We start from the raw sequence: 57,167 nt of genomic DNA, 5'->3' as shown, positions 1-57,167 counted from the left end.
CTTTCATTGACGAGATACCTTGTATCTCTTTATTACGCTTGGCTTTTGTTCAGTTTTCAAAGAACTCGTTTGCGCCGTTCTCTCTTGGCGACTCAATTAATATACCATCTCTAAAAGAATAGGTCAACTGTTTTCCGGAAATATTTTTATAGGACTTGTTTATTTTATAAAACGTCGTCTTAATTGTCTCGATCCCCTTTCTATTATTGTTCTAAACATACTATTAAGCATATTTTTAGTAGACCTTATTATTATTCTAGTAAAAGAAGAAAAAGATGAAGCTAACTACTCGTTGATTGCCCTCCGTCCACATGCAGGACCTGACCAGTAACAAAACGTGAATCATCTGACGCTAAGTAAACATAGGTTGGAGCTAATTCAAAAGGTTGCCCCACTCGTCCATATAGATTATCACCTTGCAGTGCGTTATCATCTGCTGGAAAACTAGCCGGAATTAATGGTGTCCAAATCTTTCCTGGAGCAACAGCATTCACACGAATTCCTTTGGCTCCAACTTGCTTTGCAAGTGCACGCGTCCAGCCGACATTCGCTCCTTTAGTAGCTGTGTAATCAACTAATTGTGGTAAACCGATATACGTTACAACAGATGAAGTAGTGATAATGGAGCTACCCGCATTTAAATAGGGGATAGCTGCTCTTGTTAAATAAAAATGAGAATAAACGTTTACTTTAAATGTATGGTCAAACTGTTCATCCGTTATTTCAGTAATAGAATGCTGAGGAAACTGAACACCAACGTTATTCACCAAGATATCAATTTTTCCATATGTTTTTATCGCTTTATCTACGATTTCTTCATTCTTCTCCCTTTTACTAACATCTCCACTGATCAAAAGACAGGTTTGCCCCAATTCTTTAATTCTTCTTCTTGTTCTTTCTGCATCTTCATGCTCTTCTAAGTAGCTAATAACGCAGTGAGCGCCTTCTTTAGCAAATGCAATCGCCACAGCAGCACCAATCCCACTGTCGCCACCCGTAATGATTGCCACTTTATCTTTTAACTTCCCACTCCCTCTATATTCCGGGTTCTCAATGATTGGTCTTGGAACCATAAGTCGTTCGACTCCAGGTTGTCGTAATTGCCGTTGTTCTGGCCCCGTTAAATAAACATCTTCATAACGCGTTATCTTTCCGTAAAACGGATATAGCGGATATGGCGTTGATTTATTTTTTTCAAACCAATCTTGTAGTGGGGCTATTTCTTTTTCTAGTTCTTTCTCATTTTTATCATTCATATGAACATCGCCTCCAGTCCTCCCTTCTATTTATTAATAATCAATGGTAGATATGCATGTGACTACACGCACAGGTTGGCTACTTCGTATAGTAATAAGAAGGAGGAGATTAGCCTATGTTTACTTATTATCCACTTATTACGTTATTAGTAACAAATGAACAAGATACAGTGGACCGAATGGTTTATTTACATGATTCCTGGACAGTGCCTCAATTAAGCGTAAGACCTCCATGCTATGCGTACCCACGCTATGATTCTACCTACCCTGTCCTATAAAACGAAAAAAGCAGCTGTCCACGGACAGCTGCTTTCCCTTTTTATTCATCAGATTCTTCTTCAGTTGTTTCAGTTTCTTCAACAACATCAACGCCTTCAGTTTCAATCTCGTCTTCAAGATCTTCAACCTCGTCATCATTAATGTTCACTCGAGCAACGGTGGCAACTTCCTCGCCTTCGCGCACTCGTATTAATGTAACACCTTGCGTATTTCTTCCAGTTGTCGAGATTCCTTCGACGGTTGTCCGAATAATGACACCATTCGCCGTTACAATCATAATATCGTCTTCTTCAGCAACCATCTTCAATGATACTAGAGGGCCATTTTTTTCTGTGATATTACATGTTTTAATTCCTTTACCGCCTCGGCTTTGGACCCGGTACTCATCAAGCTCAGTTCTTTTTCCATAGCCTTTTTCCGTTACAACAAGAACTTTTTGATCTTCAACAATAACGTCCATCCCTACGACACCGTCATTATCTGAGAGCGTAATCCCTTTTACACCAGCTGCTGTACGTCCCATTAAACGGACATCTTCTTCGTTAAAACGGATCGCCATCCCTTGCTTTGTTCCAATCATAAGTTGTTTCGTTCCATCCGTTAAGCGGACACCATGAAGCAAGTCGTCTTCACGTAAATTAATCGCAAATAGCCCACCTTTTCGAATGTTAGCAAATGCCGATAGCTTTGATCGTTTAGCAATACCTTGTTCAGTCAAGAAGAACAGATACGCATCATCATCAAATTCTTCAATTGGTATAACTGTACTGATCGCTTCGCCTGGATCGATTTGCAGCAAATTAATCGCAGGAATTCCCTTAGCAGTTCTTCCAAGCTCAGGTATTTCATAGCCTTTTAAACGGTAAACTTTCCCTTTATCTGTAAAGAACAGAATTGTGTGGTGTGTATTGGTTGTAAATAAATGTTGAACAAAATCATCATCATTTGTCCCCATTCCTTGAATCCCTTTACCACCACGTCTTTGTGCACGATACGTTGAGATTGGTAATCTCTTTACATACCCATTATGAGTAATCGTAACAACAATGTTTTGACGAGGAATTAAATCCTCATCTTCTAAATGTTCCTCACTCATCGAGATGACCGTACGTCTCTCATCGTTAAACTTCTGTTTTACAACTAAAATTTCTTCTCGAATTACTTCTAGCACACGCTCTTCGCTCGCTAGAATTGCTCTAAGCTCCTTAATGCGCTCCATAATTTCTTGATACTCCTGCTCGAGCTTATCGCGTTCTAACCCTGTAAGTCGCTGCAGACGCATATCTAAAATCGCTTGAGCTTGTTCATAACTCAAGCTGAATCTTTCTATTAAACCATTGCGGGCAACTTCTGCTGTTTCAGAAGCTCTTATCAGCGCAATAATTTCATCGATATGATCTAATGCGATACGCAAACCTTCTAAAATATGAGCACGCGCTTCCGCTTTATTCAAATCAAATTGAGTTCTTCTGCGAATGACTTCAATTTGGTGACTTAAGTAATGCTCAAGCGTTTGTTTGATATTTAGAACTTCAGGCTTCCCTTTTACAAGGGCAAGCATATTAATACCAAAGCTCGTTTGTAGCGCCGTTTGCTTATATAAGTTATTTAAAATGACATTTGCATTGGCATCACGACGCAAGTCAATGACAATTCTCATCCCGTTTCGATCCGAAGAATCTCTTAACTCTGAGATCCCTTCAATTTTCTTATCACGAACAAGTTCTGCTATCTTTTCAATTAGTCGAGCCTTGTTCACTTGATAAGGCAACTCTGTTACGATAATGGACTGTTTCCCTTTATTTTCAATGATATCTGTCTTGGCGCGAACCATAATAGATCCTCGTCCAGTCGTATACGCTTTGCGGATACCTGAACGGCCAAGAATCTCTCCACCAGTTGGAAAATCTGGTCCAGGAATATACTCCATTAATTCGGGAATTGTTATTTCCGGGTTTTCAGACAAGGCAAGTAATCCATCAATTACTTCCCCTAACTGATGAGGTGGTATATTTGTTGCCATTCCAACAGCAATCCCGGAAGTACCGTTCACAAGCAAATTCGGAAAACGAGCAGGTAGAACCTTTGGCTCTCGCTCTGTTCCGTCATAGTTGTCATCAAAATCTACTGTATCTTTATTTAAATCACGCACAAGTTCCATTGAAATCTTGGACATCTTTGATTCTGTGTAACGCATTGCAGCCGCTGAGTCTCCGTCAATGGAACCGAAATTTCCGTGACCATTCACCAACATATAGCGGTAGCTAAAATCTTGAGCCATACGTACCATCGTATCGTAAACGGATGAATCCCCGTGAGGATGGTATTTACCCAGTACTTCACCCACAATACGTGCTGATTTTTTATAAGCCTTATCTGGCGTCATTCCAAGTTCAAACATAGCATACAAAATACGTCGATGAACCGGTTTCATGCCATCTCTGACGTCTGGTAACGCACGACTTACAATAACACTCATGGCATAGTCCATGAATGATTCTTTCATTTCCTCATCAATATGTCTCTCTCTTAACCTTGAAACTTCTTCTTCAGCCATTGCGTAAACCTCCACGATAGCCGGCATTCACACGCCTGACTTTTCTCTTAAATGTCCAAGTTTTTCACGTAATGTGCATTTTCTTGGATAAAGTCGCGTCTTGGTTCAACACGATCACCCATTAGAACTTCAAATATTTCATCTGCTTTTATTGCATCAGCAAGCGTAACTTGCAGCATATTACGTACATCAGGATCCATCGTTGTATCCCATAACTGAGTTGCATTCATTTCTCCGAGACCTTTGTAGCGCTGAATGCTTACTTTTGAACGGTCCTCTATTGTTTCCATATGGGCGTCAAGCTCACGATCAGCATAGACATACTTTACATTGTTCCGTCCTTGCTCAATTTTATATAACGGAGGCTGCGCGATATAGACATAACCATGTTCAATAAGCTCACGCATATATCGATAGAAAAAGGTTAGAATAAGCGTACGAATATGGGCTCCATCAACATCGGCATCGGTCATGATGACGATCTTATGGTAACGAGCCTTTTCGATGTTAAATTCTTCGCCAATACCTGTACCAATAGCCGTTATAATCATCCGAATCTCATTATTGGCTAAGATCTTATCCAGTCGTGCTTTTTCTACGTTTAAGATTTTTCCTCGTAAGGGCAAAATTGCTTGAAAATGAGGATCTCGTCCACCTTTGGCAGAACCGCCTGCTGAATCACCCTCTACGATAAACAATTCGCTTATAGATGCATCTTTAGAAGAACAATCTGTTAACTTACCTGGAAGAGAACTTACTTCAAGCGCACTTTTTCGACGTGTTAACTCCCGTGCTTTTTTAGCTGCTTCTCTTGCTCTAGAAGCCATTAGCCCTTTTTCAACGATCTTTCTCGCTACTGTCGGGTTTTCGGCAAGGAACCTTGAGAAACTTTCGGAAAAAAGTGAGTCGGTAATCGTTCTTGCTTCACTATTTCCAAGCTTTGTTTTTGTTTGCCCCTCAAATTGTGGTTCCGGAATTTTAACAGAGATAATCGCCGTTAACCCTTCCCGTACATCTTCTCCACTTAAATTCGGGTCATTTTCCTTAAACAAGCTATTTTTTCGCGCGTAATCGTTTATGACACGAGTCAATCCCGTTTTAAAACCGGATTCATGTGTTCCACCTTCGTGGGTGTTAATGTTATTCGCAAATGAGTAAATGCTGCTCGTATAACCATCATTGTACTGGACGGCTACTTCAACCGTCAGGCCTTCTTTTTCCGCCTCTACATAAATGGGTTCATCATGCAGAGCTTCTTTTGTTCGGTTTAAGTGCTTAACGAAAGAGGAGATTCCTCCTTCGTAAAAATAGGTCGCCTTTTTTCCATCAGGAGTCCGTTTATCCTCGATTAAAATCGTTAATCCCTTATTTAAAAATGCGAGTTCACGTACTCGACTAGCTAACGTGTCGTAATCAAACTCAAGCGTCTCTTTAAAAATTTCACCATCAGGTCTGAATGTAATGATTGTACCCGTTTTATCCGTCTCACCAATAATTTCTAAGTCCGACTGAGGGACACCACGAGAATACTTTTGGTGATGAATGTTTCCATCAAGGTGAACGTTGACCTCTAAATAAGTAGAAAGGGCATTAACAACTGATGCGCCTACGCCATGTAGACCACCGGAAACCTTGTAGCCACCGCCTCCGAATTTCCCACCAGCATGGAGAACCGTCAAAATAACTTCTACAGCAGGACGTCCCATCTTTTCTTGGATCCCAACAGGAATTCCTCGACCGTTGTCTTCAACAGTAATGGCATTGTCTTCTTCAATCGTTACTTTAATTGTGTCACAGTATCCAGCCATTGCTTCATCAATACTGTTGTCTACAATTTCCCATACTAAGTGGTGTAGTCCTTTTTGGCTTGTTGATCCAATATACATACCGGGACGCTTTCGAACAGCTTCAAGTCCCTCTAGTACTTGTATCTGGCTTTCATCGTATGCTTGATTTTGCTCATTTACCAACACTCTTCACCTTCTCATCAGAAATCAAATATGTTCAACTAGCAGATTCTACTCATCTAAATCATCGAGCAGATCTTCATGCGCTCTGCCAATAGAACGCTTGTACAGCGTCTGTGAGGACACTGGTGAATAATAGACTGTTTCTTCCGTTACGATGATGCTTTTCACGGTATCTTTAGAAATAATTGTGCTTGTCTTTTTATTATCTCTGTCTTTCAAAAATGCTTCTGTATGTTTAGAAAGCCCTTTTTTTTGATAAGGAAAAATACCAACAACCTGATTAGCAGGTAAAATGACTTCTCCTCCAATGTGAATATACATTCCGTTACTCCAATCGCTTAATCGCACCTTGCGTTACGTCATATATGCACGCTTCGTTTAGGACACTTTGATGAAGACCGCTAATAGATGTTGTTGTTACAAACGTTTGTACACGACTTTGAATGGTTTCAAGCAAGTGCGATTGCCTGTAATCATCTAGCTCTGAAAGCACGTCATCCAACAAAAGAATAGGGTATTCACCAATTTCAGCATAAATCAAATCGATTTCAGCTAATTTAAGCGATAACGCAGTCGTTCGCTGCTGTCCTTGTGACCCGTAACTCTGCACGTCCAGTCCATTAATTAAAAAACCTAAATCATCCCGATGAGGTCCAAACAAAGTCGTGCCTCTTCGCATTTCATCCTCTTTCTTCCGCTCATACGTTTTTTCTAACTCCATCTTTATTTTCGACATATTTTCTATGTCTGATACCTCAATAGACGGTATGTAGCTAAGTTTCAGCTTTTCCGTACCTCGACTAATGGAGTGATGGATTCGAACAGCCCAGTTTTCCAGTTTCTCAACAAACTGAGCTCGTTTTTTTATGATAAAAGTGGCTTTCTCAATCATTTGATCCGTCAATATGTCGAGCATTGCGTCAGCACTTGCTCGTTTTTTCTGCAATTCTTTTAATAAGACATTCCGTTGCTTGACTATTTTTCCGTACAGGGACAGTTCGTATAAATAAATCGGACTAATTTGTCCAAGCTCCATATCAATGAAACGCCTGCGTACTTGAGGACTGCCTTTAACCAAGTCAAGATCCTCTGGCGCAAACATGACCACATTTAAAGTACCAACATAATCACTCAGTCGCCTTTGTTCCAGACCATTAATTTTTCCCTTTTTTCCTTTTTGGGTCAAAATCAGATCTAGCTCTACCTCACCGGTACGGATATAACCCTCCACATGAATGCGAGCAAAGTCTTCATCAAATCGAATGAGTTCTTTATCTTTTGTAGTGCGATGTGATTTGGCGAGAGCAACTACATATATTGCCTCTAAAACATTCGTTTTCCCTTGCGCATTTTCTCCAATAAAAACATTAACGTTTTCACCGAAAGAAATAGATGTATTTTCATAATTTCGATAGGAAGTAAGTGCGAGTTTGTTTATGTGCATCGTTAATCCTTCTGAGCAATTTTGAACGTTCGACCATCTTCTAGATCTATGATATCGCCAGACCTTAATTTCTTTCCTCGGCGATTCTCTGATTCTGCATTAACGATTACCGTAAATTCACTTAAATACCATTTTGCCATCCCGCCCGTATCAATTACTCCGACTTCTTTTAAAAACTGACCTAGCGTTATAAATTCCGTTTCAATAACAACTTGTTCCAAACCGCACCTCACAATCGGCTACACGAAGGGAAGACAGCATATCGTTTAAGAATGCTGCCTCTAATTCGTTAGCCATATCCGTTTTTTGTGCTTCTTTTCTATTCTTCTATTGTACTAAACTGATGGGGTTCTAGCCAACCTTTTTTCGAATAAGCTTTAATACGTGCGAACTGGTGAGAACAAATGCAGGTAATGATCAGAATCAAGTGGACGAATAACAAATGGGCTCATTGCTCCAGTGAACATAATTCGGATTTCATCACTATCAATAACTTTTAAAGCATCTATGATGTTTTTTCCGTTAAACGAAATGCGTAACTCTTCTCCATCAAATTGTTCCGCATCAATTTGCTCTGTTACTTTTCCTACCTCTTGTGAAGTAGATGTTATCTCAACTTGATCGCTGCTAATTGTTTTTAAATTAATCACATTGTTCTTAGCTTCACGTGATAATAGAAGTGCGCGTTCCAGGGTCTGCAGCAGTGGCTTTGTTTTTAATACAAAGCTTGTTTTTGACTGGTTCGGAATCATGCTTGAAATAACAGGATATTTTCCTTCTAGTAACCGTGAAAAGAATAATAGATTCCCTAACTTAAAGAGAATTTGATTCTCTGTTACAACAATTTCAACAGAGTCACTTGTATCCTCTAAAATTTTGCTTAATTCTTGTAGACTCTTACCCGGAATAACCACGTTCTGAAAGTGTAGATCTTCACTTCCTTTTTCAACCTTGGCTTTACGCAATGCTAATCGATGGCTATCTGTTGCAGAACAGATTAAACCAACTTCATCCGTCTCAATGTTTACACCTGTCAACACTGGACGTGTTTCCTGAGTGGACACTGCAAAAACAGTTTGTCGAATAACATTTCGCAACATATCTTGGGGAATGCTAAAGATCAATTCTTCTTTTAATTGAGGTAGCCGAGGGTATTCATCTGGATCAAGTCCATTGAGTGTAAAAACGGAAGAACCAGAGCGGATTGTTGCAGCAAATTGGTCATGAACTTGAATATCAATTGTATCTCCTGGTAATCGTTTTACAATTTCAGAGAAATATTTTGATTGAAGAACAATACTGCCTTCTTTTTGAATCTGAACAAGTTCTTGCTCGTTTTCCACAGCAGGGATAAACGCTTCAATTGATAAATCAGAATCACTACCTGTTAACGTTAGGCCATTTTGCGAAGCAACTAGCTTGATTCCAGTTAGGATTGGAATGGTTGTTCTTGAAGATACGGCTTTGGCTACGTGTTGAACATCATGAACCATACGATTGCGATCGATAATAACATGCATAATAAGAAACTCCTTTTCATATATCTAATAAATTATGTTTTAAATTCGTAGTAATAGTAATAGGGCTTGTGAATTTGTGGATAAAACCTGAAAAAGCGTAAAGAGACAGCCTATTCACATGTGAGTAAAGTGTGGATAGGCTTGTCTGGTTTATACACAGTGTGCACACTATTGGCGCAGTTGTTCTGTGATCACTTGGATTTTTTGTTGTAATTCTTGGTCAGTCGCAAGTAATTTTGAGATTTTCTCATGCGCATGGATAACTGTCGTATGATCCCGCCCGCCAAACTCACTGCCAATCTTAGGTAAAGAGGAATCAGTCATTTCCCGTGACAAATACATCGCAATTTGACGTGGGAATGCGACAGATTTTGTTCGTTTTTTGGCTTTAAAGTCCTCCATTTTTAACTGATAATGATCGCCAACTAGTTTTTGAATATCTGTAATTGTTAATGTTTTAGGTAGTGCATTTGGAATAATGTCTTTCAGAGCCTCTGCAGCAAGATCAGCATTCATATCTTGATTAATAAGGGATGAGTACGCGACAACTCGAATAAGCGCTCCCTCTAATTCCCGAATGTTTGTATCAATTTGATTAGCTATATAAAGCATGACCTCATTTGGAATATCCAAGTTCTCTGCTTTTGCTTTTTTTCTTAAAATAGCAATTCGAGTCTCTAAATCAGGTGGTGTAATGTCCGTAATCAGACCCCATTCAAATCTAGAACGTAGTCGATCTTCAAGCGTAGGAATTTCTTTAGGTGGACGGTCACTAGAAATGACAATTTGCTTAGATTCCTCATGGAGCGCATTAAAGGTATGAAAAAATTCTTCCTGTGTTTGAATTTTTCCAGCGATAAATTGAATGTCATCAATTAAAAGAACATCAACATTCCGATATTTGTTGCGAAAATGAACGGCTTTATTGTCTCGAATGGCGTTAATGAACTCATTCGTAAATTTTTCAGATGAAAGATAAACGACTTTCGCATTTGGATTATGCTCCATCACATAGTGTCCAATCGCATGCATCAAATGTGTTTTACCTAGGCCAACGCCACCATATATAAATAGAGGATTGTATGCTCTAGCCGGTGCTTCTGCAACAGCTAATGAAGCTGCATGGGCAAAGCGGTTGCCTGACCCGATAACAAACGTATTAAATGTGTATTTATCATTAAGCATCGTGCGCGAATGATTAAGTGAATTTGCTACATTCATCTCCGCTGGAGCAGGGGCTACTTGTTCTGGTAGTGCCTCTTCTTCCTCTTCATATTGGGGAATAACAAATTTTGGAGCCAAGCGTGCTCCGGTTAGTTGTTCAATAATATCTGAAGTTAACCTAGAATAATGATCTTCAAGCCAATCGCGCGCGAACTCATTTGGCGCAGTTATAACAATTACATCATTTTGCATGGTTGTTGCCTTCGTTGCCTTTAACCATGTCTCATAACTTGGTTTACTTACTTTCTTCTTCATCTCTTCTAATACTTTGTTCCATAGATCATGAATGTTTTCCAAAAAAAAGCCCCTCCTTTTGCGACATTAAGACGTTGTACAGCGTTTGTACAACCCCTAAAATAAATATGCATACAACCGTATAATGTGAACAAACAATATTATAGTAGAAAAACGGTATAATTAACGTATAAAGAGTACTGTGGATAAAACGCTAAACAAAAAGAAGAAACCTGTCCACAACCTTACCCACAGGCTGTGGACAGGTTTCTTACGTAATTCATTGTCCACGATGGAAATCCTCCTAATCATAGCAAAATTAATTAGAAGTAGCAATGGTTTAATCTACTTATCCACAAAACGCAGTATCTAGTAGTAAGTTGTTGTCCACAACACTAGATATGTGTAAATCGTTGTCGATAAGCTGTAGATGAAGAAAGAAACGAGTCGAAAAATGTCCACAGCGTTTAAAAGGAGTAAAAAAGAGGAAGGAATGGTTATTAAAAAAGAGACTTGACAGAGCAGGTTACTTCTCTTTATAATTTTTAAGAGTGTCTGAAGAGATACAATCCTCGAAGGAGGTGGAATACATGGGTCCAACGTTCCAACCAAATAACCGTAAGCGTAAAAAGAATCACGGCTTCCGAGCTAGAATGGCTACGAAGAACGGTCGTAAAGTTCTTGCACGTCGTCGTCAAAAAGGAAGAAAAGTATTGTCTGCATAGACCACTGGTACCAGTGGTCTTTTTCAGGTATCTAGAACCATTGTAGACGAGAGGTCGTGTACAGCATGAAAAAAGAGCAACGTTTAAAAAAAAATGAAGAGTTCTCAGCTGTTTTTAAAAAAGGACATTCGATGGCCAATCGTCAGTTTGTTCTTTACATACTGCCAAAAGAGGGACAAACATCGTTTCGATTGGGATTGTCTGTATCGAAGCGAGTCGGTAATGCCGTCTGTCGCAACCGCATTAAGCGTCTAATACGAGTTGTTTTTCAAGATTTAGAAGGTCAGTTAAAAACAGATTGTGATTATGTTGTTATAGCAAGACTTCCCGCTCGTGACCTTGGGTTAAAAGAGGTTCAAAGCAGCTTAGAGCATGTTATGCGAAAGTCAAAAGCGCTTAGGCGTTCACATACACAACGGACAAAAATCATTAACCGGGAGGATGTAAGGGATTGAAAAAGATAGGTTGGCTCGTATTAATGACGAGTATGTTACTCCTATTATCCGGTTGCTTTAGTGTGAATGAGCCGATAACGTCTGAGAGTTCAGGAATTTGGAATTCTTTCTTTGTGTATCCGTTATCACAGCTTATTATTATGATCGCAACTTGGATAAGCAGTTATGGATTTGCGATAATTGTTGTAACCATATTGTTCCGTTTGCTGCTTTTACCACTTATGGTGAAGCAAACAAAAGGAATGAAGGCAATGCAACAACTTCAACCGGAAATGCAGAAGCTTAGGGAAACGTACAGTGCAAAAGATCAAAATACGCGAATGAAGTTAAATGAAGAGATGCAAAAGATGTTTGCGCAACACAAAGTAAACCCTTTTGCCGGGTGTCTTCCTATAATCATACAAATGCCGGTATTCTTGGCAATTTATCATGCCATCATGCGGACGGAAAATTTTCAAGGTGAAACGTTTGGCTGGTTCCTATTAAGTGATCCAGATCCATATTTTATCTTACCAATTCTTGCTTTTGTATTAACATTCATTCAACAACGAATGATGATGGTTCAAAACAATCCGCAGATGAAGATTCTTCTTTATTTGATGCCAATTATGATTTTAGTCATCGGTGTCTTTTTACCAGCTGCTGTTATTTTGTACTGGGTAGTAGGAAACATCTTTATGATTGCTCAAACCTACTTTATAACAGGACCAAATGCAGGAAAAAGAGGGCTTGAATCTACTCTTCCAGTTACAAATGGGACTCAAAAGGGTACACAGAAGAAAAACACGGGTACCAAAAAGAAAAAGAACAAAAATAAAAAGCGGAAATAAGAAAGGGGAAAAGCAATGGCAATTCGTACGGTACAAGGTAGAACAATTGATGAAGCTGTTCAACGGGCAATGCAAGAGTTAAATGCTCAGCAAGACCAGTTAATTTATGATGTAATAGAGCAACCTAAAAAAGGGTTTCTTGGCTTAATTGGTACAAAACCAGCAGTAATCGAAGTTCGTTTGAAACCTAGTGCTCAAGAAATTGCATCAACTTTTCTCAAAGAAACCATTACTCGCATGGGGATGGAAGTAGAATTAAGTGAAACGAAAAAAGGGAAAGACTTATCAATCGTCATTGAATGTCCAGACCAATCTAGTCAAGGGCGCTTGATTGGACGCAAAGGACAGACGCTGGATTCCTTAGAATATTTGACAAACTTAGCACTCTCTCAATCTGATACACCTGATTTTTTACGGATTCGCATAGATGTGGGTGGCTACCGCGCAAAACGTGAAGAAACGTTAAAAGAATTGGCTCTTAGAGTAAGTAAGAAGGCCAAACAATCAAAAGAGCCAATTGTTCTTGAGCCAATGCCTGCTAGAGAACGTAAAGTGATTCACACATACCTTGCAAACGTAAAAGGTGTAACGACTGAATCAAAAGGTGCTGGTCATAAGCGCCATGTCGTCATAGGGGTTAACGAATGAGGAAGCATTGTGCTTCCTTTTTTGTATGTTTAAAACAGATCGTTTTGGAAAAAAGAAGAAGCAGCTGAAGCGATAGCTTTTCCCTATCGGCTGTGCTATTCTTAATAGTTGAAGCTGTTTTTTTATGGAGGTGAAAAAGTTGGATACAATTGCAGCAATATCTACTGCGCTAGGAGAAGGCGCAATCGGAATTGTCCGGCTGAGTGGAGATCAAGCAATATCAATTGGGGATAAACTTTTTAGTGGAGCAAAACCATTAAAGGAAGTGCCATCCCATACGATTGTTTATGGTCATTTGGCTGAAGATGGCGAGGTTATTGAGGAGTCCATGGTAACCGTCATGCGTGCGCCAAAAACATACACAAGAGAAGATATTATCGAAATTAATTGTCATGGTGGATTGGTTTCGGTGAATCGTGTATTGCAAGCTGTTTTGTCTCATGGTGCTCGATTGGCTGAGCCGGGCGAATTTACGAAGAGAGCTTTTTTAAATGGAAGAATAGATTTATCGCAAGCTGAGGGTGTAATGGATTTGATTCGATCCAAAACAGATCGAGCGATGAATGTAGCGATGCGCCAAGTTGAGGGTAGGTTGTCAAATCAAATTAAAAGGTTAAGACAGGAAGTATTAGAAACTGTCGCAGCCATTGAAGTAAACATTGATTACCCAGAGTACGACGCTGAAACAATCACACAGGACATCATTAAAGAAAAAATGACGCCTGTCTTGGCTGAAGTTGAATCCCTTCTGGTGACAGCGAAACAAGGAAAAGTGCTGCGAGAAGGGTTAGCAACGGCAATCATTGGTCGACCAAATGTAGGGAAATCATCGCTTATGAACAGCCTTGTACATGAAGCAAAAGCAATTGTGACAGATATTCCTGGCACGACTCGTGATACACTAGAAGAATATGTAAATGTTAGAGGCGTACCACTTCGACTAGTCGACACGGCTGGTATCCGTGAAACAGAGGATATCGTAGAGAAGATAGGAGTCGAACGCTCTCGACAAGCGTTAAAAGATGCTGATTTAATTTTACTCGTTTTAAATAGCGCTGAACCACTTACAATAGAGGATGAGGCTTTATTTGATGCGGTTAGCGGTATGGACGTTGTTGTAATCGTTAATAAAACGGACCAGAAGAAACGGATTGATATGGAGAAGGTGCATCAATTAGCTGCAAATCGACCAGTTGTCACCACGTCTTTACTTTTTGAAGAAGGAATTGATCAACTAGAAGAAGCAATAAGTGGTCTCTTCTTTGATGGTGGAATTGAAAGTCACGATTTAACTTATGTCTCAAATGCTCGTCATATTGGTTTACTAAACCAGGCGAAGACACGAGCATTGGAAGCAATTGAAGCAACGGATATGGATGTTCCGGTTGATTTAATTCAGATTGACGTAACGCGAACATGGGAACTGCTCGGTGAAATTATTGGTGAAGATGTTCAAGACAGTTTGATTGATCAACTGTTTTCGCAGTTTTGTTTAGGAAAATAGAACACATTTGTGTGGAAAGGATGGGAGATTTATTCAGCTTATAAGAGCTGGATGAGTCGGTTAGATATGAATTATCAAGGCGGATCATTTGATGTTATTGTCATCGGGGCAGGTCATGCAGGTGTTGAAGCAGGACTTGCAGCGGCACGTCGAGGAGCAAACACGCTCATGCTAACGCTCAACTTAGATGCTGTTGCGTTTATGCCCTGTAATCCATCAGTAGGGGGCCCTGCTAAAGGAATAGTTGTCCGGGAGATTGATGCTTTGGGAGGAGAAATGGGACGGAATATTGATAAAACCCATATCCAAATGCGGATGCTCAATACAGGCAAAGGCCCAGCTGTTCGAGCTTTACGAGCTCAAGCAGATAAATTTAGCTATCAACATGAAATGAAGAAAACGATTGAAGAACAAGAAAACTTGCTGTTGCGTCAAGGAATGGTTGACCAATTAATTATTGAGGATGGCGAGTGCCGCGGAGTGATTACGAATACGGGCGCTGAGTACCGTGCAAGTTCCGTTGTTATTACAACAGGAACCTATCTTCGTGGGAAGATTATTTTAGGGGAATTGTCCTATGAATCAGGTCCGAATAATATGCAACCTTCAATTAAGCTATCTGATCATTTAAAAGAGCTCGGATTTAAATTAGTTCGATTTAAAACTGGCACACCACCACGTGTGAACGGAAATACCATTGACTATTCAAAAACAGAGATTCAGCCTGGTGATAACGTCCCCCGTGCTTTTTCTTACGAGACAACGAAATATATTACTGACCAGTTACCGTGTTGGTTAACATACACGGGAGCGGAAACGCATGAATTAATTGGTGCAAATCTTGGACGATCACCGATGTATTCCGGTATGATAGAGGGAACGGGACCGAGATACTGTCCTTCTATTGAAGATAAAATTGTGCGCTTTAATGACAAACCAAGACATCAAATATTTCTGGAACCAGAAGGCCGAAATACGACTGAAGTCTATGTTCAAGGATTATCAACAAGTTTGCCAGAAGATGTTCAGCTCTCTATGTTGAAAACAATTCCAGGATTGGAAAATGTAAGGATGATGAGACCTGGGTATGCAATCGAGTATGATGCAATTGTCCCAACTCAATTGTGGCCAACGCTTGAAACAAAGGCAATTCCTGGGTTGTTTACAGCAGGTCAAATTAACGGTACGTCTGGCTATGAAGAAGCTGCTGGACAAGGTTTGATGGCGGGTATAAATGCAGCCCAACGTTCTTTTGGTAAAGAGGGAATGATCTTAGATCGTTCTGATGCTTATATAGGCGTCATGATTGATGATTTGGTCACGAAAGGTACAAATGAACCATACCGCTTACTAACTTCACGTGCAGAATTTCGCTTAATTTTGCGTCATGATAATGCGGATCTCCGCTTGACTGAAAAAGGGTACGAGCTTGGCTTAATTTCTGAAGAGCGCTATCAACGTTTTTTAGCAAAGAAAGAATTTGTTGAACAGGAAAAGAAAAGACTGTCTAATTTAATTGTTAAACCGACAGATGAAGTGAACAAGCTTTTAGTAGAAAATGGGTCAAAAGAAATAGCCGAAGCGCTAAAAGCAATTGCTTTATTAAAGCGTCCTGAAATTACGTATGCAGTGTTAAGTAACATGATTGAGAAACCTAATGCAGATTTTGATGCTGATGTCTGTGAACAAGTTGAAATTCAAATTAAGTATCAAGGTTATATTGAAAAGCAATGGCAACAGGTTGATCGTCTAAAGAAAATGGAACGGAAGAATATTCCGGATGATTTGGACTATGACGCCATTCAAGGATTGGCAACAGAGGCAAGACAAAAACTTAAACTTGTTCGACCATTATCTGTAGGACAAGCGTCTCGAGTATCTGGAGTAAATCCAGCAGATGTATCGATTTTACTTGTTTATTTAGAACAAGGAAAACTAGCAAAAACATCATCCTAAGGGAGTCTTCTATGAGTCAAGAATTACTGTCTGAGCTACTATCCAAGTCAAATATGACGCTATCTGCTACTCAACAAGAGCAATTCAATCGTTATTTTGAACTGCTTGTTGAGTGGAATGAAAAAATGAATTTAACAGCCATCACCGCGAAAGACGATGTGTATCTAAAGCATTTTTACGACTCTATTACGCCGAGCCTTTATTATTCCTTTACGGATCAAAATATTGTTGATATTGGGGCAGGAGCAGGTTTTCCAAGCCTACCATTAAAGATTCTATTTCCAGATCTGCAAATCTCTATTATTGATTCATTAAACAAACGGATAGGCTTTCTTACATTTCTTGCAGAAGAACTTGGTTTAACTAACGTATCTTTTTATCATGATCGAGCTGAAACAGCTGGTCAAAGCAACTTTCATCGGGAATCATATGATCTTGTCTTAGCAAGAGCGGTAGCAAGAATGTCTGTTTTAAGTGAACTTTGTTTGCCTTTTGCCAAAGTAGGTGGTCAATTTATTGCTTTAAAAGGTGCTGGGACAAATCAAGAGCTTGAAGAAGCAAATTCCGCCATTAAAACGTTAGGTGGAGAGTTAAAAGCAAATGATCAGTTCCTTCTCCCAATTGAAAAAAGTGAAAGACATATTGTTAAGATTGAAAAAATAAAGAATACACCTAAGAAGTATCCAAGAAAGCCAGGATTACCTAACAAACAACCAATTAAGTAAGGTATGAAACGCAATCAATGTTATCCAGTCACATGTTTCACGTGGAACATTTTTCAATTTTAAAAGGAATGCTGTGAATGTGTGTCGAATTAAACTAACATGGTTAAACAAAGGTGGTGTCCGAGGCGATGAAGCAATCGTTTTCACGCCTATTTGGCTTTAATGACAAGAATGACGATGCTGAGATAAATGCAAATGAAGAAGTAAAGCAAATACCGATTAAAGACATTGTACCTAATCGCTTTCAACCAAGAACATTGTTTGATGAAGAGCGTATTAGTGAACTTGCGCAAACAATACGTACTCACGGGGTCATACAACCGATTGTCGTTCGAATCCGTGATGAAAAGTATGAAATTATTGCGGGAGAGCGTCGTTTTCGAGCGGTTTCTTCATTAGAGTGGGAAACAATTCCAGCTATAATTAAAGAATTTAATGATTCGCAAACCGCATCAATAGCCTTAATAGAGAATTTACAAAGAGAAGGGCTTACGGCAATTGAAGAAGCGATTGCCTATGCGAAGTTAATTGAAATTCATCAATTAACTCAAGAAAGTTTGGCTCAGCGCTTAGGGAAAGGGCAATCGACTATTGCCAATAAATTACGGTTATTAAGTTTGCCTCAAGCTGTCCAAGATGCGATCTTAAATCGGAAAATCTCTGAACGTCATGCTAGGGCGTTAATTGTATTGAAAGATGACGAAGCTGCGCAAGAAATGATATTAGAAGAGATCATTGTTCATCAACTTAATGTAAAACAAACGGAAGAACGAGTACAACTATACCTCTATCCAGAATCGGAGGAGGAAGAACCAAAGAAAAAGAAAGCAACAAAGAAATCCTATCCTAAAGATATGCGAATTGCGATGAACACGATTCGCCAATCAGTAGACATGGTCATGAAAAGTGGCTTAAAAGTCGATACTGATGAAGAAGACACAGAAGATTTCTATCAATTTACAATTCGTATTCCAAAAAAGTGATCTATCTTAAAAAAGATAGGTCTTTTTTTAATAGGATTCTAAAAAATTTATGATAAGATAGTAGAAGATAGTTAGTTTAAATGTTTGTGGCGTAGAAGTAAATTCAGTGTGATCGAATGAACTTCCACACGCATTGCGCGAAAGTGGGTGTCCTTGTGTCAAAAATTATCGCTGTTGCTAACCAAAAGGGCGGCGTCGGAAAAACAACAACATCAGTAAACCTGGCTGCCTGTTTAGCACATTTAGGTAAGAAGGTATTACTTGTTGATATCGATCCTCAAGGAAATGCAACAAGTGGAGTTGGAGTAGAAAAAGGCGACGTAGATGAATGCATTTATGATGTTTTAATTGAAGATGTACAGGCATCAACGGTCATTTTTCCAACAGAAGTTCCTAACCTTGATGTGATTCCTGCCACAATTCAGTTATCTGGTGCTGAGATTGAGCTAGTTCCAACAATTTCAAGAGAAGTTCGTTTGAAAAAAGCATTAGCGCCTCTAAAACAGACATATGATTATATTTTTATTGATTGTCCGCCATCACTTGGTTTATTAACAATTAATGCATTGACAGCCTCAGATTCAGTCGTTATTCCAGTTCAATGTGAATACTATGCACTTGAAGGGTTAAGTCAGCTACTAAACACTGTACGGTTAGTGCAGAAACACTTAAATACCGATTTAGCAATTGAAGGTGTCTTATTAACGATGCTTGATGCACGTACAAATCTAGGTATACAGGTTATAGAAGAAGTGAAAAAATATTTTCGTGATAAAGTATTTGATACCATTATTCCAAGAACGATTCGATTAGGTGAAGCCCCAAGTTATGGGAAACCAATTATTGTTTACGATGCGAAGTCACGCGGAGCTGAAGTGTACTTAGACTTAGCGAAGGAAGTGGTAGCCAATGGCTAAAACGGTCGGCAAAAAGGGTCTAGGTAAAGGATTAGAGGCGTTTTTTCCTAATCAAGATGCAGAAAGGCCAGAGGAAAAAATTACGTTTATTTCTATCGAAGAAGCTAGACCTAACCCTTATCAACCGAGAAAAACGTTTTCTGAAGAATCACTTGCTGAATTAAGTGATTCAATTAAAGAGCATGGAATTCTTCAACCAATTACAGTGCGTAAATCTATAAAGGGTTATGAAATTGTAATGGGTGAACGGCGGATGAGAGCTGCTAAAAAAGCTGGTCTTAAAGAGATTCCTGTCATTATTCAAGAACTTGATGAAAATGGGATGATGGAGATCGCGTTAATTGAGAATTTACAGCGTGAAGATCTCAATCCAATTGAAGAAGCAATTGCTTATGAAAAACTGATGAGCCATACAAACAGCACGCAAGAACAGGTAGCGAAACGCCTTGGAAAAAGTCGACCTCATATTGCAAATCATATGAGACTACTGCAGCTTCCTAAAGTCGTTCAAGAGTTTATTTCTGTCGGTAAGTTGAGCATGGGTCATGGGAGGGCTTTATTAGGGTTACATGATAAAGATAAACTGACTCATTTACTTGAAAAAGTACTACAGGAAAAACTTAGCGTACGCGAAGTTGAACAGCTTGTTCAAGAAATGAATGAACATGTTCCACGTGAAACAAAAGCAGTAAAAGTGAAACTACCACCTTTTATAAAAGAACATCAAGAACGATTAAGAGATTCATTAGGTACTTCTGTTCTTATAAAACCGGGTAAGAAAAAAGGGAAAATAGAAATCGATTACTTTTCCGAAGATGATTTAGAACGAATTTTAGAATTGCTTGTTCAATCCAAAGAGTGAAGCAGGAGCTACCTTACTAAGCTAAGGATAGCTTCTTTTTTTGAAAGGAGTTAATACCTTGTTGTATTTTGATCATGCGGCAACCTCATTCCCTAAACCGGTTGCTGTAGGGGAAGCAATGCAAAGAGCTGTTGTAGAATTTGGTGCAAATCCTGGCAGAGGGGGGCACCAGCTATCACAAAAAGCAGCAGATATTGTTGAAAAAGCAAGAACGAAAGTTGCTTCGTTATTTGGAGCACCTAGTTCAAAGCACATTTGGTTTTACCCGAATGCAACGTATGCATTAAATCAAGCAATACTAGGCTTTCCATTTAATGAAAAAGATGAAGTCGTCACGACTCATTTTGAACATAATTCAGTTTTACGTCCATTACATCATGTGAAAAATCAGTACGATTTAACGATTTGCTCTGCGGGTGGAAAAACGGGTGCTAAAACAGCCCAAGAGGTTATCTCGTTTATGACGAACAAAACGTCCTTAGTTGTCATTAATCATGCATCTAATGTAACAGGTGAAATTATTCCATTAGAAGGAATAGCCAAACGGGCAAAAGAAGTAAATGCCGTGCTGCTAGTCGATGCTTCACAGACTGCTGGAATTGTTAATATTGAGCTCGTTAGAGATGGTATTGATATGATTGCTTGTCCTGGTCATAAAGGGCTCTTAGGGCCACAAGGAACGGGAATTCTAGCTGTAAAAGATGATTATCAGCTGAAGCCTTTAACTCATGGAGGTACAGGTCATTTCTCAGAGCTGCCTTACCAACCAGAGCAATGGCCAGAGCGCTATGAAGCGGGAACATTAAATACACCGGGGCTTGCTGGCTTAATTGAAGGTATTAATGAATTGGAGAGTATAGGTGGACTACAGGTAATCTATGAGCATGAAAACAAGCTGCTTCATTATTTTACGGAGAGGCTTAATAAGATTCAGGCGGTCACACTCTTTGGTTCGGAAAAATCAACGAATAAAGTAGCGGTCTTATCCTTTACGATTGCTGGCATTAGTAGTCAAGAAGTTGCTATTATTCTTGATCAACATTATCAAATTGCGGTTCGTTCTGGTTTACACTGTGCCCCAAAACTTCATGAATGGTATGGGACATTATCAGAAGGACTGATCCGTGTAAGTTTTGGTCCGTATACGACTATGAAGGATGTCGAGCAATTGGCCATGGCAATAGAAGAAATTGCAGAAGCGTTCTAAGTTTGACTTAAGACGCTTCTTTGTTTTGTCGGAAAAGAAGTGAAAAGTTGACTTAATTGATCATCCACTTGCTGAATGACTTGGTTCATTTTTTCTGCCATATCCATTACAACATGAAGGCGTGTACTTTGCAGCATATAGAAATCCATCATGCCGCCAACATTGACGATACCGGTTAAAGAGAGGTCGCCAACTTCTTGCAAATCTTTTCCCATGGCAGCTCCTGGCTTTATAGCACCTTCTGATAAAGCAAGATAACCAACATTTGAACTTTTTCCGAGACAGGCATCGACGGCAATGATGTAGGCATCTGGGTGGAGAATCTGGATTGCGTTTAAGCGTTCAACTAGATTTATTGCGTGAATAGGTTCAGCTAGAGTTCCATATACATGAAACCAGTTTAGTGGTGTCGTCGCTAGCATCGTACCCAGTAAAGGGCCAAGCGCATCACCTGTTGATCGATCAGTGCCAATACAGACAACGATTAGTTCGCGATCTGTTTGTTTTCGACAGTATTCGAGCAGATGATCGCTAAGCTTCTCAATTAACTGTTCATGCTCAACATGGAAGCGATAAGAAGATCTTTTTTTGAAAGGCCATAGGTTTCTATTCATATTCTAGTCTCCTTTTCCATAGTAGTAACAGTATAGTAGATTTTCAAACAATCTATACATGCCGGAGAAAATATGAGGGTGACGAAGATGTGGGGAAATGGACTTAAGTGGATGTTTCTTATCGTGGGAACAATTATGGGTGCAGGATATGCATCAGGTAGGGAACTGTGGGAGTTTTTTGGCGCTGAAAGCGGACTAGCTATTGTTCTTTTTTCATTCTTGTTTTCAATCAGCTGTGCAGTTATTTTAACAATCGCAAAAAAAGAAAAGACAAGCCATTACTTACCTGTACTTGAGAGAGTACTAGGCAAACGATTGGCAAAAGCCTATGATATTATGATTATTTTCTATTTATTTTCAGTTACTGTTATTATGCTTGCTGGAGCTGGAGCAACCTTAGAAGTGTATCAAATCCCCTTTTGGCTCGGAATCGTTATAAATAGTGTGCTAGTTGTGTTAATGTTCCTAAAAGGGACAGGTGGCATGACGAAAATGAATGCGATGTTAATCCCTGTTTTAATTGTATGTTTAGTAACAGTTTTACTAGTTTATGAATCCTCAATAGGGTTTACATTTACGTTTGATGTACACTTGCAGCATAATTGGCCATCAGCACTAACGTTTACATCACTAAATATCCTGCCTATTATTGCTGTACTGGGAGCGGTCGGTAACCAGATTAAACAAAGAGGAGAAATTGTTATTGCAAGTGTAGGAAGTGGTCTACTTCTCGGAATCATTTCTTATTTATACAATGAATCTTTGCTCTCTGTTGCTCAGGAGATCATTTTTTATGAGATTCCATTGTTTGTAATCTTAAAGCATTATCCATCTGTTATGGTATTAGCGATGTCGCTTGTTTTATGGTTAGCAATCTATACCACGGCTACTTCGGGCGTATTTGGGTTAATCAGTCGTACGGAAGATAAATTGAAAGGACCAGCCTGGCTCGTTGCATTGCTGCTTGTTTCATTAATGGCACCGATGACGATGTTCGGTTTCTCCACGTTAATTTCTATTTTGTACCCGCTATATGGAGTATTGAATTTGTATATACTAGCTGCGTTGCTTCTATACCCAATTTTAAAACACCCGGGAGCAAAGGAAAAACATTGATACTACAAAGCGTGGACATGTTCGTGTATAATACAAGCAGAAGACCCCGAGGAGGACGAAGAGAGTGGCCGAGAAGGAGTTTGCGCTACATGATGTGGTTGAAATGAAGAAGCCTCATCCTTGTGGAGATAATCGCTGGAAAATTATTCGCATGGGCATGGATGTACGGATAAAGTGCTTGGGCTGTCAACATAGTGTACTGTTACCGCGTCGGGACTTTTCAAAAAAACTAAAAAAAGTACTTGCATCAGAAGAATAGAATTCATTTTTTTTAATAAAAGGACGTGACCGGAAGTGGCTTTAACAACTGGAATTGTTGGTTTACCGAATGTCGGGAAATCAACATTGTTTAATGCAATCACACAGGCTGGTGCAGAATCAGCCAACTATCCTTTCTGTACGATAGATCCAAATGTTGGAATTGTAGAAGTGCCAGATGCGCGTTTGGATAAATTAACGGAGCTCGTTAATCCGAAAAAAACAATTCCAACTGCATTTGAGTTTACGGATATTGCTGGAATTGTGGAAGGTGCTAGCAAGGGGGAAGGTCTTGGTAATAAGTTCTTGTCGCATATAAGACAAGTTGATGCGATTTCCCACGTTGTGCGCTGTTTTGCTGATGATAACATCACGCATGTATCAGGCGGAGTCAACCCTTTACATGACATTGAAGTCATTAATCTGGAATTGATCTTGGCAGATTTAGAATCGGTTGATAAGCGGATTGGCCGCGTAGCTAAGCTTGCTAAATCAAGAGATAAAGAAGCTGTCGCAGAGCTACCTGTTCTTGAACAGTTAAAAGAAACATTTGAAAACGAAAAACCTGCGCGAAGCATTGATTTTGATGAAGAGCAAATGAAAATTGTCAAACAGCTGCATTTGCTTACAAGCAAACCAGTCCTGTATGTTGCAAACGTTTCTGAAGATGATCTAGTCTCAGATGGTGATAATGAGTATGTACAGCAAGTGAAAGAATTCGCTGCTGCTGAGGGTAGCGATGTCATTGTCATCTGTGCAAAAATTGAAGCTGAAATTGCTGAGCTTGAAGGGGAAGAGAAAGAGATGTTCCTTGAAGAGCTAGGCATTGAAGAGTCTGGTTTAGATCAGCTTATTCGCGCTGCATACTCGTTGCTTGGCTTAGAGACATACTTTACTGCTGGAGAGCAGGAAGTTCGCGCGTGGACGTATCGTCACGGTACAAAAGCGCCTCAAGCAGCAGGGATTATTCATACTGACTTTGAGCGGGGTTTTATTCGTGCAGAGACGGTATCCTATGATGATTTAGTTGATGCAGGGAATATGGTTGTTGCTAAGGAACGTGGCCGTGTTCGTTTAGAAGGAAAAGATTATATCGTTAAAGATGGAGATGTAATTCACTTCCGTTTTAATGTATAGAGAACGATTAAGCTGTTGAGAATCTTTTATTCTCAGCAGCTTATTTTTATGAAAGGAACTAAGATTGCAGGCAGTCTTAATTCGCTTAAGGTTTAAAGATTTCTAGATGGAGCAGTAAGAGGAATTGTCGAAAAATCGTTTTTTATAGCGAAAGGAATTTCATTGTCTTATGTAGTATGTATTAGGTAACCCCAAGATTTTCTTCAACGTACTTTCCTCATTCTCAATTTTCCAGAACAAACTCTTTCTTAAAGGTAGGTGGTTTGAATTGATGCTTGATCAATGATAGAGAAGCTGATATAATCATATGATGTGAGTAAATTGATTTTTGCTCCTTGCTCTATTTATAAATGGAGCCGCTTAGACCAAGAGGAGGTGACTGGAATGCGTAAGTACGAAATTATGTACATTATCGCTCCAAACCTAGAAGAAGCAGCAAACAAGGAAATCGTTGAGCGCTACAACAAAGTTCTCACTGATAACGGTGCTGAAGTCTTAAAGGTTGACGAGATCGGTAAAAAACGTTTAGCTTATGAAATCAATGATTTCAAAGATGGTTTCTACGTTTTACTTAGCGTACAAGCTAACACAGAAGCGATTAACGAATTCAATCGTTTGATTAAAATCAACGATAATGTAATCCGTGTATTAGTAACAAAAGACGAAAAATAATGGTTTAAAATAAACAAGTTAAGGCTGGAGGGATCGCATTGTTAAACCGTGTTGTTCTTGTTGGGCGCTTAACGCGTGACCCTGAATTGCGATTCACACCTAACGGAGTTGCCGTTGCTAATTTTACATTAGCTGTCAATCGTCCGTTTTCAAATCAGCAAGGTGAACGGGAAGCTGACTTCATTAACTGTGTTGTATGGCGCAAACCAGCTGAGAACGTTGCTAACTTCTTGAAAAAAGGAAGTCTTGCAGGTGTTGATGGTCGCGTTCAAACACGCAGTTACGACAATAATGAAGGAAAGCGCGTTTTTGTAACGGAGATCGTTGCAGAAAGCGTTCAATTCCTCGAACCTCGCAATAGCCAAAACAACCAAAATCAAGGGAATGCTGGTTTTGGAGGAGGATCTCAAAGCGGTAGCGGTTATAGTGGTGGGAACCAAGGTTCTGGTTCTAACACAAATCGCTCAAACGGTTATGATAACGATCCATTCTCGAATGATGGTTCGATTGATATTTCTGATGATGATCTTCCATTCTAATAAAAATGTGAAAGGAGTGCTTAGCTATGGCACGTCGCGGTCGTCCGAAGCGTAAAAAGGTTTGTTTCTTCACTGCAAACAAAATTACGCATATCGATTACAAAGATGTTGATTTGCTTAAGCGTTTCATCTCAGAGCGTGGAAAGATTCTTCCACGTCGTGTGACTGGAACTTCTGCAAAATACCAACGTAAGTTAACTGTAGCAATCAAACGTTCACGTCAAATTGCTTTACTACCTTACGTAAACGATGTTAACTAAAGAACGATAAAAGACATGGTGTATATCACTGTGTCTTTTTCTTTTTTTATGATCTGCACAACCGATTGCTTACTTCTTAAAAATTGTTTTTAATGAGCCTTGCTTTTACTTTCTCCGCATTTAAGATAAAATAGAGATGGACTGTGGAAAAATGACAGACACAGTGTTTTAAGAAGAGGTGAGTTTTTGGAAGGAAACAAAGTTGTTTCTCAGAGTATATTAAATGGAGTTATATTTATCGGTCTTTACATCCTATTTATATCCGGTATTCCATTATTAAATATGCTAGCACTCGTTGCGATGCCATTACCAATTGTTTATATAACTGCAGTATACGGTCTGAAACCTGGTATTGTTCTGAGTAGTAGTGCTGGAATCATGACGGCTTTACTATCTGCTTTATTAACAGGTTTGTTTTTTCTACCACTCGGTTTTGTTGCCATTGGTTTTACTATTGGCTATTATCAATTCAAGAAAAAATCTGCTGTTGAGCGTTTAACAGTGACAATTGTCGTTTCATTTGTATTAGTTGCGATGGGCTATGTACTGTTAGCTCTCATTCATGATGTATCTATTTTAAAAGTAACGCGTGAATCATTAATGGAATCTCAGCAATTGGCACAGGCGTTTGGGCTTGATGTCTACGATGATGCATTTATTGAAACAAGTCTTGAAATGCTTGAACAATTAATGGTGTTTTTAATGCTGATTTTCGCAACAGCGTATGCGTTTATCATGCATGGAAGTTCTGCACTTCTCTTTAATCGGGTTGGATTAGACTATAATAAGTTACCTCCGTTTCGTGAGTGGGAGTTCCCAAAAGCAGTCCTGATCATGTATTTTCTTTTTTGGTTCTTAATGATTATGCCGTTTGAATCAGGTTCTTATATGGGGACCGTATCTGATACAGGTTTTTATGTCACGAGCATACTCCTTGTATTACAAGGGCTCTCTTTTTTACTGACTTATATGCATTTCAAAAAAACGCATAAAGCTGTAAGGATCATCTCGATGATTATGATCGTCCTTATTTTACTTACGTTGCCTTTATTTGTATTTGTTGTTCGGTTAATGGGTGCATTTGATATGCTTTTCAGATTCCGTGATCGGTTTAAGGTATAAATTAGTAAAAAAGACTAGGAGATGACAAAATGCCTAATTGGAATAAACCGTGGTGGCATCAGTTTTATGTCGTCATCCTCTTTATCGTCGGAGTAGGTTTAACTGGATGGGTGACGTATAACCAGTGGGAAATTGGAGCTATTTTAGGTGTATTACTGGTTGTATGGCTTGTTTTATATGCAAAAGCCCAAAAACGATATGATAAACATTTAAATATGTATATCTCAACGTTGTCTTACCGCGTAAATAAGGCGAGTGAAGAGGCAATCTCAAAACTGCCAATTGGTATTGTATTATATGATGATCACCGGGTCATACAGTGGGCAAACCCATTTGTTTATGAACGGTTCGGTACTGGTTTAGCAGGGGAGAAAATTGATGCTCTTCATGAAGAGTTACCTGCGTTAATTGAAGATGATGTTTCACATGAAACGTTGTCATTTGAGTCATCTTATTATTACTTTACGTTTGAACGAAATGAACGTCTTTTATATATTGTAGATGTGACAGATAAAGAAAAAACGCAAATGCGCTATGACCATATGTTGCCGGTCGTGGCCCATATTTATCTAGATAACTATGATGAGGTTACGCAAAGCTTGGAAGATCAAATTCGAAGTCGTTTGCTCGCTCAAGTAACAACGGCCTTAACAAACTGGGCAAGTGATTACGATATATTCTTAAGGCGAACATCGTCCGATCGCTTTCTTGCTGTTATGAATCACAAAACATTGCTTTTGCTTGAGGAAAATCGCTTTGAACTATTAGACGATATCCGTGAGATTACCGCTAAAGAGAAGGTGCCAATTACTTTAAGTATTGGTGTTGGTACGGAAGAAACGTCGCTTAAACAGCTCGGATTGTTAGCACAATCAAGTCTTGATTTAGCACTGGGGCGCGGTGGTGACCAAGTGGCGATCAAAAAGAAAAATGGTCGTGTTCGCTTCTATGGCGGAAAAACGAATGCTGTCGAAAAGCGTACACGTGTGAGGGCGCGCGTCATTTCTCATGCCCTGCGTGATTTTGTTAAAGAAAGTGAGCGTGTCATTGTCATGGGGCATAAGCGTCCGGATATGGATGCGATTGGTGCTTCTCTAGGCGTGATGAAGATTGCTGATCTGAATGATCGAGAAGGGTTTATTGTGCTTGACCAGGAAGATACGAATGCGGATGTTCAACGTTTGCTTGAAGAAGTGAAGCAGCATGATCACTTATGGAATCAATTTATTTCGCCGGAAGAGGCATTGCAACTAGCTGATAAAGAGACACTGCTGATTGTTGTTGATACACATAAACCGTCTCTCGTTATCGAACCAAAGCTGTTACAAATGGTTGACCGCATCATTGTGCTGGATCACCATCGTCGCAGTGAGGACTTTGTTCATGATCCGGTTCTTGTTTATATGGAGCCGTATGCGTCATCTACAGCTGAGCTAGTAACGGAGCTCTTAGAGTATCAGCCGATGCAATTTAAGATGGATCGTCTCGAAGCAACAGCGCTTCTGGCTGGAATTACGGTGGACACGAAAAGTTTTGCGGTTCGAACCGGGGCGAGGACGTTTGACGCAGCTTCCTTTCTACGAGCAAATGGAGCGGATACCGCGCTTGTACAAAAGCTGCTTAAGGAAGACTTGGCTAGCTATGTAAAGCGTGCTAAGCTAATGGAAAATGCCTATGTTCATCGTGAAGGTTATGCAATTGCCATTGCTGGAGATGAAGAGGCATACGATCAAATTATTATTGCTCAAGCGGCTGACACCTTATTGACAATGAGTGGCGTTAAAGCATCGTTTGTCGTGTGCCGGCGAGCGGATGAGCGTGTTGGTGTGAGTGCAAGGTCATTAGGTGACGTGAACGTACAAGTTATTATGGAACGCCTTGGTGGCGGAGGACATTTATCCAATGCAGCGACGCAGCTTGAAGATCTGTCTCTACAAGATGCGCAAGAACAGCTTGAGCATGCCATTGATGAAGGATTTGAAGGAGGGGCTTAACATGAGAGTTATTTTCATACAAGACGTTAAAGGAAAAGGCAAAAAAGGCGAAACGAAAAACGTAGCAGAAGGGTATGCACGTAACTATCTGTTGCCAAACAATCTCGCTAAAGAAGCAACAACAGGTAATGTAAAAGATCTAGAAGCTCAGAAGAAAAGCAATGAGAAAAAAGTGCAGGCTGAACTAGATGAAGCAAAAGCATTCAAGGAAGAGCTTGAAAAAATTACGATTACAATTCCTGCAAAAGCAGGTGAGGGTGGCCGCTTATTTGGTGCCGTTTCAACAAAGCAAATTGCTGAAGCACTTGCAAAAGAAGTAAAAAAAATCGACAAGCGCAAAATTCAACTGGATGACCCAATTCGTTCGCTAGGCTATACAAAGGTGCCGATAAAAATTCATTCAGACGTGACAGCTATTGTAAATGTACATGTAAAAGAAGTGTAGACTGGATGAAGCTGGCTCAAGAATGAGTCAGCTTCCTTTCCGTTATCAACCAAAAAGGAGTATGTCGTATGAGTGACCTTCTTAACGACCGGACGCCACCACAGAATATTGAAGCTGAACAAGCGGTGCTCGGGGCTATTTTTTTAGCAGATCATGCGTTAACAACTGCTAGTGAAAAGCTAATGCCGCTAGACTTCTATCGAGCGAGCCATCAGCGCATTTATGAAGTGATGCTTGATATTGGAGAAAAAGGAGAACCTGTTGATTTAGTTACCGTTACATCTGAATTGCAAAGTCGCAAATGGTTAGATGAAATTGGTGGGGTTGCTTACTTATCTGATTTGGCGGACTCTGTTCCAACAGCTTCAAATATTGAATATTATAGTCGAATTGTTGAGGAAAAAGCGCTTCTACGGAGACTCATTCGCGTTGCCTCGGATATCGTTAAAGAAGGTTATGCGAGCGAAGAAGAAGTGGATTCAATCCTCGATCAAGCTGAAAAAACGATTCTCGAGGTTGCTCAGCAAAAAAACACAAGCAATTTTGTGGCGATAAAAGACGTCCTACTTGAGACATATGATCGTATTGAAATCCTCCAACAAACGCGTGGAGAAATTACCGGTATTGCAACTGGATTTTCTGAGCTTGATACAATGACAGCTGGATTCCAGCGAAACGATTTAATTATTGTTGCAGCACGTCCCTCGGTTGGTAAAACAGCGTTTGCCCTTAATATTGCCCAGAATGTTGCGACAAAAACAGATGAGAACGTCGCGATCTTTTCTCTTGAGATGGGTGCTAGTCAGCTTGTGACCAGGATGTTGTGTGCTGAGGGCAACATTGATGCCCAGCGCATGAGAACTGGGGCATTAGAAGAGGAAGATTGGCAAAAGCTATCAATGGCAATGGGGTCTCTCTCAAAGGCAGGTATTTATATTGATGATACGCCTGGTGTAAAAGTTGGCGATATTCGAGCGAAGTGCAGACGATTAAAGCAAGATAAAGGCTTAGGTATGATTTTAATTGATTATCTTCAGCTTATTCAAGGAAACGGACGGGGTGGAGAGAACCGGCAGCAGGAAGTGTCGGAGATCTCGAGAACGCTTAAAGCGATCGCAAGAGAACTTGAGGTCCCTGTTATCGCTTTGTCTCAGCTTTCGCGTGGGGTTGAGTCTCGGCAGGACAAACGTCCAATGATGTCCGATATCCGTGAATCAGGGAGTATTGAGCAGGATGCGGATATCGTAGCCTTCTTATACCGCGATGATTACTATGACAAAGAGTCTGAGAACAAAAACATTATTGAAATCATTATTGCCAAGCAGCGAAATGGTCCTGTTGGTACGGTCGAATTAGCTTTCGTAAAAGAATACAACAAATTCGTAAATTTGGATCGTCGTCATGATGAAAGTGCTGCTCCACCTTACTAATTCGCTTTTATAACGAATGATACAGTTTTTATAATAAATAACGTTCGGATTTAATTGACTAGCAATAGACGAACTGCTATACTTACTATGGTTTTTAAAGAAAGCGGAGGTGCAGGCGATGTCTTCAGTCGTTGTAGTTGGAACCCAGTGGGGCGATGAAGGAAAAGGAAAAATCACGGACTACTTATCAGAGAAAGCAGAAGTAGTTGCCCGCTATCAAGGTGGAAATAATGCTGGTCACACGATTGTATTTGACGGAAAGAAGTACAAGTTACATTTAATCCCTTCAGGTATTTTCTATAAAGATAAGACTTGTGTGATCGGAAATGGGATGGTTATTGATCCAAAAGCGCTTGTTGAAGAACTTGCATATTTACATGAACGTAATGTAGATACAAGTAACTTACGTATTTCAAATCGTGCACACGTCATTCTGCCTTATCATATCAAGCTTGATGTGGTGGAAGAAGAGCGTAAAGGTGCGAATAAAATTGGAACAACTAAAAAGGGAATTGGCCCTGCTTACATGGATAAAGCAGCTCGAATTGGAATTCGAATCGCTGATTTACTTGAAAAAGATACATTTAAAATGAAAGTCGATAGCGTTTTAAAAGAGAAGAACCGCTTATTTGAGAAATATTATGAAACAGACGGTTTCTCAGCGGATGATATTGTTGAAGAGTATTTTGAATACGGACAACAGGTTGCTAAGTATGTTGTTGATACATCGGTTGTATTAAATGACGCACTTGATGATGGCCGTCGCGTGCTATTTGAAGGCGCTCAAGGCGTTATGCTTGATATTGATCAAGGAACATATCCGTTTGTGACGTCATCTAACCCAATTGCTGGAGGAGTGACGATCGGTTCAGGTGTAGGACCATCAAAAATCCATCATGTTGTTGGTGTGTCAAAAGCATACACAACAAGAGTAGGAGACGGTCCATTCCCAACAGAACTTCATGATGAGATTGGCGATCAGATTCGTGAAATCGGTCGTGAATATGGGACTACTACAGGTAGACCACGCCGTGTCGGCTGGTTCGATAGCGTAGTTGTGCGTCATGCGCGTCGTGTTAGCGGAATTACCGATTTATCATTAAACTCAATTGATGTCCTTACCGGGATTAAAACTCTTAAGATATGTACAAGCTATCGTTACAAAGGTGAAATTCTTGATGAATTCCCGGCTAGCTTGAACGTTTTAGCTGAGTGTGAACCCGTTTATGAAGAACTTCCAGGTTGGGAAGAAGATATCACAGGTGTGAAAAATCTTCATGACTTGCCAGAAAACGCACGCACTTACATTGAGCGTGTCTGTCAACTGACGGGTATTCCATTAACGGTTTTTTCTGTCGGACCAGATCGTAATCAAACAAACTTAGTACGTGGTGTATTTGCATAACAACTAGAAGGAAAACGTAAGAATAGCTTGCGTTTTCCAGTTCTTTTAAGTATGCTAGAGACTGGTCTTAAGCGATTATTCCCTTTTGAAAAATATTTTTAAAAAAGTAATTGCATCGTTGATTTATATGTGTTATTATAAATCTTGTCGCCGAGAGAATATGGTGAAATACGGTTTGCTTCTTGCACCGTCTGCTCAGTTTTTTATTTGAGCCATTAGCTCAGTTGGTAGAGCATCTGACTTTTAATCAGAGGGTCGAAGGTTCGAATCCTTCATGGCTCACCATTTTTACAGTGGCCCGTTGGTCAAGTGGTTAAGACACCGCCCTTTCACGGCGGTATCACGGGTTCGAATCCCGTACGGGTCACTTTTATATAAATACATACTTTAATGGTCCGGTAGTTCAGTTGGTTAGAATGCCTGCCTGTCACGCAGGAGGTCGCGGGTTCGAGTCCCGTCCGGACCGCCATTTATTTTAATTATGTATGTATGGCTCAGTAGCTCAGTTGGTAGAGCAACGGACTGAAAATCCGTGTGTCGGCGGTTCGATTCCGTCCTGAGCCACCATTTGCCGATCTAGCTCAATTGGTAGAGCAACTGACTTGTAATCAGTAGGTTGGGGGTTCAAGTCCTCTGGTCGGCATAGTGAAAGAACTTTATGTGTATGCATAAAGTTCTTTTTTGTATTTCCTTTGTGTTTTGCATGTTTGTGTTAAACTAATAAGACAAGCAGTGTGTAGCGATTATTCCCCAGGGAATGATTTGTTTTGCTTGGAGAGGAAGCATCAGCCTAGGCTGATGTTTTGTTCAGTCCGCCATACAATAGATACATTAAATAAATGAAATGACACCGATATCTAGGAGGTTCACATGGATAAATATATCTTAGTAGTAGACGATGAAAAACCGATTGCGGATATATTGAAATTTAATCTTGAAAAAGAAGGGTTTGACGTCACTTGCGCTTATGATGGAAACGAGGCTTTAGAGCGAGTGAAGGAGCGCAAACCGGATTTAATGTTGCTTGATATCATGCTTCCTTTTAAAGATGGAATGGAAGTATGTCGCGAAGTCCGTAAGCAATATGATCTGCCGATTATTATGCTGACAGCCAAAGATTCTGAGATTGATAAAGTGCTAGGCTTAGAGCTTGGAGCGGATGATTACGTGACGAAACCGTTCAGTACAAGAGAGCTACTTGCACGAGTAAAAGCGAACTTGCGCCGTCAACAAGCTGCTGTTGAAGAAAACAACTCAACAACAAAAGAAATTTCGGTTGGAGACTTGTCGATCCATCCAGACGCCTATCAAGTGAAAAAACGAGGAGAAGCTGTTGATTTAACGCATCGTGAATTTGAGTTAATTCATTACCTCGGGAAGCATCTAGGACAAGTTATGACAAGAGAACATTTGCTTCAAGCCGTTTGGGGTTATGACTATTTCGGCGATGTGCGAACGGTAGATGTAACCGTTAGACGTTTACGTGAAAAAGTAGAGGATAATCCAAGTTACCCTGCTTGGATTATGACCAGACGAGGAGTCGGATACTTTTTAGCACCACCGGAAAATCAAGGAGATCGCTAGATGGAACGAAACGTCGGATTTTTTAAGTCCATACGTTTTAAACTGATTATCATCTATATTTTGCTTATTGTGCTTGCCATGCAAATCGTTAGCTTTTATTTTTCACAAGAGCTTGAACGAAGTTTGCGAGATAACTATGAAACGGTTCTACATGACCGCTTAAACATCTTGACGTCGAGTGCGGGGCAAGAATTTATGGATGAAGAAACAGATCCTGCAAACTTCGATATCCTTGTACGCAATGCATTCCCTGCTAATGATGAGAATACAAGATTCGGAAAAGCGCAGGTAATTGGACCAAACTTTGAAGTGTTAGCAAGCTCAGCAGATAGTGACCGTAATATTATTGGACAGCAGACCGATCAAACAATTGTGAGACGGGCAATAACCGGGGGATCGCCTCAGCATGACGAGCGCTTTAATGAACAAAATCAAGAACGTTATATTGTCATTGCACAGCCGATTCGCGCAGATGGAGGAGATGGAACAGGAGAAATTCGTGGAGCCGTCTATATTGAAGCTTCCATTGAAGATGTAACGGATCAAGCGCAAGCGATAAATTCCATCTTTATAACGGCGACATCGATCGCTTTATTTGTAACGTTTATTGTCATTATTTTAGTCGCAAGAACGATTACCGCTCCCATCCTTGATATGAGGCGCCAAGCCTTGCGTATGGGACATGGTGACTTCTCAAGGCAGGTGCATGTATACAGTACCGATGAACTTGGACAGCTGGCGATGTCGTTTAATGAGCTGACAAATAAACTCCATGATACGACATTGATGCGGGACCGTGAACAAAAACGTCTGCGCTCGGTTCTAACGCATATGACCGACGGGGTGATCGCGACGGATCAAAGCGGCTTAATTATTTTAATGAATCGAAGAGCGGAAGAATTGTTAGGAATTTCGCTCAAGCATGTTTTACGTAAACCAATTGTCAAGGTATTGCAAATTGAGGAATCAACCAGTATCTATGATTTGTATGAGAAAGATGAGCCGGTATTGCTCGACTACAGTGAGGCTGACCATCACAATGTCATTGAAGCGAATTTCTCAGCAATACAAGAAGACGACGGCCCGATTAACGGACTTATAACCGTTCTTCATGATGTGACGGAAAAAGAAAAAATTGAAGGCGAACGACGGGAGTTTGTTGCTAACGTCTCGCATGAATTACGAACTCCTTTAACGACGATGAAAAGCTATCTTGAAGCGCTTGCTGACGGGGCAATGACTGATGAGGAAATTGCACCACACTTTCTAAATGTAACGCAGAAAGAAACGGATCGGATGATACGCTTAGTCAATGATTTATTGCAGCTGTCAAAGATCGATTCAAAAGACTATCGATTGGACATGCAGTGGGTTGAATTAGGAGCGTTTGTCCATAGCATTGTTGAGCGGTTTGAAATGATCGTGAAAGATAAAAACATCTATTTCCACCGTCATATCGTTAAGCAACCAACCTATGCCAAGCTTGATGCCGATAAATTAACGCAGGTGTTAGACAATATTATCTCGAATGCGATTAAGTATTCGCCATCAGGTGGCAACGTCACAGTCACGTTACTTCATCAAGGAAACAAGGCACGAATTAGTATCGCTGATGAAGGAATGGGCATCCCCCCTGAGTCACAGGAGCGTATATTTGAACGCTTTTATCGAGTTGATAAAGCACGTGCGCGCAATGTTGGAGGAACAGGGCTTGGTTTGGCCATTGCGAGGGAATATGTTCAAGCTCATGACGGAGAAATTTGGGTGCATAGCGAGTATAACGAAGGAACGACCATTTATGTCACCTTGCCTTATTCAACGTTTAAAGGAGGAAAAGTGTGAGTTATGAACAATTAAAAACAGTCTCGTTGATCTCCTTAATTGGGCTTAGTCTGTTCTTAACCTATCAGCTTTGGACGTACCAACCGAATATGCAGGCCTTAGAAAGTGAGCAGAGTGAAAGTGTTCAAGCAGATGATACTATTGGCGAAGAACTTGATCCGATCCAACTTATTAAACCCGATCAAGTTGTATTGCATCAAGGCGCTAATACGTATTCTCTTATTGAGAAAACATCGGAGAGATACGAGAATTTGCTGCGCGAATTTACAAACCATGAGTTGATTGAATCAGTTGGAACAGAGGATGTGCTGGCGAGCGAAGGTATTGAGGTGTCGTTTCCTGATCACATTCCTGTCTCCTATTTGTTAAGGGCATTTGAAGGTGAGTTTAATACGTCTACCATTAATGAAGTTGACCGGCTCTTCTTTTATATCAGTTCGGATACAGATCAAGTAAATGTGCAAATGGCTTCAAATCAACAGGAGCAAGTAGTAACGTTACGCACTTCTATTTCAGCTGATCTGTTAGAGGAACATCTTTATAAAGATGATGCGGATGGGGAGTTAAACGCCATAATTGCTAAAGAAATCGATACAAATCAAATGCTGCTGCGTGAGCGAATCTATGTCTCAACAGAACGGCAGGTTGTTCCCTCCTATTCACAATATCTAATTAGAAAGTATGAAGATATGGAGATATCTATAATTAATCAAAGACTTTTTAATAGCACGGATGTCCCGAGACAAAATCAGCTAAATGGCGAGAACTTATATACAGATGGAAGCCGGATTGTGACAATTGATAGCCTTATTACGTATTTGAATTACAGCTATCCGTTTGTGGCGGAATCACCGGAATCCAGCAGTCGCCATATCTTGGATGTCGCTGTTGAATTTATTAATTATACTGGAGCTTGGACGGATGATTATGCATTAAGTAACTGGGCATCAAAAGAAACCGGTGAAACGATAGAGTTTCGAATGCAATTAAATGGCTTACCTGTATTTGAACGGGGCATGCCAAATAATGACCGAATGAGAATCTCCTTATCTCGGGTTGGTACACAAGTCGTTAATTTGCAAAGACCACTATTTTTCTTAGAAGATAACCCGCTACAGGACTATGAAAAGTCAATGCCTTCAGGTGAAGTTGCAGTTGAAGCGATTAAACAAGCAAACTCGACCGAATGGGAGGAATCTGTGACGAATGTCCAGCTGGTTTATCGAGCAAACATGGAGAATACGAGCTACGCTACCTTTGAACCTACCTGGTATTACGAAAGCGATGGCGAATGGAAGCGTGTTCCATTAGATGAGGAGATTCCTTCATGAACTGGAGCCGCACAAAATCGATTTTCATTGTAACGTTTCTGATGCTGAATGTGTTTTTAGGGTGGCAGTTTGTTGACAAAATAAGAGAAGGGCAGCTGCAAAGCATTGAACAGGCACAGGGCATTATGGAGCGACTTGAGGTAAATAATATTACGCTTCCTGATCAAGAAGTAAATACGACTGGTGCTAGAGGGGTCGTGCTTGAAGGTGGGTTATCCCTATTTACGGAAGAAGAGCTTGAGGTCTTGCCGAATCAAGAATTTGAAATAAGCCCATCTGGTACTACAATTCAGTCTGTGTTTGATGAACCGATTAACGTTGATGAAGCGCTCGAAGAGGCAAATGATCAATCATTCGCTATGTTTTTATCACAGAACGTCTTAAATGGTCAGGATTATGTGTTCTTAGAGCGTGAAGACAATTACCTTTATTTTAATCAAGTTTATGAACAAATAGAGACCTCGGTAAATGAACAGGAACCACTCATCATTCAGTTAAATGATGAAGATGAAATTATTGGCTATCAACAGCGACATTTCGCATATGAGCCAAACCCAGAAGAACGAGAAATTGTTTCGTATATGACGGCAGTAGAAGTATTGCTGGATAACCATTATATTAGTACGAACAACGATGTAATAAATATTGAATTTGGCTACTACAGCCTAGCGGACCAAACACCGCGCTTCTTCTCACCGATGTGGGCAGTGACGGTTGATCGGACAACGGATTTCGCAGAGGAAGAAGACATTCGAATCTACTTAGTGAATGCTATTTTAATGGAGCAGCATCAGTGGTATCCAGATGAGTCTTCAATAGAAGAAGAGCTGGAGGAGGAAGAACCAGGAATAGAAAGTGCCACTCCAGAAGAGGAATTTGACCTTCAGATTGATGAATGAGGGTTTCTAGCAAGGGGGAACTAAGATGAGTATGCGGTTCAGCGTGCTTGCCAGTGGAAGCACGGGAAACGCGATGTACGTCGAAACGGCATCACAACGCATATTGGTTGATGCAGGTTTAACAGGAAAGAAGATGGACGAGCTTTTTAAGAAGATCGACCGAGATCCGAAGCAGATTGATGCATTGCTTGTTACTCATGAACATAGTGATCATATAAAAGGGGTAGGTATTTTTGCCCGAAAGCATCAGCTACCAATCTATGCGAATAAAAAAACGTGGAACGCGATGGAACAACAGCTTGGTCAATTATCTATTGAGCAAAAGTTTGAGTTCGATCAAGACACGGTTAAGCAGTTTGGCGACATTGAGGTCGAATCATTCGGCGTCTCTCATGATGCAGCTGATCCAATGTTCTACTGCTTCCGTCAAGGAGGAAGAAAGCTCGTACTTGCAACCGATATGGGTTACGTTAGTGAACGAATTAAGAAGACAATAGAGGGCGCTGATTCGTACGTATTTGAATCAAATCATGATTTAAATATGCTCAGGGTTGGGCGATACCCTTGGAACGTAAAGCGGCGTATTCTGAGCGATCTTGGTCATGTGTCTAATGAAGATGCTGCGCTTGCTCTTGGCGATGTGATTCAAGATAAACAAGTTGATGTTTATCTCGCTCATTTAAGCTTGGATAACAATATGAAGGACCTCGCACGAATGACGGTAAAGCAAGTGCTTGAGCAAGAAGGTCACCGTGTTGGCGAGTCAATCCAAATCTATGATACAGACCCAAATCAACCCACCGCTCTTTCTGTGGTTTAAAAACAAAGAAAAACGTAAATAAATACGTAAAGAGCAACGCTATTTTGTTTTTTTACCACGATTTAAGCTTTTTTCTAAACAATTGTTGCAAGAACATCTAAAATGTTTGAAATGTGCGTTTAGACCTATTCGTTGCCTTGAAAATCGGTATACTATAGGAAAATAAAGCAGAACGGTTAGAGAAGGAAGGGGTTATTAAATGGGCTATTATGATAATCAAGATTCTCGTTATAAAGAACCAAAACAATCAAGTAACTCAGGAAAAGTAGCAGGATTATCAGCCTTTGGTGGGGCAATAATTGGTGCATCACTTATGTTGATTGCCTCTCCGATTATGTCGAGTCTTGGATTTGATGACCAGCCATCAGAAGATAACGGTGCGAATTCAACACCACCAACAGAGGAAACGGCTTCAAACGTCATAAATTTGGATGTCAATTCAGCCGTAACGGATATTGTAAATGAAGTGTCTGATGCTGTTGTAGGCGTTATTAACTTGCAACAGATGGATATGTTCGGTTCTGGTGATACAAGTGAAACAGGAACAGGTTCCGGTGTGATTTATAGGCAAGAAGGTGATTCAGCCTTTATCGTGACAAACCAGCACGTTATTGAAGGAGCTTCAGAAGTAGAAGTCGCATTAACGGATGGTACGCGCGTAACAGCCGATGTTGTTGGTGAAGATGAATTAACCGATCTAGCTGTACTTCAAATTGATAATGAACATGTTGATACGGTTGCCACGTTCGGTAATTCCGATGATTTAAACGTCGGTGAACCAGCGCTTGCAATCGGAAACCCGCTTGGGTTAGAATTTGCTGGTAGCGTAACGCAAGGAATTATTAGCGCAACAGAGAGAAGCATTCCTGTGGATACAACAGGTAACGGTCAAGCGGACTGGAATGCGGAAGTCATTCAAACGGATGCAGCCATTAATCCAGGTAATAGCGGCGGTGCGCTGATTAATATGAATGGTGAAGTCATTGGTATTAATTCGATGAAAATTGCTGGAGTAGCCGAGGGCTTAGGCTTTGCGATCCCATCTGCAATTGTTCAGCCTGTAATCTCAGATTTAGAGGAGTTTGGTGAGGTTCGTAGACCTACCTTGGGCATTACGCTTCGCAATATAAATGAACTACCGAGCGCAGCGCTACAAGACTCATTGAATTTACCTGAAGATGTCACGGACGGCATTGTTGTTATCGGTGTTTCTCCAGGTAGTGCGGCCGCTGACGCAGCAATTCAAGAACGTGATGTGATTGTGGAAATTGACGGAGAAGCAATTGAGAATTCCCAAGACCTAAGAAGAGCATTATATTCAAATAACTCTGTTGGTGATACCATTTCGGTCACGCTTTACCGCGATGGCAATCAAGAAACGGTTGATGTTACTTTGACAGAACAGCCTGACGCATAATACCAAATAGCCTTCTGCTGATGCAGAAGGCTATTTTTTTATGTGAAAGGAGATATTCACTGTGGATAAGAGAAATGCTATAATGGCTGATGAATCAAGAAAGGAAGATACAATGATATTTGCATGCGAAGAACATATAGAACTAGCCCTGGATGTCGCTGTTGACGAATGGGAAACAGCACCGATTGTGGAAAAGTACAAAGAAGAAAAAAACTGCTCATACTGTGAGCAAACAGCAATATACACACTAACTAAATAGTTAGATATATACACTGTTGATATGTGGATAAGTTATGTGGATAAAATAAACTAACGGAATAACATAAATTATCCCCGTGGATAAACAATGTAACTGCATTCATAAATAAAAAGCAGAAAGGAGGTTATACACAGGTGAATATTTCATTAATCACGGTCGGCAAATTAAAAGAGAAATATTTAAGGCAAGGAATGGACGAGTACAAAAAACGGCTCGGAGCTTACGCAAAAATTCATGAGATCGAAGTAGCGGATGAAAAAGCGCCCGAGCATTTAAGCGAAGAAGACATGCGCATTGTAAAGAAGAAAGAAGGAGAACGGATCCTTGCAAAAATTGATGCAGATACGTATGTCATCGCCCTAGCGATAGAAGGAAAAATGAAGACGAGTGAGCAACTGGCCAAGAACATCGAGCAGCTCGGTACATACGGTAAAAGTAAAATTGCTTTCGTTATTGGCGGATCGCTCGGATTATCGGACGAAGTTTATGCTCGAGCAGATGAACTGCTGTCATTTTCTAAGATGACGTTCCCTCACCAGCTTATGAAGCTCGTTTTGCTGGAGCAGGTTTATAGGAGTTTTCGGATTATGCGCGGTGAACCGTACCATAAGTAAATGAGGTTGTGGGAAAGGAAAGGCACAATGTAATGTGCTTTTCTATACTATAGAGGGTCTTCCACTTTACTAGTTAAAAAGTTTATTGCAAAGAAGAAAATAGCACAGGCAGTTCAGAAAACAGTTTAATTCAGTACCGACTATGTTTACCATTTAAAACTCTCTTTGAAAAAATAGAGGGGGATTAGGGTGAAAGTTATTTAAGAATTAAGCTGACTTCTAATTATGATAAAGTAGATCACAATTATTAACCTTTTTCCAAATGAACCGTTGTAGTTTCCATAAACTGCGCGATAAAAAGACATTCTAATTGAATATCTGCTTAGGAAATATTATTTTCGTCGCCTTTATCCATACCTAGCTTAGTGTTCCTGAATTTAGTAAGCATTAAAATTAATCCAATTATAAAGGCTGCAATTGCAATCCAACCAATCATTGGGTCAAGCGGGATAACCTCTAAGAACGTTAATACAGCAATTATAGGCATAGTTATAACAGCGCCTAAGATCGTAGTATAACGTGATTTTTTCTTACCGAATTTTACGTTATTCATTAAATCGCCTCCCTATTATTGTTTTATTTTTGATAATACCCTTGGGGAGAAATGTAAAACAATTAATTCGCCGTATGACCAAAGGAAAACCATAAACTGGGCGGAAAATAAAAACATTTATAACGCTCAAGCCATTTTATACTATTCTCTGCTGTCTCAGTCTGTAAATTAGATAAATCATCATATTGCATGGTGCTCTGAAGATTGAATTATTGCTATTTAGTTAAAAACGAATCTTGATAGAGCTATCCCAATAAGAGCTCCGAATGAAGCTAAAACAAAATAAATAATGTACTTTTTCTTCATACATGACCTCGCTTTGATATCGCCATTTTAAACTAAAAACTATGTATAAATAGCGATATTATTTTCAAATTTAATTAACATTACATAGCCATTCTTGTGAAATTTAGCATTTTTAAATTTAGTAAATAGCAAAAATATGCCGATAATGAGGCAACTGCAAACCAACCTATTATCGGTTAAAGTGGAATAAGCGATAAAAAATAATTACAGCAATGTTTGGCATAGAAATTAAGTTGATTTTATTGTAGTGTATCGAGTGGTATAACGTGACTTTTTCATACCGAAATTTAAGTTAGACACTAAATCACCTCTTCAATATTTTCTTTTACTGTATAATACCCTTGGGAGGAAATATAAAACAGTCATCCTGGCGAATTGATCACGGCATGATTTTTATTTTTTATATGATGTACGTGTATATTATGGCGAACTTGTCCATCTATAATAACGCTTATAAATAATTTCTTACCAACTACTAATACTTCAGAAGCATCTCGTGCCTGATTCTTAAATGAACGTCAAAGATGTTTCGAGCATAATATAAATTAGGTGCAGCTTACCTATCCTAATTGATGTCTCCTTTTGCCCCCTGTGAAGAGGGGGTTACATACATGTCATAATAGCGATGAATATATTAAAACCATATACGATGAACAGAAAAAGAATTAAACTTCTGTTTTGCTTTTTAAGTTCTTAAAGAATCTTTTTAACCAAGTGTTAAGAAACAGCTTGATATGTTGTCGGAAAATTATTATTATAATGAAAAGGGGGGAGATATGTCTGAGTTCTATGTTGTGTTGGAAGGGTTGATTGCTGAATTTGGATCAAAATTAAACAGAGAGCTTACTAAAGAAGAAGTAAACTTCTTAGAAGATATCGCATCAAAATTGGAAGCCTCGACTGATTAACTCATTGCGTAGCAAATTTAATAAATCTTTAGGTAAATTATTATGCACTGCGTATTGATAAGCCTCATATAAGATCTCGATACTAATTTGCTTTAATGGCAAATGATAACCTCCTAAAATATTATAGAAACCCCGCCGTTGGAACGGGGCTCAGACCTTTTTTGAAGGGAAAAGGGAAGCTCAAATGTAACAGACAATAATTATATCGTCAATTAGCACTAATTTATTTATACTTCAAAAGCCCCGCTCGTTGAGCAGGGTTAAAAAGGATACAATGGGACTCCCACGGGGTCATGTGAAAGTCCATTAACTTCTGATGAGAAGTTGTTGTCAGAATAGCAAAGTAACTGTAGGCGGTCAACTAAAAGCATAAACTTTCATAAGACATGCTAATTACTCTTACTCATCTTTAAGATTCATTTGCTGGGTTCTTGCCTTTAAAAGAGACGATAAGTACTATTAAGCCAACAACAAAAGCACCTAAAGCTAACCACGAGAGTGTATTTGAAACAGGAATAACGTCTAAAAGACCGAGGATTGCTATTATAGGTAAGACAAATATTGTTCCTAAAATTCCTTGGAATCGTGAATGTCTTGCTCTGCCTTTAAAAGAAGCCATATGTTTCCCCTCCAGTTTTTACTATCCGATTGTGTCTCCGGCATCTCCATCAACTACCTCTATGTCATCTGGTACTTGGAACAGGGACTCATCGAATGATGGATTCAACTCATAATCAATTACATCATCTTGACTAGAGAATCCACCTTCTTCATCTTGCCCAGCTTCAACTTCTAAACGAACAGCATAAAAATTTTCTGTATCAAACCAGTAAGATCTTACTTCATCATCCATTTCAGCCTCTATATGATAAGCCTGATAGCCGTTTACTTCTTCTTCACCAACTAAAGTTAATTCAGCATTTTCAAGTAGATCCTCGTACTCGTGAGCCAATGTAGAAAAATCAAACTCCATAGAGTTTTCGACGCGTGTTGCCTCGGTGTCTCCCTCATCATACATAATCATATAATTGGGATCGTCATAATCAGTAAAGCCATAAGACACCACCTCATCAGCACCGGATTCTTCATCACTTTCAACTCCAACGCCAACTTCAGTTTCTGTACGATTATACATTTCATCGCCTTCTGAGAAGATCCATTCTTTTGTATTCATGTCTAAATCCATTTCAACGTCGTCAAGCTCTTCGTCCATGTCCTCTGATCCGAAATCAACGTCGCCGCTACCTTCCATTTCTATGTAAAGGCTTTCGAGATCGTCAAACAATGCAATGGCTTCATTAACAACGTCCTCAGCGGTCATGTCATCCTCGTCTGTATTATCTGTTTCGTCATCCGTGTCCGTTTCGGTCATTTCTGTTTCTTCGTTATTATTCGCTGTGTCATTTTCTTCTCCGTTTGAATTGTCATTACAAGCAACCAGTAACGCAGTTGTACTGCAAAGTGCAACGATAAGTGCTTTCTTCATAAAAATCACCCCTAGATGTAATTAATTCTCTCCTCTAGTAGCCTCTTCAACAGAATGTTAAACATCAAATTTGGAATTGATATGGAAACGTATAATACTATTTTTTTTGCACAAGCTTTTTGATTAACGTTTCGCTACTTTGTCTCACTCTTGAATGTTGTTTTGTTGCATCGCGCTTGACTACTCCGTTAATATATTATTATTAGAAAAACAAATTAAACATATATTAGAAAAAACATCTTAGCTTTATAAGATGTTTCTTGTCATGACTAGTATAAAAATTGCGTGCTTGCCATAATTTTTTTGAATAGGAATAGCTGCATTATAAAATATAGTAAAAAATTTGCTCAATAATGAACCCAAACGAACCAATTGGCTAAATGGTTTTTTTAGAGTTCAGTTAATTGTACTTTTTTAGTTAAATGTTAATTTCTTGATTTGTAAAATTAATAACTTCTTGAGTTAGTACAATATATGTCAATTTGAAAACCTATATCAAAGTACAAGTAGTTTTTATAATCAGGTAAGACAAGTTCCTTTGATTTAACATGATGAAAAATTTCTAAAGATTACTAAATCCCGATTACAATCTACGAAAAAAAACCATCATCTCTGTAAGAGATTCTGCTATTGTAAAGACCTATATTGTCTAACCCTGTTTAATGACTTGTGGCTCAATATCTCAGTGTATGTCATTTTTTAATTCCTGTTTCGCGTGAGACACCCGCGTCACTTCTTTTTTTTCGCCATCTACCATTCTTATTTTTTGATCTCACTGATCCAGTGGTTGGACCAGTCTTAACTATTGGTCCTTTTTTTTTTGAGAATTTGACATGCATTAATTCCTCCATAGTCTTATTTACTTTCAACAACTATTTCGGCAGAATAGTATTTAGTTTTAATGATTTAATTGTCTTAGCTTCAGTAACTTGAAGTTTTTTATATTTAATAACATTTCTGATGCTTTATCAGGGATAATTTTAAGTATGTTCAATTAGACAAAATTAAGTAATAAATAATAAATGAAGTCCCAGCTAATACACCGATCAAATATTTTATTATTTTGGTACCATTTTATCACCTCACGCACATGGTTAACAAAAACGAGACTTCTGCAATAAAGAAGTTATGTTACCCCCGACCCTGTACCAATATTTAGTAAATTACCTTTTTCAAAAAGACAGCCGTTACAGTCTCTCCAACTGCGGATGCATCATTGGCCATATGTATTAAGCGCATATTAAAGAACTTACTCAAAAGAGTTTAAATAAAATTTAAAAAGGTATAGTTTATAATATATTTAAATAAGAATGGAGGATAAGTATGAAAAAAACACTTTCAAATGCAGTTATAGCAAGTCTAGTTGTTGCTTTAATAACGGTCGTATTAAGCTTTATGATTCGTGGACATTTAAATTGGATGGATGTACTTAATTCAGTAATAGGTACGTTCATTATCTGGGCGGTATTTATCCCATTAGTGAATAAACATTGGAGAGGGCATCAAATAGATTAAAGGGATGTTTGTATAGTGCAATGATTTTGTTAATTAGATAGGGGACCTCTGAAAATATGGGTTTAGAAAAGTACTTTTCAAAGGTAAATTATGCTATTTTAAATAGTCTAACCTAACAGCCTTAATAGATGTTAAATGTAGCCCCGCAATAGTTTTTATTTAAAAAGATTATTATTTTTATTTTGAAATTTAATTCTAAAACTGTTGACAGAGAAAGCGCTATTATATATATTTAATTCAATAGCTAAAACGTTTTAGCTAAAATAGAAAGTATGGTGACTTATGGCAACTATCCGCGAAATTGCTGAGAAAGTTGGGGTTTCTGTTGGTACTGCTTCGTTTGTACTTAATGGAAAAGCTGACGACATGCGGATATCAAAAAAGACTCAAACACGCGTTCTCGAGGCTGCTAAAGAGCTTGGATACCAACCAAGTCTATCTGCAAGAAAATTGAGGGTTAAAGGTAAAGAAGTACCTGTTATTGCTATATTGTGGACACTAGATGCACGAACATCTCTCATCTCACGTTTTTTACAAGGCATACAATCCAAATCAACATATCAAGAAGGACAGTTCGAATTGCTTATCCAACCTTACGAAAATGGAAAACTACGTGAACTCCATGCTTTAAAGACTGGTCTACGTTTCAATGGAGCAATTATCGCAAATGCATCTGACGAAGATATGCACTACTTGGAGCAAGCTAATCTTAATTTACCGATTGTCGTTTATCAAAGGCACTCCAAAAATTACGCAACGGTCCTTGTAGATAGTGAAAAAACAGGGCGTGATGTAGCCAAAAAGTTTATCCAGAATGGTCATAAGCAAGTTAGCATTGTGATTCCAGAGGTGTCCTCTGAAGCAGTAGCCCTTCGTATAAAAGGCTTCTTAGAAGAATGTAGAGTTTATCAAATTGAGGTTGACGAGTTGTATGGTGATTTCTCCGAAGCAGGCGGCTATGCTGTAACCAAACAGCTCCTAATGGTATCCCCCCTGCCATCAGCTATTTTCTTTTTAAGTGATTACATGGCCATAGGTGCCCTGTCTGCCTTACACGAGGCTAATGTCAAGGTTCCAAAAGATATTCAATTAATTGGACATGATAATATGATTGCTACACAATTTACTATACCAACCCTTTCAACTGTTAACTTACCAGTTGAAGAGATGGCAGAGGCAAGTGTCAATTTACTTTTGAAGATTTTACGAAATGCAGCAGATCCACATGAACAGTTGAAATTTTCGAGTTATATACTCGAAAGAGAAAGCAGCTCCTTTGAATAGAGTTGCTTTCCTTAAAACGAATTGCTAAAACGTTTTAGCATAAAATGTAAGCGGAACCAAAAATATAAACTGAGGAGAGTTTTTTATGAAAAAAGGGTTTGTTTTATCAATATCATTAACTTGTGTTGCCGCTATTTTAGCTGGGTGTAATTCAGAAGCTGCTACTTACCCATCAAAGGAAATTAAAATCATTGTACCTAACGCACCTGGTGGAGGAACAGACATTGTTGCTCGAGGACTCGTCGACCATGCAAAAGATCAACTTAACACTACGGTTGTTGTAGAAAACAACACAGAGGGCGGTGGCATTACAGGATTGATTCAAGGGGCAAGTGCTGATGCAGATGGCTATACGTTAACAATGACCACAGTGGAGCTTGCTATGCTGCCCCATTTAGATAGATTACCGGTCACACATGAAGACTTTATACCAATTGTAGCACCTATTGCTGATCCGGCTTCAGTGATTGTTCCAAGTGATGCCCCATACGATACGGTGCAAGAATTTATTGAATATGCTAAAGCAAATCCAGGGGAAATTCAAGTGGGGAATTCTGGCATCGGTGCAGTTTGGCATCTAGCTGCGATAGCTCTGGAAGATGAATTTGATATTGATCTTTCACATATTCCGTATGATGGGGGAACGGCACCAGCGATTGCTGCATTGACTGGAGGGCATATTGATGCTGTAACTGCTGCTCCTGGAAATGCTATGGCTCAAATTAATGCCGGTGATTTAAAAGTACTCGGCGTAATGAGTGAAGAACGTCTTGAATTTCTACCAGACGTGCCTACATTAAAAGAGGAACTAAACTTCGATATCTCAATTCGTGCATGGGCTGCATTGTCTGTTCCTGCGGATACACCTGAAGAAGTATTGGAAGAGTTAAACGTTTTTGTAGAAACAGCTAAGGATCCAGAGTTTCAGACTTTTTTAAGCAATCAAGGAATTATTCCTGTTTCTTTTAATGGAGATGAGTTAGCTGAAATGATGGCAAACGATCATGAGATGTATAGCGAATTAATGAAAAACCTTGATTTATAAGGAGAGGTTGAGATTGGGGGACATGCAATGAAAATGGGAACAATTATTGCTGCACTATTTACCATAATCCTTGGTCTCTTTGTAGTCTGGCAATCCAAGGACTATCCAGCTCAAGTAGCATCGGCACCTGGACCAGGTATATATCCAACCGTATTAGGGTCCATATTGATTCTTCTAGGTATTCTACTTATTGTGCAAACCATTATATCAAAGAAAAGGGAAGCTATAAGTATTGCTTTCTCAAGTAAGCAAGCCATTTTTGTTTATAAAATAATGGGCATTTGTATTTTATATTGTATTGCATTACCTTATATAGGTTTTATTATTAGTTCTTTCATGTTTGTTGGAATAACGGGGTACCTTTTAGGGCAACGAAATTGGCTAGGTTTAATAATTACTCCTCTATTGGTTGTTGTAAGTATCTTCTTTATTTTTGGCTCATTATTTAACATACCTTTACCTAATCAAACCATTTTGTAAATGAGGGATACTTGTGGAAAACATATTTGCTGCGATGGAAACAGCTTTTACATTACCATCGATTATAGCAATTTTCGCGGGGGTATTAATTGGGATCATTATGGGCGTTTTACCGGGACTTACAGTGACGATGGGGGTTGCACTTCTTTTTCCGGTTACATTCGCTTTAGATGGTCTCTCAGGAATTCTTATGTTGCTCGGTATCTATATAGGTGCCGTTTATGGAGGATCTATTCCCGCAATCTTATTAAACACACCTGGAACACCGGCATCAGCCGCAACAATGATTGAAGGCTATCCATTAGTAAAAAAAGGGGAGGCGGGGCGTGCCTTAAAGCTCTCGACCATTGCTTCTGGTGTAGGTGGGATAACTTCAAACATCTTACTTATTTTAGTTGCTCCTATGCTTGCTGCGGTAGCCTTAAACTTTAGTGCGCCTGAATATTTTGCCTTAGCTATTTTTGGGATTAGTATCATTGTAAGCATATCAGCAGATTCCGTTACAAAAGGGTTAATTGGTGGCGTGTTTGGTCTACTTATTGCAACAGTTGGTATCGATGCTGTCACTGGCTATACTCGGTTTACTTTTGATTCAACTTATTTACTGGGCGGTATTTCATTTATTCCGGTACTCGTTGGCTTGTTCGCATTTTCGCAAACGTTGATTACAATTGAAGAGAATTTTGGCCAAAAACCGCAAAAAGCGTTACTAAAGATGAAAGGGTTCTTTCCAAGTAAAGCAGATTGGCGTGCGACTAGAGCACATATGTTTCGCTCTGGTTTAATTGGAACTTTCATTGGGACGATTCCCGGTACAGGTGGCGATATAGCAGCCTATGTCTCCTACAACGAATCCAAACGTTTTGCAAAAAAACCAGAAGAGTTTGGAAAGGGATCGATTGAGGGACTTGCTGCTCCAGAAGCAGGAAACAATGCTGTCACAGGAGGAGCAATGGTTCCGATGACAACTCTCGGTATACCAGGTGACTCTGTGACGGCCATTATTTTAGGGGCATTAATGATTCAAGGTATTCAACCAGGACCTTTACTCTTTAAGGAACAACCCGATCAAGTATACGGCTTGTTTCTAGGCTTACTGGTAGCGAATATAGTTATGGTGATTCTCGGTCTTATAGGAATACGATATTTTGCAAAGATTGTTCATGTTCCTAAAGCCATTCTTTCGCCGATTATCTTCATTCTTTGTTTTGTAGGTGCATTTGCAATTAACAACAGCATCATCGATGTATTTGTCATGGTTGGGGCTGGAATTCTCGGCTACATCTTAATTAAACTTAAATTCTCCATGTCACCAATTGTCCTGGGTATTATACTAGGCCCAATGATTGAAAGTAATATGCAACGCTCATTAATCATGTCAGGTGGGGACATTAGCATCTTTTTCACAAGACCGATTAGTGCTGCCTTTTTACTGTTAACTGCACTCGCACTTATCGCACCACCTTTTTTAAACTGGCGAAAGAGACGAAAACAAGAAAACACTTAAACTAGAGGAGGAAACAAGTAATGATTAATAAACTTACCGGGGCTCTTCCAAAAGTGGGCATTCGGCCAATAATAGACGGACGAAGAAAAGGGATACGTGAATCTCTCGAAACAAAAACAATGGAGATGGCGCAGTCGGTTGTTGATTTATTGCAATCTACCGTTCACTATCCAAATGGTGAAACTATTCAATGTGTCATCGCAGATACCACCATTGGTGGTGTGGCAGAAGCAGCCAAGTGTGAAGAGATATTTAAACAAGAACATGTTGGGCTAACAATTAGCGTGACGCCATGTTGGGCATATGGATCTGAAACAATTGATATGGACCCTTTTCGACCAAAAGCCATTTGGGGTTTTAATGGAACCGAAAGACCGGGTGCTGTGTATCTAGCAGCCGCGTTAGCGGCCCACAACCAACTCGGTTTACCGGCCTTTGGTATTTACGGGGAAGATGTTCAAGATATTGATATTAGTGAGATACCTGATGATGTTAAGCAAAAATTGGTGCAATTTACCCGAGCTGGACTTGCTGTAGCTATGATGAGAGACAAATCCTATCTAGCTATCGGGGGAGTTTCTATGGGTATTCTTGGGTCTCACGTAGACACGCGCTTCTTTAAATCATTCTTAGGCATGAGAAATGAATTCGTTGATATGTCAGAGTTTACACGACGAATAGAAGAAGGCATCTATGATGAAGTCGAGTTCGAAAAAGCAATAAAATGGACAAGGAAACATTGTCGAGAAGGGGATGACCTTAATCGGTCAGAGAGCCAACGCACACGCGATCAAAAAGACGAAGATTGGGCATATGTCGTAAAAATGTATTTGATTGCACGTGATCTTATGGTAGGTAATCCAACACTCTCCAGTAAAGGATTTTTAGAAGAAGCAGAAGGCCATCACGCTTTAATATCGGGTTTTCAGGGACAAAGACAATGGACTGATTATGCACCAAATGGCGATTTTATGGAGGCTCTATTAAATTCCTCATTTGATTGGAATGGGGCACGTGAACCTTATATCTTTGCAACTGAAAACGATAATTTGAATGCTGTTTCAATGCTTTTCGGTCACCTTCTTACAAATACATCGCAGCTCTTTGCAGATGTTCGATCTTTTTGGAGTCCTAAATCTATTTCCCGTGTCTGTAATGGATACTCCTTAAAAGGTAAAGCTGAACACGGCATTATACATCTCATTAATTCTGGAGCAGCGAGTCTTGATTTTACCGGCCATCATAAACGAAATGGAGAACCCGTTGTAAAACCTTTTTGGGAAATCACAACGAATGAAGTGGAGTCGTCGTTACATGCAACAACGTGGTATCCAGCCACCACTGAATATTTCCGAGGAGGAGGTTTCTCTTCACAGTTTGTTACAGACGGTGAAATGCCTGTTACCATGTGTCGTGTCAATTTAATAGAAGGCATTGGACCAGTCTTACAAATTGCAGAAGGCTACACTGTAACACTACCATCAGAAGTTCACGAAGTCTTAAACAAACGAACGGATCCAACCTGGCCTTCTACTTGGTTTGCACCACGATTGACTGGAGAAGGTGCTTTTGCTGATGTTTATTCTGTTATGAACCATTGGGGATCAAATCATGCCGCGATCAGCTATGGTCACATAGGAGGCTCTCTCATTACACTTGCATCAATGCTAAGAATCCCTGTTTCTATGCATAATATAGATGATAAGAAAATCTTCCGTCCAAGCGCTTGGAATGCATTTGGAACAAAAGATAAAGAAGCTGCTGACTATCGTGCATGTCATTCTTACGGACCATTATATGGAAAATAAAAAAATGTAGATTGGAGCGAGAAGCATGAACACATCTCATGAAGGTAAATACTATGCTTTCAATGATGAGACCGTACCTTTCTCACTATGCCATGCGTCAAATTGCTTTATCTTACCGAATAAGAATATTCTCGTTGCTTGGTTTGCAGGATCTTATGAAGGAGCTGACGATACAGCAATTTGGATGACAACAGTCGATGAAAAAGGATTTAGCCTACCTGTTATTGTCGCAAATGATGGCGACATTCCCCATTGGAACCCCGTCTTTTTTATGGAGAGCGAAGATCAAAAAATTTGGTTACTGTATAAAATAGGTCGACAGATAGACACGTGGCAAACCATGGTACGTTACTCAAACGATTTAGGGCGAACATGGACAAATCCACAGGAACTTGTTGCAGGAGACAGAGGAGGAAGAGGACCAGTTCGAACAAAAATGATCTCAGTAAATAACGGGACAATCTTAGCTGGTGGCTCAGTTGAAAAAGGTATTTGGCATTCATTTATTGATCGCTCATTGGACGGTGGTCTCAATTGGGTCAAATCAGAATCCATCGCTATTCCAGGTTTAGTCTATTCTGGACACCGTACCGCAACAAGCGATATTGCTGTATCCGAACAATCTTTTTATGGACGTGGTGTCATTCAACCTACTTTGTGGACTCATGGAACAGAAGATGTGTATGCATTAATGCGCTCTTCAGAAGGAGTTTTATTTCGTTCGAATTCACATGACTACGGGCTGACGTGGAGTGATCCTGTCAAAACAGATTTTCCGAATAATAATAGTGGAATTGATATCGTAACGCTCTCATCAGGTAATCTTGTAATGTGCTCGAATCCAGTCGAATTAAATTGGGGACCAAGAAGTCCCCTTTGCTTGCATCTATCAAAGGATAACGGGTTCACATGGGAATTGTTGTGTACCCTTGAGGAGGGTGAGGGTGAATACTCTTATCCATCATTAACAAGAAAAGAACATATCGTTTGTCTATCCTATACATGGAACCGCAAAAGCATTGTTGTTTGGCGGTTCGATGAGAGGAAATGGGAGGAGTAAAAATAATGGAGAGAAATTTTCCAGGTGGGGTGTGGCCAGTGATGCTAACACCTTTTAAAGAGAACGCTATTGATTATAAAGCCTTAGAAGAATTAATTGAATGGTACATTAGAAATAACGTAAGTGGATTATTTTCGGTTTGTCAATCGAGTGAAATGTTTTTTTTAACGGATGAGGAAGCAACTAATTTAGCTGCCTTTATTACGAAGAAAGTAAATGGTCGTATACCAGTAATTGCATCTGGACATACAGCAGATACAATTGAAAAACAAGCAAAACAAGTGAAAAACATGTATTCTACAGGTGTAGACGCTGTTATATTGATTACTAATCGCTTAGCTAACGAAGAAGAAAATGATACAACCTTTGAAACAAATGTCAACCAACTACTTGATCTCATTCCATCTCATATCCCTCTTGGCTTTTATGAATGTCCTGTCCCTTACAAGCGGTTAATTCAACCTGGCATTTTAAGAAGATTAGCCCAAACAGGTCGATTCTATTTCTTAAAAGATACGTGTTGTGACCAACAACAAATTGAGGGAAAAATAAACGCTGTAGAGGGAACCGCTTTACGTATCTATAATGCTAACACGGCAACTCTACTAGACACACTTAAAGCTGGTGTATTCGGATATAGTGGTGTCATGGCGAATTTTCAACCTGATTTGTACGCATGGCTTGTTAACAATTATGAAAAAGAACCCATACGTGCAAAAGAGTTGCAAAATTTCTTAAGTATGTCTGCATTAATTGAACGCCAACATTATCCAGCTAATGCAAAATACTATTTACAGACACTTGGCTTATCTTGGTTAGAAGATACGAGAGTAAACGCAAATCAGGTTTTAAACTCTACAGAAAAAACAGAAGTACGCCAGTTAAAAGAATTGACAAATGAGTATCGCAAACGATTAGAGAAGTGGATTGTCTAAAAGGAGTTGTAACATGTCATACGTGATTGGAATCGATTTTGGAACTGCTTCCGCTCGAGCACTCCTCTATAATTTAAAGACAAATAAGGAAAGTGCTGTAGCCGTTAAAGAGTATAAACATGGCGTGATGGACCATACCTTACCAGATGGAACAAAACTTAAAGAAGATTGGGCCTTGCAGCACCCAACTGATTACTTGGAAGCAATGACGGATACAATCCGAACTATAATGGATGAAGAAAACGTTAATCCCCATCACGTAATTGGGATAGGAATTGATTTTACTGCTTCCACCATACTGCCTTTAAATGCGGCCGGGGAGCCTCTATGTCTAGACAATGAACATGCACACAATCCGCACAGTTGGGTTAAACTTTGGAAACATCACGCAGCACAAGAAGAAGCTGACCAAATCACGCAACTGGCCAAGAATAGAGAAGAAACCTTTCTTAAACGTTATGGGGGGAAAATATCTTCTGAATGGATGCTTCCAAAAATACTACAAATGTTAAAAGAGGCTCCACATCTGTTTAAACGAACCGATCTGTTTATGGAGGCTGGTGACTGGTTAGTCTATCAATTAACAGGTGAGCTTATTCGATCTAGTAATACAGCTGGATACAAAGGTTTATGGAATAAAAGCGAAGGTTATCCATCAAAGGATTTTCTTTCAGAACTTCACCCTCAACTTAAAGATATTTACGATACGAAATTACGTGGAGAAGTTCGTACGATCGGAAAAAAAGCAGGAGCCTTATCGGTGCAAATGGCAGAGAGATTAGGTCTTGTTGCCGGTACAGCGGTTGCAGTAAATGTCATTGATGCTCATGCAGCAGTACCTGCCGTAGGCGCCGTGAAACCTGGCCAAATGGTGCTTGCGATGGGAACTTCGACTTGTCATATGTTGCTTTCAGAGAATGAAAATTTAGTAGAAGGTGTGTGTGGAACGGTCGCTGATGGAATTTTACCTGGTTTCATAAGTTATGAGACCGGACAAGTGGCGGTAGGAGACTCGTTTGCATGGTTTGTTGAACAGGCTATTTCAGCGGATGTAGTAATTGCTGCTAAAAATGAGGGAATTAACATCCATACTTGGCTAGAAAAAGAGGCCAATAAACAGGTTCCAGGCGAACATGGTCTAATGGCCTTGGATTGGTGGAATGGAAACCGAAGTATTTTAGTTGATGCTCATTTGTCTGGTGCCATTATTGGTCTAACTTTAGCAACGAAACCAGCAGATATTTATCGCTCCTTACTTGAATCAACCGCATATGGCACAAGAATTATTGTGGAAACGTTTCAAAATAATCAAGTTCCAGTAACTGCACTTTTTGCTTGTGGGGGTCTCCCTAAAAAAAATAAACTTTTCATGCAAATTTATGCAGATGTACTGAATAGAGACATTTATCTAGCTGATTCAGAAGAAGTTACGGCTCTAGGAGCAGCAATGTTTGGTGCTACTGCGGCTGGCAAAAAAGCCGGTGGGTTCGATACAATCTATAATGCTGCAGAAGAGATGGCAAGAGTAAATACGGAACCAATACGCCCAATACCTGAAAACGTAGCCAAGTACGAAACGCTCTTTCAACTTTATAAAGAAATGCACGAACACTTCGGGAGATCGCATAAAGAATGGATGTATCAATTAAGAAGTATAAAAAGTACTGTTTAATTAAATAGACTATTGTTCAAATTAAAAATCTGATTAGAGCCTTTGGGTTCTAATCAGTTTAACGCTTTTTCTAATAATGGCGTTTGAATCAATAATCAATCTCTTTCTTACATCTAAAATCCTCTGTACACTAATTATGGGACGAATAACTAAGCACTCAAAATATATAATAATCATATTATTCTTATTTTAATTGCTGGAGGGGCAGCAATTTTTTGACTAAATACATTCATTCAAAAGTTAATAAAACTCATGGCTAGGGTTAATAATTAATGCAAGCGATGCTACAAATGTTCAAAAAGGTAACGAATGGAACAAATAATGACGTTACTGAACTTGGACTAGCTGTATCGACTTTGCTCAAGCTATTACGACTATTCAAAGTGCAATCAATAAAGTCTCTAACGAGCGTTCAAATCTTGGTGCTAAACAAAAAGCGCTTAAAGCACACAATATTCAATGGAAGTTGGAAATTCTGGGGTTTTTACAAGTTTAATCTTAGATGCTTTAGATGGTGGTGCTGCAGATCCTTTAGGTAATGTAAGTGTCTCAAGTACGTATGGTTATACAGATCAAGCATTAGGGGCCTGTGATCAAAGACCACTATTAAAAGCTAATTTATCAAAGTTAACCGCTTTGCGAAAATGTTTACCAAAAATCAAGTTATCGGATCTAGATACTCTACTTCTTTTTCAAACTCCTTTTGACCATTATTATCTTGATTCATCTTACGAGCATTCATGTGAGAATGCTAACGACGAAAATGTTTTAATTCTTAAGTCATTACAGCGATGCTGTTCAGCAGGATTAGTTAAACCTGAGGGGGAAGATCACATGTATTATGCTGCTATAAACAATAAAAGTTGTGTGCTAACCCCTGTAGGTCGACATTATTGGTCTTTGAGAAAGAGCAATAAGATATGAAGATAGGTATAACAGGCCATCAAGACTTATCAGAAGTTCCATCAATTAATAAACTTAAAGCTTTGTTAAAGTTATTAATAGAGCGGGAGGGTGGAAATTTAGCTTATACATCTTTAGCAATAGGAGCAGACCAGATTTTTGCTGATGTTTGTACAGAATTATCAATTGATTATTGTGCAATAATTCCAGCGGAAGACTATATAAAAAACTTTGATAAAAAAGAAAAATCAAACTATAAAAGATTGTTGAATGGTGCTACTAATATTCATCTTATGCCTTTCAAGAAATCTACTGAGGAAGCTTTTTACAGAGCAGGTCTTTATATAAGTGATTGTTCAGATTGTATTGTTGCAATTTGGGACGGAGAAGAAGCAAAAGGTTTAGGTGGAACAGGAGATATAGTTAAATATAGCGTAGATAAAGGGATAAAAGTGATTCATGTTCATCCTAGCACATTATCAGTCACATATTTATAGAGTAAAGGATTGATTTTTAAATTTTTACTTGAAAAAAACCCCCCTTTTTACAGCTTAGTTAGACTGACCTAGTCATTTGGGACAGTAATAAAACACCTACTTATTAAGCTGCCATATTACCGAACTCTATCGGTGTGTGGTAGCTTAATTTTTT

The 57,167-nt window shown here is 39.4% G+C and carries 56 protein-coding genes and 5 tRNA genes; 48 read left to right on the top strand and 13 right to left on the bottom strand.

The window, feature by feature from the left end:
- Positions 1–281 precede the first annotated feature (281 nt).
- Positions 282–1,256: an SDR family oxidoreductase gene (locus JOC54_RS20805; protein ID WP_204468872.1), complete on the bottom strand. Its 975-nt coding sequence runs from the start codon at positions 1,254–1,256 to the stop codon at positions 282–284.
- Positions 1,257–1,372: 116 nt separating this feature from the next.
- Between JOC54_RS20805 and JOC54_RS20800 the strand changes: the two genes are divergently transcribed.
- Positions 1,373–1,534, top strand: a complete 162-nt coding sequence (locus JOC54_RS20800) for a hypothetical protein (protein ID WP_162831865.1) — start codon at positions 1,373–1,375, stop codon at positions 1,532–1,534.
- Positions 1,535–1,575: 41 nt separating this feature from the next.
- Here the strand turns inward: JOC54_RS20800 and gyrA are convergent, their stop codons facing one another.
- The 7 genes from gyrA to dnaA all read right to left on the bottom strand — a co-directional run bounded on the left by gyrA (position 1,576) and on the right by dnaA (position 10,547).
- A complete protein-coding gene (gene gyrA, locus JOC54_RS20795) occupies positions 1,576–4,092 on the bottom strand; it encodes a DNA gyrase subunit A (protein WP_204468869.1) in 2,517 nt (838 codons plus the stop codon).
- A 47-nt stretch (positions 4,093–4,139) separates the two neighbouring features.
- A complete protein-coding gene (gene gyrB / locus JOC54_RS20790) occupies positions 4,140–6,065 on the bottom strand; it encodes a DNA topoisomerase (ATP-hydrolyzing) subunit B (protein WP_204468867.1) in 1,926 nt (641 codons plus the stop codon).
- A gap of 45 nt (positions 6,066–6,110) precedes the next feature.
- Complete coding sequence (gene remB, locus JOC54_RS20785) at positions 6,111–6,383, bottom strand: extracellular matrix regulator RemB (RefSeq protein ID WP_035419408.1); 273 nt, start codon at positions 6,381–6,383, stop codon at positions 6,111–6,113.
- Positions 6,384–6,387: 4 nt separating this feature from the next.
- A complete protein-coding gene (gene recF, locus JOC54_RS20780) occupies positions 6,388–7,506 on the bottom strand; it encodes a DNA replication/repair protein RecF (RefSeq protein WP_204468865.1) in 1,119 nt (372 codons plus the stop codon).
- Between the two features lie 2 nt (positions 7,507–7,508).
- Positions 7,509–7,727 carry a S4 domain-containing protein YaaA gene (yaaA, locus tag JOC54_RS20775; protein WP_035419410.1) on the bottom strand — a complete coding sequence of 73 codons (219 nt, stop codon included), beginning with the start codon at positions 7,725–7,727 and terminating at the stop codon, positions 7,509–7,511.
- A 156-nt stretch (positions 7,728–7,883) separates the two neighbouring features.
- Positions 7,884–9,026, bottom strand: a complete 1,143-nt coding sequence (gene dnaN / locus JOC54_RS20770; protein WP_204468861.1) for a DNA polymerase III subunit beta — start codon at positions 9,024–9,026, stop codon at positions 7,884–7,886.
- 168 nt (positions 9,027–9,194) lie between these two features.
- Positions 9,195–10,547 carry a chromosomal replication initiator protein DnaA gene (gene dnaA, locus JOC54_RS20765; protein ID WP_204468859.1) on the bottom strand — a complete coding sequence of 451 codons (1,353 nt, stop codon included), beginning with the start codon at positions 10,545–10,547 and terminating at the stop codon, positions 9,195–9,197.
- 527 nt (positions 10,548–11,074) lie between these two features.
- Here dnaA and rpmH point away from each other — a divergent pair.
- The 11 genes from rpmH (at position 11,075) to JOC54_RS20710 (ending at position 21,296) form a co-directional block, all read left to right on the top strand.
- Positions 11,075–11,209, top strand: a complete 135-nt coding sequence (gene rpmH / locus JOC54_RS20760; RefSeq protein WP_035419413.1) for a 50S ribosomal protein L34 — start codon at positions 11,075–11,077, stop codon at positions 11,207–11,209.
- Between the two features lie 65 nt (positions 11,210–11,274).
- Entirely contained in the window at positions 11,275–11,664 is a 390-nt protein-coding gene (rnpA, locus tag JOC54_RS20755; RefSeq protein ID WP_204468856.1) for a ribonuclease P protein component, read from the top strand.
- A 23-nt stretch (positions 11,665–11,687) separates the two neighbouring features.
- Positions 11,688–12,494 (top strand): membrane protein insertase YidC, encoded by an 807-nt coding sequence (gene yidC / locus JOC54_RS20750; protein ID WP_051991470.1) that lies wholly within the window; start codon positions 11,688–11,690, stop codon positions 12,492–12,494.
- A gap of 15 nt (positions 12,495–12,509) precedes the next feature.
- Positions 12,510–13,142 carry an RNA-binding cell elongation regulator Jag/EloR gene (jag, locus tag JOC54_RS20745; protein ID WP_035419415.1) on the top strand — a complete coding sequence of 211 codons (633 nt, stop codon included), beginning with the start codon at positions 12,510–12,512 and terminating at the stop codon, positions 13,140–13,142.
- A gap of 124 nt (positions 13,143–13,266) precedes the next feature.
- Positions 13,267–14,646 (top strand): tRNA uridine-5-carboxymethylaminomethyl(34) synthesis GTPase MnmE, encoded by a 1,380-nt coding sequence (gene mnmE, locus JOC54_RS20740; protein ID WP_035419417.1) that lies wholly within the window; start codon positions 13,267–13,269, stop codon positions 14,644–14,646.
- Positions 14,647–14,712: 66 nt separating this feature from the next.
- On the top strand, positions 14,713–16,602 hold the full coding sequence (mnmG, locus tag JOC54_RS20735) for a tRNA uridine-5-carboxymethylaminomethyl(34) synthesis enzyme MnmG (protein ID WP_035419512.1): 1,890 nt from the start codon (positions 14,713–14,715) through the stop codon (positions 16,600–16,602).
- An 11-nt stretch (positions 16,603–16,613) separates the two neighbouring features.
- Entirely contained in the window at positions 16,614–17,327 is a 714-nt protein-coding gene (rsmG, locus tag JOC54_RS20730) for a 16S rRNA (guanine(527)-N(7))-methyltransferase RsmG (protein ID WP_204468854.1), read from the top strand.
- 128 nt (positions 17,328–17,455) lie between these two features.
- Positions 17,456–18,310 carry a nucleoid occlusion protein gene (gene noc / locus JOC54_RS20725; RefSeq protein ID WP_035419420.1) on the top strand — a complete coding sequence of 285 codons (855 nt, stop codon included), beginning with the start codon at positions 17,456–17,458 and terminating at the stop codon, positions 18,308–18,310.
- 155 nt (positions 18,311–18,465) lie between these two features.
- Positions 18,466–19,227 (top strand): ParA family protein, encoded by a 762-nt coding sequence (locus JOC54_RS20720; protein ID WP_035419421.1) that lies wholly within the window; start codon positions 18,466–18,468, stop codon positions 19,225–19,227.
- Positions 19,220–20,089 (top strand): ParB/RepB/Spo0J family partition protein, encoded by an 870-nt coding sequence (locus tag JOC54_RS20715; protein ID WP_035419422.1) that lies wholly within the window; start codon positions 19,220–19,222, stop codon positions 20,087–20,089. Before JOC54_RS20720 ends, JOC54_RS20715 begins: the two co-directional genes overlap by 8 nt.
- Positions 20,090–20,147: 58 nt before the next feature.
- Positions 20,148–21,296, top strand: a complete 1,149-nt coding sequence (locus JOC54_RS20710) for an aminotransferase class V-fold PLP-dependent enzyme (RefSeq protein ID WP_204468851.1) — start codon at positions 20,148–20,150, stop codon at positions 21,294–21,296.
- Here the strand turns inward: JOC54_RS20710 and yyaC are convergent.
- Positions 21,293–21,910, bottom strand: a complete 618-nt coding sequence (gene yyaC, locus JOC54_RS20705) for a spore protease YyaC (RefSeq protein ID WP_204468848.1) — start codon at positions 21,908–21,910, stop codon at positions 21,293–21,295. The genes JOC54_RS20710 and yyaC overlap by 4 nt on opposite strands.
- Positions 21,911–21,997: 87 nt before the next feature.
- Here yyaC and JOC54_RS20700 point away from each other — a divergent pair, with 87 nt between their 5' ends.
- From JOC54_RS20700 to rlmH, 24 genes are all read left to right on the top strand, one after another.
- Positions 21,998–23,026, top strand: coding sequence for a YkvI family membrane protein (locus JOC54_RS20700; RefSeq protein WP_035440437.1), 1,029 nt, complete (start codon positions 21,998–22,000; stop codon positions 23,024–23,026).
- A 64-nt stretch (positions 23,027–23,090) separates the two neighbouring features.
- On the top strand, positions 23,091–23,285 hold the full coding sequence (locus JOC54_RS20695) for a DUF951 domain-containing protein (protein WP_035419425.1): 195 nt from the start codon (positions 23,091–23,093) through the stop codon (positions 23,283–23,285).
- 35 nt (positions 23,286–23,320) lie between these two features.
- Positions 23,321–24,421 carry a redox-regulated ATPase YchF gene (ychF, locus tag JOC54_RS20690; protein ID WP_054793897.1) on the top strand — a complete coding sequence of 367 codons (1,101 nt, stop codon included), beginning with the start codon at positions 23,321–23,323 and terminating at the stop codon, positions 24,419–24,421.
- 384 nt (positions 24,422–24,805) lie between these two features.
- Positions 24,806–25,093 (top strand): 30S ribosomal protein S6, encoded by a 288-nt coding sequence (rpsF, locus tag JOC54_RS20685; protein WP_035419426.1) that lies wholly within the window; start codon positions 24,806–24,808, stop codon positions 25,091–25,093.
- A gap of 38 nt (positions 25,094–25,131) precedes the next feature.
- Entirely contained in the window at positions 25,132–25,632 is a 501-nt protein-coding gene (gene ssb, locus JOC54_RS20680) for a single-stranded DNA-binding protein (RefSeq protein ID WP_035419428.1), read from the top strand.
- Positions 25,633–25,658: 26 nt separating this feature from the next.
- The gene (gene rpsR, locus JOC54_RS20675; protein ID WP_035419429.1) at positions 25,659–25,892 is read left to right on the top strand and encodes a 30S ribosomal protein S18; all 234 of its coding nucleotides are present in this window, start codon (positions 25,659–25,661) and stop codon (positions 25,890–25,892) included.
- Between the two features lie 186 nt (positions 25,893–26,078).
- Positions 26,079–27,014, top strand: a complete 936-nt coding sequence (locus JOC54_RS20670; protein ID WP_204468846.1) for a DUF2232 domain-containing protein — start codon at positions 26,079–26,081, stop codon at positions 27,012–27,014.
- 29 nt (positions 27,015–27,043) lie between these two features.
- The gene (locus tag JOC54_RS20665; RefSeq protein ID WP_204468844.1) at positions 27,044–29,008 is read left to right on the top strand and encodes a DHH family phosphoesterase; all 1,965 of its coding nucleotides are present in this window, start codon (positions 27,044–27,046) and stop codon (positions 29,006–29,008) included.
- 1 nt (position 29,009) lies between these two features.
- A complete protein-coding gene (gene rplI / locus JOC54_RS20660; protein WP_204468842.1) occupies positions 29,010–29,453 on the top strand; it encodes a 50S ribosomal protein L9 in 444 nt (147 codons plus the stop codon).
- Positions 29,454–29,521: 68 nt separating this feature from the next.
- Positions 29,522–30,883, top strand: a complete 1,362-nt coding sequence (gene dnaB, locus JOC54_RS20655; protein WP_035419433.1) for a replicative DNA helicase — start codon at positions 29,522–29,524, stop codon at positions 30,881–30,883.
- 118 nt (positions 30,884–31,001) lie between these two features.
- Positions 31,002–32,288, top strand: a complete 1,287-nt coding sequence (locus JOC54_RS20650; protein ID WP_035419435.1) for an adenylosuccinate synthase — start codon at positions 31,002–31,004, stop codon at positions 32,286–32,288.
- A 209-nt stretch (positions 32,289–32,497) separates the two neighbouring features.
- Positions 32,498–32,573, top strand: a tRNA-Lys gene (locus tag JOC54_RS20645).
- Between the two features lie 10 nt (positions 32,574–32,583).
- Positions 32,584–32,655 (top strand) — tRNA-Glu (locus JOC54_RS20640).
- Between the two features lie 25 nt (positions 32,656–32,680).
- Positions 32,681–32,757, top strand: a tRNA-Asp gene (locus tag JOC54_RS20635).
- Between the two features lie 22 nt (positions 32,758–32,779).
- Positions 32,780–32,855, top strand: a tRNA-Phe gene (locus JOC54_RS20630).
- 3 nt (positions 32,856–32,858) lie between these two features.
- Positions 32,859–32,931, top strand: a tRNA-Thr gene (locus JOC54_RS20625).
- A gap of 227 nt (positions 32,932–33,158) precedes the next feature.
- Entirely contained in the window at positions 33,159–33,872 is a 714-nt protein-coding gene (gene yycF / locus JOC54_RS20620) for a response regulator YycF (protein WP_204468839.1), read from the top strand.
- On the top strand, positions 33,873–35,714 hold the full coding sequence (gene walK / locus JOC54_RS20615; protein WP_035419437.1) for a cell wall metabolism sensor histidine kinase WalK: 1,842 nt from the start codon (positions 33,873–33,875) through the stop codon (positions 35,712–35,714). It begins immediately after the preceding gene.
- Entirely contained in the window at positions 35,711–37,045 is a 1,335-nt protein-coding gene (locus JOC54_RS20610) for a YycH family regulatory protein (protein ID WP_204468837.1), read from the top strand. The genes walK and JOC54_RS20610 overlap by 4 nt, the downstream gene beginning before the upstream one ends.
- A complete protein-coding gene (locus JOC54_RS20605; RefSeq protein WP_204468835.1) occupies positions 37,042–37,944 on the top strand; it encodes a two-component system regulatory protein YycI in 903 nt (300 codons plus the stop codon). Before JOC54_RS20610 ends, JOC54_RS20605 begins: the two co-directional genes overlap by 4 nt.
- 25 nt (positions 37,945–37,969) lie before the next feature.
- Entirely contained in the window at positions 37,970–38,764 is a 795-nt protein-coding gene (locus JOC54_RS20600) for an MBL fold metallo-hydrolase (protein WP_204468833.1), read from the top strand.
- A 199-nt stretch (positions 38,765–38,963) separates the two neighbouring features.
- On the top strand, positions 38,964–40,181 hold the full coding sequence (locus JOC54_RS20595; protein WP_204468831.1) for a S1C family serine protease: 1,218 nt from the start codon (positions 38,964–38,966) through the stop codon (positions 40,179–40,181).
- A gap of 61 nt (positions 40,182–40,242) precedes the next feature.
- On the top strand, positions 40,243–40,440 hold the full coding sequence (locus tag JOC54_RS20590; protein WP_367617845.1) for a CxxH/CxxC protein: 198 nt from the start codon (positions 40,243–40,245) through the stop codon (positions 40,438–40,440).
- 134 nt (positions 40,441–40,574) lie between these two features.
- The gene (gene rlmH, locus JOC54_RS20585; protein ID WP_204468829.1) at positions 40,575–41,054 is read left to right on the top strand and encodes a 23S rRNA (pseudouridine(1915)-N(3))-methyltransferase RlmH; all 480 of its coding nucleotides are present in this window, start codon (positions 40,575–40,577) and stop codon (positions 41,052–41,054) included.
- Positions 41,055–41,376: 322 nt separating this feature from the next.
- On the opposite strand, the gene JOC54_RS20580 is transcribed toward rlmH, so the two are convergent.
- Positions 41,377–41,607, bottom strand: a complete 231-nt coding sequence (locus JOC54_RS20580) for a hypothetical protein (protein ID WP_204468827.1) — start codon at positions 41,605–41,607, stop codon at positions 41,377–41,379.
- Positions 41,608–42,689: 1,082 nt separating this feature from the next.
- Between JOC54_RS20580 and JOC54_RS23285 the strand changes: the two genes are divergently transcribed.
- Complete coding sequence (locus JOC54_RS23285) at positions 42,690–42,821, top strand: hypothetical protein (RefSeq protein ID WP_275582735.1); 132 nt, start codon at positions 42,690–42,692, stop codon at positions 42,819–42,821.
- On the opposite strand, the gene JOC54_RS23470 is transcribed toward JOC54_RS23285, so the two are convergent.
- From JOC54_RS23470 to JOC54_RS20570, 3 genes are all read right to left on the bottom strand, one after another.
- Positions 42,795–42,869 (bottom strand): hypothetical protein, encoded by a 75-nt coding sequence (locus JOC54_RS23470; RefSeq protein ID WP_367617846.1) that lies wholly within the window; start codon positions 42,867–42,869, stop codon positions 42,795–42,797. The genes JOC54_RS23285 and JOC54_RS23470 overlap by 27 nt on opposite strands.
- 361 nt (positions 42,870–43,230) lie before the next feature.
- Positions 43,231–43,440 (bottom strand): DUF805 domain-containing protein, encoded by a 210-nt coding sequence (locus JOC54_RS20575; protein ID WP_204468825.1) that lies wholly within the window; start codon positions 43,438–43,440, stop codon positions 43,231–43,233.
- A 21-nt stretch (positions 43,441–43,461) separates the two neighbouring features.
- Positions 43,462–44,307, bottom strand: a complete 846-nt coding sequence (locus JOC54_RS20570; RefSeq protein ID WP_204468823.1) for a LolA family protein — start codon at positions 44,305–44,307, stop codon at positions 43,462–43,464.
- 1,323 nt (positions 44,308–45,630) lie between these two features.
- Between JOC54_RS20570 and JOC54_RS20565 the strand changes: the two genes are divergently transcribed.
- The 11 genes from JOC54_RS20565 to JOC54_RS20515 all read left to right on the top strand — a co-directional run bounded on the left by JOC54_RS20565 (position 45,631) and on the right by JOC54_RS20515 (position 57,013).
- On the top strand, positions 45,631–45,822 hold the full coding sequence (locus JOC54_RS20565) for a hypothetical protein (RefSeq protein ID WP_204468821.1): 192 nt from the start codon (positions 45,631–45,633) through the stop codon (positions 45,820–45,822).
- Positions 45,823–46,104: 282 nt separating this feature from the next.
- On the top strand, positions 46,105–47,106 hold the full coding sequence (locus JOC54_RS20560) for a LacI family DNA-binding transcriptional regulator (protein WP_204468818.1): 1,002 nt from the start codon (positions 46,105–46,107) through the stop codon (positions 47,104–47,106).
- Between the two features lie 85 nt (positions 47,107–47,191).
- Positions 47,192–48,151, top strand: coding sequence for a tripartite tricarboxylate transporter substrate binding protein (locus JOC54_RS20555; RefSeq protein ID WP_204468816.1), 960 nt, complete (start codon positions 47,192–47,194; stop codon positions 48,149–48,151).
- Between the two features lie 27 nt (positions 48,152–48,178).
- Positions 48,179–48,631: a tripartite tricarboxylate transporter TctB family protein gene (locus JOC54_RS20550; protein WP_204468814.1), complete on the top strand. Its 453-nt coding sequence runs from the start codon at positions 48,179–48,181 to the stop codon at positions 48,629–48,631.
- A 13-nt stretch (positions 48,632–48,644) separates the two neighbouring features.
- Positions 48,645–50,138: a tripartite tricarboxylate transporter permease gene (locus JOC54_RS20545; protein WP_367617844.1), complete on the top strand. Its 1,494-nt coding sequence runs from the start codon at positions 48,645–48,647 to the stop codon at positions 50,136–50,138.
- A 20-nt stretch (positions 50,139–50,158) separates the two neighbouring features.
- A complete protein-coding gene (locus tag JOC54_RS20540) occupies positions 50,159–51,946 on the top strand; it encodes an L-fucose isomerase (RefSeq protein ID WP_204468812.1) in 1,788 nt (595 codons plus the stop codon).
- Positions 51,947–51,971: 25 nt separating this feature from the next.
- Positions 51,972–53,006: a sialidase family protein gene (locus JOC54_RS20535; RefSeq protein ID WP_204468810.1), complete on the top strand. Its 1,035-nt coding sequence runs from the start codon at positions 51,972–51,974 to the stop codon at positions 53,004–53,006.
- A 5-nt stretch (positions 53,007–53,011) separates the two neighbouring features.
- On the top strand, positions 53,012–53,941 hold the full coding sequence (locus tag JOC54_RS20530) for a dihydrodipicolinate synthase family protein (protein WP_204468808.1): 930 nt from the start codon (positions 53,012–53,014) through the stop codon (positions 53,939–53,941).
- A gap of 13 nt (positions 53,942–53,954) precedes the next feature.
- The gene (locus JOC54_RS20525; protein ID WP_204468806.1) at positions 53,955–55,613 is read left to right on the top strand and encodes a ribulokinase; all 1,659 of its coding nucleotides are present in this window, start codon (positions 53,955–53,957) and stop codon (positions 55,611–55,613) included.
- A 459-nt stretch (positions 55,614–56,072) separates the two neighbouring features.
- Entirely contained in the window at positions 56,073–56,537 is a 465-nt protein-coding gene (locus tag JOC54_RS20520) for a hypothetical protein (protein WP_204468804.1), read from the top strand.
- Positions 56,534–57,013 carry a hypothetical protein gene (locus JOC54_RS20515; RefSeq protein WP_204468802.1) on the top strand — a complete coding sequence of 160 codons (480 nt, stop codon included), beginning with the start codon at positions 56,534–56,536 and terminating at the stop codon, positions 57,011–57,013. Before JOC54_RS20520 ends, JOC54_RS20515 begins: the two co-directional genes overlap by 4 nt.
- Positions 57,014–57,167 lie beyond the last annotated feature (154 nt).

Origin of the sequence: Shouchella xiaoxiensis (genome assembly GCF_016907895.1) — a bacterium.
In the GTDB taxonomy this organism is placed as follows: Bacteria; Bacillota; Bacilli; order Bacillales; family Bacillaceae_D; genus Shouchella; species Shouchella xiaoxiensis.
The sequence above is the reverse complement of the archived record's forward strand: the minus strand, read 5'-3'. Positions and strand labels throughout refer to the sequence as shown.

What these genes read in the sequence shown, in the direction of transcription:
- JOC54_RS20595 (WP_204468831.1), top strand. Translation starts at nt 38,964, where the DNA reads ATGGGCTATTATGATAATCAAGATTCTCGTTATAAAGAACCAAAACAA.
- dnaN (WP_204468861.1), bottom strand. Translation starts at nt 9,026, where the DNA reads ATGCATGTTATTATCGATCGCAATCGTATGGTTCATGATGTTCAACAC.
- JOC54_RS20600 (WP_204468833.1), top strand. Translation starts at nt 37,970, where the DNA reads ATGAGTATGCGGTTCAGCGTGCTTGCCAGTGGAAGCACGGGAAACGCG.
- JOC54_RS20715 (WP_035419422.1), top strand. Translation starts at nt 19,220, where the DNA reads ATGGCTAAAACGGTCGGCAAAAAGGGTCTAGGTAAAGGATTAGAGGCG.
- JOC54_RS20520 (WP_204468804.1), top strand. Translation starts at nt 56,073, where the DNA reads ATGGAAGTTGGAAATTCTGGGGTTTTTACAAGTTTAATCTTAGATGCT.
- JOC54_RS20525 (WP_204468806.1), top strand. Translation starts at nt 53,955, where the DNA reads ATGTCATACGTGATTGGAATCGATTTTGGAACTGCTTCCGCTCGAGCA.
- rpsR (WP_035419429.1), top strand. Translation starts at nt 25,659, where the DNA reads ATGGCACGTCGCGGTCGTCCGAAGCGTAAAAAGGTTTGTTTCTTCACT.
- dnaB (WP_035419433.1), top strand. Translation starts at nt 29,522, where the DNA reads ATGAGTGACCTTCTTAACGACCGGACGCCACCACAGAATATTGAAGCT.
- rsmG (WP_204468854.1), top strand. Translation starts at nt 16,614, where the DNA reads ATGAGTCAAGAATTACTGTCTGAGCTACTATCCAAGTCAAATATGACG.
- yycF (WP_204468839.1), top strand. Translation starts at nt 33,159, where the DNA reads ATGGATAAATATATCTTAGTAGTAGACGATGAAAAACCGATTGCGGAT.
- recF (WP_204468865.1), bottom strand. Translation starts at nt 7,506, where the DNA reads ATGCACATAAACAAACTCGCACTTACTTCCTATCGAAATTATGAAAAT.
- rnpA (WP_204468856.1), top strand. Translation starts at nt 11,275, where the DNA reads ATGAAAAAAGAGCAACGTTTAAAAAAAAATGAAGAGTTCTCAGCTGTT.
- jag (WP_035419415.1), top strand. Translation starts at nt 12,510, where the DNA reads ATGGCAATTCGTACGGTACAAGGTAGAACAATTGATGAAGCTGTTCAA.
- mnmG (WP_035419512.1), top strand. Translation starts at nt 14,713, where the DNA reads ATGAATTATCAAGGCGGATCATTTGATGTTATTGTCATCGGGGCAGGT.
- yidC (WP_051991470.1), top strand. Translation starts at nt 11,688, where the DNA reads ATGACGAGTATGTTACTCCTATTATCCGGTTGCTTTAGTGTGAATGAG.
- yyaC (WP_204468848.1), bottom strand. Translation starts at nt 21,910, where the DNA reads ATGAATAGAAACCTATGGCCTTTCAAAAAAAGATCTTCTTATCGCTTC.
- JOC54_RS20800 (WP_162831865.1), top strand. Translation starts at nt 1,373, where the DNA reads ATGTTTACTTATTATCCACTTATTACGTTATTAGTAACAAATGAACAA.
- mnmE (WP_035419417.1), top strand. Translation starts at nt 13,267, where the DNA reads ATGGAGGTGAAAAAGTTGGATACAATTGCAGCAATATCTACTGCGCTA.
- rplI (WP_204468842.1), top strand. Translation starts at nt 29,010, where the DNA reads ATGAGAGTTATTTTCATACAAGACGTTAAAGGAAAAGGCAAAAAAGGC.
- noc (WP_035419420.1), top strand. Translation starts at nt 17,456, where the DNA reads ATGAAGCAATCGTTTTCACGCCTATTTGGCTTTAATGACAAGAATGAC.
- gyrA (WP_204468869.1), bottom strand. Translation starts at nt 4,092, where the DNA reads ATGGCTGAAGAAGAAGTTTCAAGGTTAAGAGAGAGACATATTGATGAG.
- JOC54_RS20665 (WP_204468844.1), top strand. Translation starts at nt 27,044, where the DNA reads ATGCCTAATTGGAATAAACCGTGGTGGCATCAGTTTTATGTCGTCATC.
- JOC54_RS20530 (WP_204468808.1), top strand. Translation starts at nt 53,012, where the DNA reads ATGGAGAGAAATTTTCCAGGTGGGGTGTGGCCAGTGATGCTAACACCT.
- walK (WP_035419437.1), top strand. Translation starts at nt 33,873, where the DNA reads ATGGAACGAAACGTCGGATTTTTTAAGTCCATACGTTTTAAACTGATT.
- JOC54_RS20700 (WP_035440437.1), top strand. Translation starts at nt 21,998, where the DNA reads ATGTGGGGAAATGGACTTAAGTGGATGTTTCTTATCGTGGGAACAATT.
- rpmH (WP_035419413.1), top strand. Translation starts at nt 11,075, where the DNA reads ATGGGTCCAACGTTCCAACCAAATAACCGTAAGCGTAAAAAGAATCAC.
- remB (WP_035419408.1), bottom strand. Translation starts at nt 6,383, where the DNA reads ATGTATATTCACATTGGAGGAGAAGTCATTTTACCTGCTAATCAGGTT.
- JOC54_RS20575 (WP_204468825.1), bottom strand. Translation starts at nt 43,440, where the DNA reads ATGGCTTCTTTTAAAGGCAGAGCAAGACATTCACGATTCCAAGGAATT.
- JOC54_RS20515 (WP_204468802.1), top strand. Translation starts at nt 56,534, where the DNA reads ATGAAGATAGGTATAACAGGCCATCAAGACTTATCAGAAGTTCCATCA.
- JOC54_RS20535 (WP_204468810.1), top strand. Translation starts at nt 51,972, where the DNA reads ATGAACACATCTCATGAAGGTAAATACTATGCTTTCAATGATGAGACC.
- JOC54_RS20560 (WP_204468818.1), top strand. Translation starts at nt 46,105, where the DNA reads ATGGCAACTATCCGCGAAATTGCTGAGAAAGTTGGGGTTTCTGTTGGT.
- rpsF (WP_035419426.1), top strand. Translation starts at nt 24,806, where the DNA reads ATGCGTAAGTACGAAATTATGTACATTATCGCTCCAAACCTAGAAGAA.
- JOC54_RS23285 (WP_275582735.1), top strand. Translation starts at nt 42,690, where the DNA reads ATGTCTGAGTTCTATGTTGTGTTGGAAGGGTTGATTGCTGAATTTGGA.
- JOC54_RS20570 (WP_204468823.1), bottom strand. Translation starts at nt 44,307, where the DNA reads ATGAAGAAAGCACTTATCGTTGCACTTTGCAGTACAACTGCGTTACTG.
- JOC54_RS20650 (WP_035419435.1), top strand. Translation starts at nt 31,002, where the DNA reads ATGTCTTCAGTCGTTGTAGTTGGAACCCAGTGGGGCGATGAAGGAAAA.
- JOC54_RS20565 (WP_204468821.1), top strand. Translation starts at nt 45,631, where the DNA reads ATGAAAAAAACACTTTCAAATGCAGTTATAGCAAGTCTAGTTGTTGCT.
- JOC54_RS20805 (WP_204468872.1), bottom strand. Translation starts at nt 1,256, where the DNA reads ATGAATGATAAAAATGAGAAAGAACTAGAAAAAGAAATAGCCCCACTA.
- JOC54_RS20550 (WP_204468814.1), top strand. Translation starts at nt 48,179, where the DNA reads ATGAAAATGGGAACAATTATTGCTGCACTATTTACCATAATCCTTGGT.
- JOC54_RS20580 (WP_204468827.1), bottom strand. Translation starts at nt 41,607, where the DNA reads ATGAATAACGTAAAATTCGGTAAGAAAAAATCACGTTATACTACGATC.
- JOC54_RS20540 (WP_204468812.1), top strand. Translation starts at nt 50,159, where the DNA reads ATGATTAATAAACTTACCGGGGCTCTTCCAAAAGTGGGCATTCGGCCA.
- JOC54_RS20605 (WP_204468835.1), top strand. Translation starts at nt 37,042, where the DNA reads ATGAACTGGAGCCGCACAAAATCGATTTTCATTGTAACGTTTCTGATG.
- JOC54_RS20555 (WP_204468816.1), top strand. Translation starts at nt 47,192, where the DNA reads ATGAAAAAAGGGTTTGTTTTATCAATATCATTAACTTGTGTTGCCGCT.